The 55,697-nt window shown below is 56.0% G+C and carries 59 protein-coding genes (2 of these 59 only partly in view); 19 read left to right on the top strand and 40 right to left on the bottom strand.

Going from position 1 to position 55,697, the window contains the following annotated elements; all coding sequences use genetic code 11:
• From nusA to pip, 4 genes are all read right to left on the bottom strand, one after another.
• Positions 1–353, bottom strand: partial view of a transcription termination factor NusA gene (gene nusA / locus Z945_RS0108925; RefSeq protein ID WP_025051760.1) — the start only. It extends 1,264 nt beyond the left edge of the window; the window shows 353 of its 1,617 coding nt (coding positions 1–353); it begins with the start codon at positions 351–353; its stop codon lies beyond the left edge, outside the window.
• Positions 353–946 carry a ribosome maturation factor RimP gene (gene rimP / locus Z945_RS19555; RefSeq protein WP_037970823.1) on the bottom strand — a complete coding sequence of 198 codons (594 nt, stop codon included), beginning with the start codon at positions 944–946 and terminating at the stop codon, positions 353–355. The genes nusA and rimP overlap by 1 nt, the downstream gene beginning before the upstream one ends.
• A 139-nt stretch (positions 947–1,085) precedes the next feature.
• A complete protein-coding gene (locus tag Z945_RS0108935) occupies positions 1,086–1,940 on the bottom strand; it encodes an ABC transporter substrate-binding protein (RefSeq protein WP_025051761.1) in 855 nt (284 codons plus the stop codon).
• The gene (gene pip, locus Z945_RS0108940; RefSeq protein WP_025051762.1) at positions 1,937–2,911 is read right to left on the bottom strand and encodes a prolyl aminopeptidase; all 975 of its coding nucleotides are present in this window, start codon (positions 2,909–2,911) and stop codon (positions 1,937–1,939) included. The genes Z945_RS0108935 and pip overlap by 4 nt, the downstream gene beginning before the upstream one ends.
• A 48-nt stretch (positions 2,912–2,959) precedes the next feature.
• Here pip and ubiG point away from each other — a divergent pair, with 48 nt between their 5' ends.
• Positions 2,960–3,718 carry a bifunctional 2-polyprenyl-6-hydroxyphenol methylase/3-demethylubiquinol 3-O-methyltransferase UbiG gene (ubiG, locus tag Z945_RS0108945; RefSeq protein ID WP_025051763.1) on the top strand — a complete coding sequence of 253 codons (759 nt, stop codon included), beginning with the start codon at positions 2,960–2,962 and terminating at the stop codon, positions 3,716–3,718.
• Here ubiG and Z945_RS0108950 read toward each other — a convergent pair.
• The 4 genes from Z945_RS0108950 to Z945_RS0108965 are packed head-to-tail and all read right to left on the bottom strand — an operon-like array spanning position 3,699 to position 6,014.
• On the bottom strand, positions 3,699–4,133 hold the full coding sequence (locus Z945_RS0108950; protein ID WP_025051764.1) for a MarR family winged helix-turn-helix transcriptional regulator: 435 nt from the start codon (positions 4,131–4,133) through the stop codon (positions 3,699–3,701). The two genes, ubiG and Z945_RS0108950, sit on opposite strands and share 20 nt — an antisense overlap.
• Before the next feature lie 22 nt (positions 4,134–4,155).
• Positions 4,156–4,986 (bottom strand): carbon-nitrogen hydrolase family protein, encoded by an 831-nt coding sequence (locus tag Z945_RS0108955; RefSeq protein ID WP_025051765.1) that lies wholly within the window; start codon positions 4,984–4,986, stop codon positions 4,156–4,158.
• Positions 4,986–5,243 carry a glutaredoxin 3 gene (grxC, locus tag Z945_RS0108960; RefSeq protein WP_025051766.1) on the bottom strand — a complete coding sequence of 86 codons (258 nt, stop codon included), beginning with the start codon at positions 5,241–5,243 and terminating at the stop codon, positions 4,986–4,988. The genes Z945_RS0108955 and grxC overlap by 1 nt, the downstream gene beginning before the upstream one ends.
• Positions 5,244–5,279: 36 nt before the next feature.
• Positions 5,280–6,014, bottom strand: coding sequence for a ComF family protein (locus tag Z945_RS0108965; RefSeq protein WP_037970824.1), 735 nt, complete (start codon positions 6,012–6,014; stop codon positions 5,280–5,282).
• A gap of 11 nt (positions 6,015–6,025) precedes the next feature.
• Between Z945_RS0108965 and Z945_RS0108970 the strand changes: the two genes are divergently transcribed.
• On the top strand, positions 6,026–6,844 hold the full coding sequence (locus tag Z945_RS0108970) for a methyltransferase domain-containing protein (RefSeq protein WP_025051768.1): 819 nt from the start codon (positions 6,026–6,028) through the stop codon (positions 6,842–6,844).
• A 79-nt stretch (positions 6,845–6,923) separates the two neighbouring features.
• On the top strand, positions 6,924–7,970 hold the full coding sequence (hemH, locus tag Z945_RS0108975) for a ferrochelatase (protein ID WP_025051769.1): 1,047 nt from the start codon (positions 6,924–6,926) through the stop codon (positions 7,968–7,970).
• A gap of 9 nt (positions 7,971–7,979) precedes the next feature.
• Here the strand turns inward: hemH and Z945_RS0108980 are convergent, their stop codons facing one another.
• The 4 genes from Z945_RS0108980 to Z945_RS0108995 all read right to left on the bottom strand — a co-directional run bounded on the left by Z945_RS0108980 (position 7,980) and on the right by Z945_RS0108995 (position 10,464).
• Positions 7,980–8,600 (bottom strand): hypothetical protein, encoded by a 621-nt coding sequence (locus Z945_RS0108980; protein ID WP_025051770.1) that lies wholly within the window; start codon positions 8,598–8,600, stop codon positions 7,980–7,982.
• Between the two features lie 75 nt (positions 8,601–8,675).
• Positions 8,676–9,383, bottom strand: coding sequence for a LysM peptidoglycan-binding domain-containing protein (locus Z945_RS0108985; protein ID WP_152541095.1), 708 nt, complete (start codon positions 9,381–9,383; stop codon positions 8,676–8,678).
• 147 nt (positions 9,384–9,530) lie between these two features.
• Positions 9,531–9,713: a hypothetical protein gene (locus Z945_RS0108990; RefSeq protein WP_025051772.1), complete on the bottom strand. Its 183-nt coding sequence runs from the start codon at positions 9,711–9,713 to the stop codon at positions 9,531–9,533.
• A gap of 139 nt (positions 9,714–9,852) precedes the next feature.
• On the bottom strand, positions 9,853–10,464 hold the full coding sequence (locus Z945_RS0108995; RefSeq protein WP_025051773.1) for a L,D-transpeptidase: 612 nt from the start codon (positions 10,462–10,464) through the stop codon (positions 9,853–9,855).
• Positions 10,465–10,634: 170 nt separating this feature from the next.
• On the opposite strand from Z945_RS0108995, the gene dalA reads away from it, so the two are divergent.
• Positions 10,635–11,144, top strand: coding sequence for a divisome-associated lipoprotein DalA (dalA, locus tag Z945_RS0109000; protein ID WP_025051774.1), 510 nt, complete (start codon positions 10,635–10,637; stop codon positions 11,142–11,144).
• Positions 11,145–11,167: 23 nt separating this feature from the next.
• Here dalA and Z945_RS0109005 read toward each other — a convergent pair whose 3' ends face one another.
• From Z945_RS0109005 to hslO, 7 genes are all read right to left on the bottom strand, one after another.
• On the bottom strand, positions 11,168–11,665 hold the full coding sequence (locus Z945_RS0109005) for a L,D-transpeptidase family protein (protein ID WP_025051775.1): 498 nt from the start codon (positions 11,663–11,665) through the stop codon (positions 11,168–11,170).
• 75 nt (positions 11,666–11,740) lie between these two features.
• Entirely contained in the window at positions 11,741–12,991 is a 1,251-nt protein-coding gene (locus Z945_RS0109010) for a class I SAM-dependent RNA methyltransferase (RefSeq protein WP_025051776.1), read from the bottom strand.
• 37 nt (positions 12,992–13,028) lie between these two features.
• Complete coding sequence (locus tag Z945_RS0109015; RefSeq protein WP_420911458.1) at positions 13,029–14,789, bottom strand: ABC transporter ATP-binding protein; 1,761 nt, start codon at positions 14,787–14,789, stop codon at positions 13,029–13,031.
• Between the two features lie 76 nt (positions 14,790–14,865).
• Positions 14,866–16,710, bottom strand: coding sequence for an ABC transporter ATP-binding protein (locus tag Z945_RS0109020; RefSeq protein ID WP_025051778.1), 1,845 nt, complete (start codon positions 16,708–16,710; stop codon positions 14,866–14,868).
• Between the two features lie 169 nt (positions 16,711–16,879).
• Positions 16,880–18,058: a CCA tRNA nucleotidyltransferase gene (locus tag Z945_RS0109025; RefSeq protein ID WP_052862626.1), complete on the bottom strand. Its 1,179-nt coding sequence runs from the start codon at positions 18,056–18,058 to the stop codon at positions 16,880–16,882.
• Positions 18,037–18,630 carry a CoA pyrophosphatase gene (locus tag Z945_RS0109030; RefSeq protein WP_025051780.1) on the bottom strand — a complete coding sequence of 198 codons (594 nt, stop codon included), beginning with the start codon at positions 18,628–18,630 and terminating at the stop codon, positions 18,037–18,039. Before Z945_RS0109030 ends, Z945_RS0109025 begins: the two co-directional genes overlap by 22 nt.
• On the bottom strand, positions 18,623–19,621 hold the full coding sequence (gene hslO, locus Z945_RS0109035) for an Hsp33 family molecular chaperone HslO (protein WP_025051781.1): 999 nt from the start codon (positions 19,619–19,621) through the stop codon (positions 18,623–18,625). The genes Z945_RS0109030 and hslO overlap by 8 nt, the downstream gene beginning before the upstream one ends.
• A 78-nt stretch (positions 19,622–19,699) precedes the next feature.
• Here hslO and Z945_RS0109040 point away from each other — a divergent pair, with 78 nt between their 5' ends.
• Positions 19,700–20,137 (top strand): NUDIX domain-containing protein, encoded by a 438-nt coding sequence (locus Z945_RS0109040; protein WP_025051782.1) that lies wholly within the window; start codon positions 19,700–19,702, stop codon positions 20,135–20,137.
• Here the strand turns inward: Z945_RS0109040 and Z945_RS0109045 are convergent.
• The gene (locus tag Z945_RS0109045) at positions 20,125–21,408 is read right to left on the bottom strand and encodes a PP2C family protein-serine/threonine phosphatase (RefSeq protein WP_025051783.1); all 1,284 of its coding nucleotides are present in this window, start codon (positions 21,406–21,408) and stop codon (positions 20,125–20,127) included. The genes Z945_RS0109040 and Z945_RS0109045 overlap by 13 nt on opposite strands.
• Before the next feature lie 147 nt (positions 21,409–21,555).
• On the opposite strand from Z945_RS0109045, the gene Z945_RS0109050 reads away from it, so the two are divergent.
• Positions 21,556–21,885: an Hpt domain-containing protein gene (locus tag Z945_RS0109050; RefSeq protein WP_025051784.1), complete on the top strand. Its 330-nt coding sequence runs from the start codon at positions 21,556–21,558 to the stop codon at positions 21,883–21,885.
• Here Z945_RS0109050 and Z945_RS0109055 read toward each other — a convergent pair.
• Both Z945_RS0109055 and ilvA read right to left on the bottom strand, forming a co-directional pair.
• Positions 21,882–22,688, bottom strand: a complete 807-nt coding sequence (locus Z945_RS0109055; protein ID WP_025051785.1) for an SDR family oxidoreductase — start codon at positions 22,686–22,688, stop codon at positions 21,882–21,884. The two genes, Z945_RS0109050 and Z945_RS0109055, sit on opposite strands and share 4 nt — an antisense overlap.
• 10 nt (positions 22,689–22,698) lie before the next feature.
• Positions 22,699–23,931 carry a threonine ammonia-lyase IlvA gene (ilvA, locus tag Z945_RS0109060; protein WP_025051786.1) on the bottom strand — a complete coding sequence of 411 codons (1,233 nt, stop codon included), beginning with the start codon at positions 23,929–23,931 and terminating at the stop codon, positions 22,699–22,701.
• A gap of 126 nt (positions 23,932–24,057) precedes the next feature.
• Here ilvA and Z945_RS0109065 point away from each other — a divergent pair, with 126 nt between their 5' ends.
• On the top strand, positions 24,058–25,275 hold the full coding sequence (locus Z945_RS0109065; RefSeq protein WP_025051787.1) for an argininosuccinate synthase: 1,218 nt from the start codon (positions 24,058–24,060) through the stop codon (positions 25,273–25,275).
• Positions 25,276–25,342: 67 nt separating this feature from the next.
• Here the strand turns inward: Z945_RS0109065 and Z945_RS0109070 are convergent, their stop codons facing one another.
• Entirely contained in the window at positions 25,343–25,756 is a 414-nt protein-coding gene (locus Z945_RS0109070; protein ID WP_025051788.1) for a DUF7282 domain-containing protein, read from the bottom strand.
• 63 nt (positions 25,757–25,819) lie between these two features.
• On the bottom strand, positions 25,820–26,512 hold the full coding sequence (locus tag Z945_RS0109075; protein ID WP_025051789.1) for a sulfotransferase-like domain-containing protein: 693 nt from the start codon (positions 26,510–26,512) through the stop codon (positions 25,820–25,822).
• 147 nt (positions 26,513–26,659) lie between these two features.
• Between Z945_RS0109075 and msrA the strand changes: the two genes are divergently transcribed.
• On the top strand, positions 26,660–27,325 hold the full coding sequence (gene msrA, locus Z945_RS0109080; protein ID WP_025051790.1) for a peptide-methionine (S)-S-oxide reductase MsrA: 666 nt from the start codon (positions 26,660–26,662) through the stop codon (positions 27,323–27,325).
• On the opposite strand, the gene Z945_RS0109085 is transcribed toward msrA, so the two are convergent.
• From Z945_RS0109085 to Z945_RS0109095, 3 genes are all read right to left on the bottom strand, one after another.
• The gene (locus tag Z945_RS0109085; protein ID WP_025051791.1) at positions 27,322–28,194 is read right to left on the bottom strand and encodes a ribokinase; all 873 of its coding nucleotides are present in this window, start codon (positions 28,192–28,194) and stop codon (positions 27,322–27,324) included. The two genes, msrA and Z945_RS0109085, sit on opposite strands and share 4 nt — an antisense overlap.
• Complete coding sequence (locus Z945_RS0109090) at positions 28,191–30,449, bottom strand: NADP-dependent malic enzyme (protein ID WP_025051792.1); 2,259 nt, start codon at positions 30,447–30,449, stop codon at positions 28,191–28,193. Before Z945_RS0109090 ends, Z945_RS0109085 begins: the two co-directional genes overlap by 4 nt.
• Before the next feature lie 70 nt (positions 30,450–30,519).
• The gene (locus Z945_RS0109095) at positions 30,520–32,295 is read right to left on the bottom strand and encodes a glycosyltransferase 61 family protein (protein WP_025051793.1); all 1,776 of its coding nucleotides are present in this window, start codon (positions 32,293–32,295) and stop codon (positions 30,520–30,522) included.
• Positions 32,296–32,415: 120 nt separating this feature from the next.
• Between Z945_RS0109095 and mutS the strand changes: the two genes are divergently transcribed.
• Positions 32,416–35,037: a DNA mismatch repair protein MutS gene (mutS, locus tag Z945_RS0109100; protein WP_025051794.1), complete on the top strand. Its 2,622-nt coding sequence runs from the start codon at positions 32,416–32,418 to the stop codon at positions 35,035–35,037.
• A gap of 46 nt (positions 35,038–35,083) precedes the next feature.
• Here mutS and Z945_RS0109105 read toward each other — a convergent pair whose 3' ends face one another.
• Positions 35,084–35,647, bottom strand: a complete 564-nt coding sequence (locus Z945_RS0109105; RefSeq protein WP_025051795.1) for a nucleotide exchange factor GrpE — start codon at positions 35,645–35,647, stop codon at positions 35,084–35,086.
• A gap of 9 nt (positions 35,648–35,656) precedes the next feature.
• Entirely contained in the window at positions 35,657–36,691 is a 1,035-nt protein-coding gene (gene hrcA / locus Z945_RS0109110) for a heat-inducible transcriptional repressor HrcA (protein ID WP_025051796.1), read from the bottom strand.
• Positions 36,692–36,832: 141 nt separating this feature from the next.
• On the opposite strand from hrcA, the gene rph reads away from it, so the two are divergent.
• The 3 genes from rph to hemW are packed head-to-tail and all read left to right on the top strand — an operon-like array spanning position 36,833 to position 39,304.
• Entirely contained in the window at positions 36,833–37,546 is a 714-nt protein-coding gene (rph, locus tag Z945_RS0109115; RefSeq protein ID WP_025051797.1) for a ribonuclease PH, read from the top strand.
• Complete coding sequence (gene rdgB, locus Z945_RS0109120; protein ID WP_025051798.1) at positions 37,543–38,154, top strand: RdgB/HAM1 family non-canonical purine NTP pyrophosphatase; 612 nt, start codon at positions 37,543–37,545, stop codon at positions 38,152–38,154. Before rph ends, rdgB begins: the two co-directional genes overlap by 4 nt.
• Entirely contained in the window at positions 38,147–39,304 is a 1,158-nt protein-coding gene (gene hemW / locus Z945_RS0109125) for a radical SAM family heme chaperone HemW (protein WP_025051799.1), read from the top strand. The genes rdgB and hemW overlap by 8 nt, the downstream gene beginning before the upstream one ends.
• Here hemW and Z945_RS0109130 read toward each other — a convergent pair.
• The 7 genes from Z945_RS0109130 to Z945_RS0109160 form a co-directional block, all read right to left on the bottom strand.
• On the bottom strand, positions 39,301–40,197 hold the full coding sequence (locus Z945_RS0109130) for a ParB/RepB/Spo0J family partition protein (RefSeq protein ID WP_025051800.1): 897 nt from the start codon (positions 40,195–40,197) through the stop codon (positions 39,301–39,303). The two genes, hemW and Z945_RS0109130, sit on opposite strands and share 4 nt — an antisense overlap.
• A 2-nt stretch (positions 40,198–40,199) precedes the next feature.
• Positions 40,200–41,006, bottom strand: a complete 807-nt coding sequence (locus Z945_RS0109135) for a ParA family protein (protein ID WP_025051801.1) — start codon at positions 41,004–41,006, stop codon at positions 40,200–40,202.
• Complete coding sequence (gene rsmG, locus Z945_RS0109140) at positions 40,999–41,601, bottom strand: 16S rRNA (guanine(527)-N(7))-methyltransferase RsmG (RefSeq protein ID WP_025051802.1); 603 nt, start codon at positions 41,599–41,601, stop codon at positions 40,999–41,001. Before rsmG ends, Z945_RS0109135 begins: the two co-directional genes overlap by 8 nt.
• Positions 41,602–41,603: 2 nt before the next feature.
• Positions 41,604–43,466, bottom strand: coding sequence for a tRNA uridine-5-carboxymethylaminomethyl(34) synthesis enzyme MnmG (gene mnmG / locus Z945_RS0109145; RefSeq protein ID WP_037970895.1), 1,863 nt, complete (start codon positions 43,464–43,466; stop codon positions 41,604–41,606).
• Positions 43,467–43,479: 13 nt separating this feature from the next.
• Entirely contained in the window at positions 43,480–44,766 is a 1,287-nt protein-coding gene (mnmE, locus tag Z945_RS0109150) for a tRNA uridine-5-carboxymethylaminomethyl(34) synthesis GTPase MnmE (RefSeq protein WP_025051804.1), read from the bottom strand.
• Between the two features lie 31 nt (positions 44,767–44,797).
• Entirely contained in the window at positions 44,798–46,069 is a 1,272-nt protein-coding gene (rho, locus tag Z945_RS0109155; protein ID WP_025051805.1) for a transcription termination factor Rho, read from the bottom strand.
• Positions 46,070–46,192: 123 nt separating this feature from the next.
• The gene (locus tag Z945_RS0109160; protein ID WP_025051806.1) at positions 46,193–46,642 is read right to left on the bottom strand and encodes a CopD family protein; all 450 of its coding nucleotides are present in this window, start codon (positions 46,640–46,642) and stop codon (positions 46,193–46,195) included.
• Positions 46,643–47,045: 403 nt separating this feature from the next.
• Between Z945_RS0109160 and Z945_RS0109165 the strand changes: the two genes are divergently transcribed.
• Genes Z945_RS0109165 through dnaQ form a run of 4 tightly spaced genes read left to right on the top strand, consistent with a single transcriptional unit; the run spans position 47,046 to position 49,744 of the window.
• Positions 47,046–47,645 (top strand): Maf family protein, encoded by a 600-nt coding sequence (locus Z945_RS0109165; RefSeq protein ID WP_025051807.1) that lies wholly within the window; start codon positions 47,046–47,048, stop codon positions 47,643–47,645.
• Complete coding sequence (locus tag Z945_RS0109170) at positions 47,642–48,475, top strand: shikimate dehydrogenase (RefSeq protein ID WP_025051808.1); 834 nt, start codon at positions 47,642–47,644, stop codon at positions 48,473–48,475. Before Z945_RS0109165 ends, Z945_RS0109170 begins: the two co-directional genes overlap by 4 nt.
• Positions 48,475–49,065, top strand: coding sequence for a dephospho-CoA kinase (gene coaE, locus Z945_RS0109175; protein WP_037970825.1), 591 nt, complete (start codon positions 48,475–48,477; stop codon positions 49,063–49,065). The genes Z945_RS0109170 and coaE overlap by 1 nt, the downstream gene beginning before the upstream one ends.
• Entirely contained in the window at positions 49,058–49,744 is a 687-nt protein-coding gene (gene dnaQ, locus Z945_RS0109180) for a DNA polymerase III subunit epsilon (protein ID WP_025051810.1), read from the top strand. Before coaE ends, dnaQ begins: the two co-directional genes overlap by 8 nt.
• On the opposite strand, the gene secB is transcribed toward dnaQ, so the two are convergent.
• Positions 49,741–50,226: a protein-export chaperone SecB gene (secB, locus tag Z945_RS0109185; RefSeq protein WP_025051811.1), complete on the bottom strand. Its 486-nt coding sequence runs from the start codon at positions 50,224–50,226 to the stop codon at positions 49,741–49,743. The two genes, dnaQ and secB, sit on opposite strands and share 4 nt — an antisense overlap.
• A gap of 57 nt (positions 50,227–50,283) precedes the next feature.
• Positions 50,284–50,763 (bottom strand): FxsA family protein, encoded by a 480-nt coding sequence (locus Z945_RS0109190; RefSeq protein ID WP_025051812.1) that lies wholly within the window; start codon positions 50,761–50,763, stop codon positions 50,284–50,286.
• 104 nt (positions 50,764–50,867) lie between these two features.
• Between Z945_RS0109190 and Z945_RS0109195 the strand changes: the two genes are divergently transcribed.
• The 3 genes from Z945_RS0109195 to Z945_RS0109205 all read left to right on the top strand — a co-directional run bounded on the left by Z945_RS0109195 (position 50,868) and on the right by Z945_RS0109205 (position 53,154).
• The gene (locus Z945_RS0109195) at positions 50,868–51,530 is read left to right on the top strand and encodes a Tim44/TimA family putative adaptor protein (RefSeq protein ID WP_025051813.1); all 663 of its coding nucleotides are present in this window, start codon (positions 50,868–50,870) and stop codon (positions 51,528–51,530) included.
• Positions 51,531–51,610: 80 nt separating this feature from the next.
• The gene (mltA, locus tag Z945_RS0109200) at positions 51,611–52,564 is read left to right on the top strand and encodes a murein transglycosylase A (RefSeq protein ID WP_081780991.1); all 954 of its coding nucleotides are present in this window, start codon (positions 51,611–51,613) and stop codon (positions 52,562–52,564) included.
• Positions 52,561–53,154 carry a Smr/MutS family protein gene (locus tag Z945_RS0109205; protein ID WP_025051815.1) on the top strand — a complete coding sequence of 198 codons (594 nt, stop codon included), beginning with the start codon at positions 52,561–52,563 and terminating at the stop codon, positions 53,152–53,154. Before mltA ends, Z945_RS0109205 begins: the two co-directional genes overlap by 4 nt.
• On the opposite strand, the gene Z945_RS0109210 is transcribed toward Z945_RS0109205, so the two are convergent.
• Both Z945_RS0109210 and hslU read right to left on the bottom strand, forming a co-directional pair.
• The gene (locus Z945_RS0109210; protein ID WP_025051816.1) at positions 53,151–54,368 is read right to left on the bottom strand and encodes an MFS transporter; all 1,218 of its coding nucleotides are present in this window, start codon (positions 54,366–54,368) and stop codon (positions 53,151–53,153) included. The two genes, Z945_RS0109205 and Z945_RS0109210, sit on opposite strands and share 4 nt — an antisense overlap.
• A 94-nt stretch (positions 54,369–54,462) precedes the next feature.
• A protein-coding gene (gene hslU, locus Z945_RS0109215; protein WP_025051817.1) for an ATP-dependent protease ATPase subunit HslU crosses the window boundary here: on the bottom strand, positions 54,463–55,697 show its 3' portion. Its footprint extends 73 nt past the window's final position; 1,235 of the gene's 1,308 nt are visible here — the last part of the coding sequence; its start codon lies off the right edge, out of view; its stop codon occupies positions 54,463–54,465.

A 55,697-nucleotide genomic window follows, 5' to 3' on the forward strand; every position in this document is an offset into this window, starting at 1 on the left:
GCCGATTGCGCGGCGATGCGACCCATCTCTACGGGCGGGACTTCTTCGATGAACTCCTGACCAACTTCCGGCGCATCCATATACTGCTTGGCTTGCTCAACGGTGAATTCCGCCTGATAATTCTCAAGCTCTTCATCCTCGACCACGGTGCGCACCCGCGTAAATGTCGCCCGACCCGTCTTGCGGTCAATCGCAACACGAATGTCCATCTCAGCGCCGTAACGCGACTTTGCCGCACGGGCGAGTGATTCTTCCATCGCCTCGATGACCAGCGCAGGGTCGATCATCTTTTCGCGGGCCACGGCCTCTGCGGTTTGCAAAAGCTCAAGCTGGTTGGCGGATGTAATGGCCATTAGGTTTCTCCCTCTCCGGACTCTTCGGAAATCTCATCAAACTTGGTTTCATCAATCGCACCGGACGCTTTGCGCTGGCGCAGCATTTCTTTGATCAGCTCGTCGGTCAGCACCAGCTTGGCATCGCTCAACCAATCAAACTTGAGCCCGACAGTACCTTCGGCCACATTGATCAGCACTTCGTCACCCTCGATACCCGCCAGCTCACCCTTAAAGCGGCGGCGGCCGTCGATCAGCTCGTCCGTCTCGATCTTGGCTTCATACCCTTCGAACATGTCAAAGTCCTTGAGCCGTGTCAGCGGACGGTCAATGCCGGGGCTGGATACTTCGAGCGTATATTCCTCGATGATCGGATCTTCGACATCCAGGACTGCGCCCAGCGCCTGATTGATCAGGGCCAGATCATCCACTTCGATCCCGCCTTCAGGCTTGTCTGCCATGATCTGGAGAATCGTTTCCTTGCCCGACATTAAACGCACCCGCACCAGCTCATAGCCCATATCCTCGATCACCGGTGTGATGATCTCGGCCATGCGGCGATCAATGGCAGCTTTGGCAATCAGTGTGGTCGAAAGTGGTTGGTCGTCGGTCATAGGTATCTGTCGATTTCCATCAGGCACAAAAAAACGGGCGCGCGGCCCGTGTTCAAGATCGGTGGAGCGTTTGGTGTGGACCCGAACGCGCCGCTGTTGAAAGCCATATACGCAAGGCCGCCGGAAACTACAAGGGGGATCAGGCGAACCACCACCGTTCAGCTGCGCGCAGATTATCCAACGGCCGCAAATGACTGACCTGCGCGGGTTGGGCAACCTCGGCTGAAACAGCCTGCGTAGGGTGCCGGCGATCGGGTTGAAAGCTGATATCCGGCATCCCGGTCAACGCGCCTGCCTCGCGCAGATCGACGGCATCGACCATATATTCGCCCAGGGCCTGACCCCGAACCGTCTCGGACGGGATCGAGGTCAACTCGACCTCATCGAACCATCCGGCGGTGCCATCCTTGTAATGTGCAGCGACCCTCTCGGTCAGCAAGCGCTGGCCCGGCACAAAGGACGCCAGGCGATACAGCCCCGTACCGATGCCTTGGCCCATCGCATGCGCAGCAGAGATGTAAAACTCCGGCTGTGCCAACCGCAAAGGTAGACCGGCATCAGGATGATACAGACTAAACGTCACTTGGTGCGCGCCGGTCGCCCCGACAGTACCATTCTCAAAACCTGCCGCGCTCGCCACGACATCCGCAGCAGTGAACGGCTTACCATCATGAAAAGTCACGTCTTTGCGCAAATCGAACGTCCAGACCGTTGCATCAACAGAAGAGGTCCAGCCAATCGCCAGTTCGGGGCGCAACGTACCGTCCGCCGCAACTTCGGTCAGGGTGTCAAAGACCAACCCCTGCCGGGCCACTTGCATGAACAACCCGTGGCCCTGCCCCCATGTATCCGACCGCGATGCACCCGAAAGCGCCATGCGCAGACGTCCGCCACGCTTTGGCCCCGCAGCAGAGACACCAGTTGCCGCTAACAAAGCCGCCGCTGCCGCGCTGGAGAAAAGAGCCCGCCGATCAAGGATACGCGACCGGCTCATCTTTGCGCGCCAATCTGGTCCATCGCACGCACCAGTTCCGCCGATATGCCTGGCTCGGAAAGCGCGTGCCCGGCATTTCGGACCATCTTTAACGTCCCCGCGGGCCAGCGCTCTGACAGTTCATAGGCGCTGGTGGGCGGGCAGATCATGTCGTACCGCCCCTGCACAATCACGCCGGGGATATGAGCGATGCGCGGCATATGCGCCAAAATCTGTCCGTCGAATTCCAGAAAGCCCGCATTCGTGAAGTAGTGATTCTCAAGCCGTGAAAACGCACGGGCATATTCAGCCGGGCCTTCGTGATTGCCGCCTGTCGAATGGATTGATGCCAGTGCATTTTCCCACGCCGCCCACGCCTTGCCATAGCGCTGTTCTATCGGCAGATCGCCGGAAAACAAACGCCGGTGGTAGGCTTTGATCAGATCGTCATGCTCGTCATCCGGAACAAGCGACGTAAACCGCGCCCAGACCTCGGGCCAGAATTTACCGGCACCACCGCCATAGAACCAGTCCAGCTCGGCCTGCGTCATCAAAAACACACCGCGCAACACCAGATTGCGCACCGCTTCGGGGTGCGTTTGCGCATAGACCAGCGACAGCGTCGCCCCCCAGGATCCGCCAAAGACGACCCACTGCTCAATCCCCAACTCGCGGCGAATCATCTCGATATCCGCGACCAGATGCCATGTCGTGTTGTCCGTCACGCTGGCATGCGGCTTTGACCGGCCACAGCCGCGCTGATCAAACAGAATCACACGAAATTTCGCCGGGTCAAAATACCGTCGCATGGACGGGCTGCACCCGCCACCGGGGCCGCCATGCAGCACAACGACAGGTATCCCATCGGGGTTGCCGCATTGCTCCATATAGACGTGATGCCCCTGCCCAACCGACAGCATCCGCTGATCGAACGGGTCAATCGGCGGATACAGATATTGAACAGCGCGTTTTTGATCGGGATATTTGTCCATCACCGCCCTATATAACGACTGAACAGACAAGAACATAGGGAGCACGAGATGCAAACCGCTCAATCGACAGTCGACGATGGTGAAATTGCCAAGTTCGAGGCGATGGCCGCTGAATGGTGGGATCTGAACGGCAAATTCAAACCGTTGCATATGCTGAACCCCTGTAGGCTCGATTATATCACAAACCAGATTGCGGGCGAATTTGATCGTGACCTGAAAACTGAAAAACCCTTCGCTGGGCTGCGCATCCTCGATATCGGCTGCGGTGGGGGTTTGCTGGCTGAACCGATGGCGCGACTGGGTGCGGATGTGGTTGGTGCGGATGCTGCGGCACGCAATATTCCAGTAGCTCAGGTTCATGCGGAACAGTCAGGCCTCGACATCGATTACCGCCACACAACTGCCGAAGCGATGGCCGAAGCAGGCGAGCAATTCGATGTGGTGCTGAATATGGAGGTGGTCGAGCATGTCGCTTCGCCCATCGACTACCTGCGCGCTTGTCATGATCTCTTGAAGCCCGGTGGCTTGCATGTCTGTTCAACCATCAACCGCAACCCGAAATCCTATGTCTTCGCAATTGTCGGGGCCGAGCAGGTCATGCGCTGGTTGCCCAAGGGCACGCATGAATGGTCAAAATTCATTACACCGGACGAATTGTTCGACCTGATGCGGCAAGCCGGACTTGAACCAGTGGACCGCAAGGGGTTCGTTTTCAATCCGATTGCATGGAGTTGGTCTCTGTCGGACCGGGATCTCAGCGTGAACTATGTGACCGCCAGTTTGCGGCCTAACTCAGCTTCAGCCTGATCTCGCGCAAAATGGGCAGGGCCGCTCGGGCCTGCTCTTCGCCCAGATCCTCGACCACTTGATTGATCATCGGGGTGATCGCCGCAATCGCCGTGTCCCGCGCCAGTTTGCCTGCCGGGCTGATCCCGACCATTTTGCGCCGCGCGTCATCCCAATCGGGGCGAATGTGCACATAGCCCGCCCATTCCAGTTTGGTCAGTGTATTTGTCATCGCGCCACGGGTCACGCCCAGCACTTCGGCCAGCCGCGCCGGAGAGCTTTCCGTCTTTTGCCATGCCAGATGGTTCAGCACGGAAAAATGCGAAATCTCCATACCTTTGGGCAACACGCGGCTAAGCCGTCCACGCATCGAATGATCCGCAGCGAGGATTTCGCTGAAAAGCATAATCGCTAATGTGTTCTTGTCATCACTCATCCGCTCACCACGTCATCGCCTTTTAGGGGCCATGAAACGCGCGTGCATTGGCAAGGCTGGGCACCTTCCCACGCGCTTCGGTGACTTTTTCAAGGTTCAGGTCGAATTTGTAAACGCCTGGCTCGGTCCCCGCGTCCAACAGCACCTCACCCCAGGGATCAACGACCAGCGAATGACCATAGGTATCGCGGGTCTTGTGCATGGCGCTTGCATGGGTGCCGGTTTGCGCTGGTGCGATCACAAAACAACCTGATTCGATGGCGCGGGCCCGCAATAACGCATGCCAATGCGCAACCCCTGTCACGGGCGAAAACGCGGCGGGCACGGTCAAAATTTGCGCGCCCGCCTGCGCCAAGGCCCGATAGAGATGCGAAAACCTGACGTCATAGCAGACGGTCATTCCGATCTTTGCAAAGGTCGTATCCGCCACCACAGCCCGATCGCCGGGGCGGTATCCTTCGCTCTCGCGCCATGTCTCCGTTGCGCTGATCTGCACGTCGAACATGTGTATCTTGTCATACTGCGCGACAATACCACCATCCGGCCCGATCAAAAACGAGCGATTGGCAAACCGCCCGTCCGGATCATCGGTTTTCAAGCCCAGCGATCCGATCAGCAAATGGATTCCGGCCGCCTTTGCCTCCGCGCGCAGGCTGCGCAGGGTGACATCGTCAGCCTGCGATTGCAGCACGTCACGTTGGTGCGCGCGGCTGGTGGAAATGCAGTTGGTCACCTCGGGCGTCAGTACAAACTGCGCACCCTGTGCCACAGCCTCGCGCAGCTTGGTGACCGTTTGCTCGAGATTGGCGGCAGGATCATCCGATACATTCAGCTGCAGGATCGCGCCCTGCATCAGGCGGCCAGCAACGCGTCAAGCTTGCCTGCCCGCTCCAGCGCCTGCAAGTCGTCGCACCCACCTACATGAGTCTCACCGATGAAAATCTGAGGCACGGTACGACCGCCACTCGCCCGCTGGATCATCTCTGGCTTGCGGTCCGGGTTGGCCCAGATGTCGATTTCGGAAAACTCCACGCCCTTGGAACTCAGCAGCCGCTTGGCCGCGTGACAAAAGCCGCAAAGGGGCGATGTATAGATCTCAACCGGTTTCATTGTACGGTCCTTTCAATTTGCTAATTGAAAGCAGACTTAGGTGTCTTTGCCCACCCGCGCCAGTGTTACCACGCAAACAGCGCCTGATCCGGCCTCAAGACAGGCACGGGTACAGGCCGCCAATGTTGCGCCCGATGTCATCACGTCATCCACCAAAAGCACCGGCCGTCCGATCAGCCGATGCCGCCGCCGGGGGTGCACGCGGATGGCCCCATCGACCATCGCGATCCGTTCCCCACGGCCCAGACCATCCAGCGACCTTGTGCGCCGAAAGCGTTGCAGCAGATCAGGGCACATGGGCCTGTCGACGCGTTTGGACAAGGCCTGCGCCAGCAGCGCGGATTGATTATAGCGCCGTTTGATCATGCGCTGCCAATGCAGCGGTACCGGGGCAATCAGCGTGTTCGGCGTCAGTAAATCCTTTACCGCAGTGCCCAGCCACAGCCCCGCGGGATAGGCGATTTCCTGTCGGTCGCCATGTTTCAACGCCAGCACCAATTTGCGCCCCGTATCGCGATAGAGCATCGCCGCGCGCCCGCGCTTCCACGGCGGCGGGTTGGTGATACAGCTGTCACACTGCGCTGCATCCCCGGTATCGGCACCCGGCAGGGGAATGCCGCATCCATCACAGACTGTCCCCCCGATGAACGCCGTGTCGCGCCAGCAAGTGCCGCAGAGGCCAAAATCACCGTCAACTACGGCACCACAGGTCAGGCACCTTGCGGGATAAATGGCGTCCAGCCCTGTTTGAAGTCCGCGTAACAACACCATATGACACCCAGATGAGTAAACAATCCGCGCTGACAGACCACAAAGCCCTGACGCTGCATCGCCGCCGCGTCAAAGCGGATGCGATGTTCCTGCACCACGCTGCCGCCGATGAGGTGCACGATCGTATGGGGATGGTTAACAAGTCGTTTAATTCAGTGGCGGTGGTCACCGGTTTTCCCGATCTATGGTCAAGCGTCCTCCCGCTGGCGCAAGTCTTGGCAGATACCGAAACCCTCGATCTGACCGCAGGCCAGCATGATCTTGTGATCCATGCGATGGCCCTGCATTGGGCCAATGACCCCGTTGGCCAGCTTATCCAATGCCGCCGCGCCATGGCACCTGACGGGCTGTTTCTGTCTGTCGCCTTTGGCGGTCAAACCCTGCATGAATTGCGCGCCTGTCTTGGGCAGGCCGAAGCGGAAGTGACCGGCGGCATGTCTCCGCGTGTGGCCCCCATGGCAGAGCTGCGCGATATGGGCGGCCTGCTACAACGCGCAGGCTTTGCTTTGCCAGTGGCGGACACACAAACGCTGACGGTCGAATATACGGATATGCGGCATCTGATGCGCGATTTGCGGGCAATGGGCGAAACAAACGCGCTGGCCGCCCGCCTGCGACGTCCTACCGCAGGGCGCGTGATGCACCGAGCAGCGGAGCTCTATGCCCAGCATTTTGCAACCGACACACAACGCGTCACTGCAACCTTTGAATTGGTATATTTGACAGGCTGGGCCCCTGCCGACAGCCAGCCCAAACCCTTGCGCCCCGGCTCGGCGCAACAGCGTCTTGCAGATGCACTGCGCACCGAGGAGACAAAACTGCCTGATTGACGCTTTGGCAAAACCCCCTATCTGACGGCAGAGATTTTGGCTAAGGGACCGTGTGATGGATTTTTCGAAGGACCACAAAATGCAAGCTGCGCGACCTGCACATGCCAACGAAGATCATCCTGTCATTCCCAAGCAGCGCGTTGGTGTTCTGGTCGCGAACCTCGGCACGCCTGACAATTACGACTATTGGTCCATGCGCCGGTACCTGGGTGAATTCCTGTCGGATCGACGGGTCATCGATTATTCCCCCTGGTTGTGGCAGCCGTTGTTGCAACTGATCATCCTGACCAAACGTCCCTTCACATCCGGTGCAGCGTACAAATCTATCTGGAACCACGATGAGGGCGAAAGCCCCCTGATGACGATCACCAAAGCCCAGACCGCAAAAATTACCGCGAAGATGAAGCAGCGCTATGGCGATGATGTCATGGTTGATTTCTGCATGCGCTATGGCAACCCGTCCACCAAATCCAAGGTCGAGGCGATGACGAAAGCCGGATGCTCGAAGATCCTGTTTTTCCCGCTCTATCCTCAATATGCCGGGGCCACTTCGGCAACAGCCTGCGACGCGTTTTTTGCCGCGCTGGGCAAAGAAAAATGGCAGCCCATCGCCCGCGTGGTCGAACCCTACTTCGACCGCCCCGACTATATCGAGGCATTGGCCCAAAGCATCGAACGCGCTTTTGCAGCCGCCGACAAGCGCCCGGATATCCTGATCTGCTCCTACCACGGCGTGCCGATCCGCTATCTGATGGAAGGTGATCCCTATCACTGTCAGTGCCAGAAAACGACGCGCCTGCTGAAAGAGCGGCTGGGCTGGAAAGACACCGAGATCATGACGACCTTCCAGTCAAAGTTCGGGCCCGAAGAATGGCTTCAGCCCTACACCGTGGAAGAAGTTGCACGGCAGGCCGAAGCGGGGAATAAGAACATTGCTGTTTGCGCCCCTGCCTTCTCTGCCGATTGCATTGAAACGCTCGAAGAGATCAACGAAGAGATCAAGGAAAGCTTTGAAGAAGCGGGCGGCGAACACTTCACCTATATTCCCTGTCTCAACGATGACGAGATGCACATCGAAGCCCTATCGAACGTCATTTCCGAGAACCTCAAAGGTTGGCTCGACTGACTTAGTGGTTCAGATGTGCGCCGCCAGACTGCTGAGCGCTTTGTTCGCGGTACGGTAGTCACCACTTTCCGCCCGCCGCACCGCAAGATCGCGAATCGCAGCGATTTTTAGTGCGTTGGGATGGTCTGAATGTTCGATCTGGTCGATCTTGGGCGTCATCATTTTGAACATGGTTTCATAGCGTGTCTGTTCTGGTGAAACCTCCGGTTCGGGTGCTGCAGGTGGCTCCGTCGCGCTTTCAGCTGCAACTGGTTCAGCCTCCTGAACGACGTCTTCATCAAGCCCATCTTCATCCGGTAAAGGTGCAACCTCATCGACCAGTTCGACAGTCATCATCAGTTTGAGGATTTTTAGATATTTCTTCAAGTTCTTAGAAAGTCCTGTCGGAACAGTACCTTCGCAACACAGCTTGAGCGTACGACCGTCTACTTCCATCCGCCCTTTGGCGACCTTGGGTGTAGTGCCGTCCGCCTTGGCCTGTCGCCCCAACACTAACGGTTTCACGCGTCGATGTATGACAAAAACAGTCTCGACCGGCTCTTCGCCCATGCAAACAGCAAAGTTCAATGTGCGACTGCGGCCAACCTTAAGCAGGGTTCGGATTTCTTCCTTTTCGCCTTCGGATATCACGTCTGGCCCCCTCGCTGAGTGATCAAAGCGTAGAGAGTTCCCCCATTTCTGGCAACTCTCGCCAAAACGAGCACTCTAAACTGTCAGCTTTCGCTCCGAGCCTAGCTCCTTGATCCGGCTTTCAATCTCTTTAACGGCATCGGTGTGGGCTTTGGTCCATTCGGCGGTCAGCTTTCTGATCTTTTCCATATCCTTGTTGACCATTCCCACCGCGAACATCGCCTTGGTGGGATCGCGACGCAGATGCTTGTCTGCCTCGTCGATAGTTTTCAGTGTGTTGATCAATCGACCCAATGCGGCCTGACGTTTTTCGAATACCGCAAAGGACCGGGGGGTTGCAGCGACGCAGCCTTTCGCATCATCCGAACACTTCGTTGTCATCTGATCCATAATCTGGACTTCGGCCCGATGCATCGCCTGCATGCCGCGCATCTTCTGAATATCGGTCTGGATCAAAGCTCCGGTCTTGGTGATGCGCTGCGCCTCTTTCGCCATCCGCTGCGCTTCCATCGTCACCTTTTTGACCGATAGGGGCATGGAATTAAGCTTGTCCAGCATGGCCTTCAGGGATTTCATTTCGGCGTCGATATCTTTGCCAGGTGTACCAGGCACAAACAGTTCGTCCTTGGGTTCGATCAGATCCGGATCGGGACGCAATTTGCGAAAGGCGGAATTCTTGGGGTGTTTGTAAATCTTGACCCAATCGCCACCGGCAAACCCATAGCCCTTCGCGATCTTCGACAGGTTCTCACCCTTTTTGACGGTATGTTTGATAAAATCCATTTCAGCCTCCGGCCCATAATAATGGTCAGAAGTCTGGAGGACGACCTGCATTCCGGTCAAGTGCCGTAAAATCTTTAAACGCTACCGCAGGCATAAAAAAAGGCGGCACCGAAGTACCGCCCTTTTCTGTTTGTAGTGCCGTTCCGATTAGTCGGAAGCAACAGCCGCAGCAACCAGAGCCAGCAAAAGCAGCGGGATCAGGATACCGGAAGAAGAACCTGTTGCCTCTTCGACAATCACAGGAGCTTCGATCACTGGGTCCGCAAGGGAGCCAGCGAATGCGGTGGATGCAGCAGCTGACAATGCAGCGGCGAGAACGAGCTTTTTCATAGTATAACCTCCAGAAATGGCGTGCTACGCAATTGCGCGCACGCGCCCAAGACTTACCTCGTAATCCTTTCTAAACAGCATATTTAGACGATTGCAAATACGGATTGGACGTTTAGGCCGTACAATCGACGCGATGTCGTCAAATAAGCAACACTTGGGTCCCGACTTTCGCCATCGCGTAAAGCTCTTCAATATGCTCGTTATACAAACCGATGCAGCCGTTCGAAGATTTACGCCCGATCTTGCGCGTATCATGAGTGCCGTGGATCCGGTAATACGTCCAGCTCAGGTGCAGTGAACGCGTGCCCAACGGATTTTCCGGGCCAGGACCGATGAACGGCGGCCAATCAGGATTGCGCTTCAACATCGAGGGCGTGGGCCGCCAGGACGGCTCCGGGTCTTTGAGGATAACCCGTGTCCGGCCCCGGCGCGTCAGATCATCGGTCAGCGGCACGCTGGAGGGATAGAGTTTATAGATGCTCTGATCCTCGGACCAATAATGTACAGCGCGGCTGTCGATATCCACCAAAATCGCACCGTTGCGGGTGTTGTCGAAATAGGGCTGCCAATCCAGCGTGCGGAAGCTAGAGATATTTCGGCGCACAACCTCGTTAAGGTCACGCTCTGTCTGGGTCGTCGCGGCAGAGTTCACAGCGGATGTCGATTGCGCCAGTGCAGGTGCCGCCAGTAGCGCGGCCGAGCCAGCAAGAAAAGCGCGCCGGCTTGGTGTATTGCTTGATTTATGAGCCATTTGAATTCTCCATCAATGGATATTCTGTATCTTATGCTTTGATATATGGCGCGAAAGACGCAGTATCAAATCAAACAAGTGTCAACAGGCGCGGTAACGCTGATGTGCGTTTGAACTGCAACGCCTTGCACGATATGGCATAACACAAATTAACCCGCTGGAGCAGCTTCATGATCCGTATTCTGTCTATTCTCGTGGCGCTTGCCCTTGCCTTGTCTGCCTGTGCACCGGTGCCACCTCAGTTGGGCCCCGATGGGAAGCCCCTGCCCCGTGCCTACCGGATCAGCCGCGCTGACACTGGCAAAATCCAGTTCCGCATGCTCGATTCGGTTAACGCGTTGCGCCAATCGGCTGGTCGCGCCCCAGTACAGCTGAACCCGAACCTGAACGCTGCTGCGGCGACCCATTCCCGCGATATGTCGGTTCAGAACCGCCCTTGGCATTTTGGCTCTGACGGATCGTCGCCGATCGACCGTATCAGCCGCGTCGGATACGCAGGCAAGCTGGTCGGCGAAACGATTTCAGAGACTTACGAATCGGAACTGGAAACGTTGGCCGCCTGGATGGAACAACCTGACACCCGACGCATCATTATGTCGGCAGATGCCCGTAATATGGGATTTGCATGGTTCCAGGAAGCAGGCGGCAAGATCTGGTGGACGCTGGTGATGGGCGAGTAATCGGCCACCACCACATTCATCATTCAGGGATTGATCTGGATGGGCGTGCCGTCGCCCACCATCGCATAGATGTCTTCCATTTGTTTGTTGGTCACCGAAATACAGCCCCAGGTCCAGTCATCCCGATCCTTGCGCTTTGGATGCCGCTGTCCGTGGATGAAAATATCACCCCCGGGTGATTTGCCCATCTCGCGCGCACGTTCTCGGTCTCGGTCATTGGGATACGATATGCCAAGCGAAAGATGGAATCGGCTGTTGGGATTGCGACGGTCAATCAGGTAAATACCTTCTGGCGTTTTCCCGTCGCCCTCAATTTCCTTGTGGCCAAGCGGCGCGAAACCAAGCTTGATCTTATAGTCCTCAAGTACGCGATCATGGTGCAACAACATCATTCTGCGCTGCTGTTTGTTCACCACAACATATGTGACTTCCGGTCCGTAGTACCGCTTGAACTTGCTACTGCCGCACGCCCCGAGCGCGACCAATGCGGTACCGCCCAAAATCAATGTTCTGCGTTTCATGCCCTATTGCCCTTAGTGCCAGATGTTACCGGCCTGCCTGTGATCTCCGCTATCACATAGCAGTTTTTTTCCTATTCAAAAAGACGTGAGGTTAAGACCGGTCGCACGTTTGTCGGTGGTGAAACACGCGGCAAGCTCAATATGTGCGGACCAGCGGAACTGGTCCACCACCTGCACCCAGTGCAGGGTATAGCCGGCGTCGACCAATGTCTGTGCGTCACGGGCGAATGTCACGGGGTTGCAAGACACATAGGCAATGCGCGGCACGGACGCCAAAGCCAACTGTTCCACCTGGCGTTCGGCCCCAGCGCGCGGCGGATCAAGCACAACCGCGTCCAGTTTGTGCAATTCGTCCGGCAGCATCGGGCGACGATACAGATCCCGCGTTTCGACCGTCAGAGGTTTCAACCCCGTAGCGGCACGCCAGCCTTTATCCAAGGCCGCCATCATCCCTGCATCACCCTCCACAGCATGCACATCAGCCCGTTCTGACAGAGGCAGCGCAAAAGTACCGCAACCGGCAAAAAGATCAGCGATATGCGCCGCATCGCCAATCGCCTCGCGCACAGATGTCAGCAGAGCAAGCTCGCCATGTGCGGTGGCCTGCAAAAAAGTCCCTGGTGGCGGCAATACCTTGGCTTTGCCAAACCGCTGCGCGGGTGGCAGACGTGTGGCGATCACCTCGCCCGCCCATGCCAGCCGTGCCAATTTCATGTCATCACAAAGCTGGGCCAACCCCATGCGCAACGGTCCGTCCAGCGGTTTGCCCTGCGCCGCCGCCACATCCAGACCATTTGCACAAAGCGTGACTGTCACCGCCAAAGTCCCTTTACGGCTTGCGCCCAACTTGGCCAGTTCCTGTGCCACTTCCAACCCACGCATCAAATCGGGGTGCAACAACTCACAATCCGGAATTTCGATGATCACGTCAGAGCTGCGGGCATAGAGACCTGCCATCGCCCCTTTCTTGGTGCGCCTTGCCGCAAAGGTCGCTCTGCGTCTTGATTGCGCCGGCGAGGTCTGGATCGGCCTCAGATCAGTCTCTAACCCGTGCGCTTCCAGCGCACTGCGCACCACGTCTACCTTCCAATCCGCAACCAACCGGTCCGACCCATGCTGGACGGCGCAACCGCCGCAAGCCTTGAAATGACGGCACGGTGGCGAGACCCGGTCAGCAGATGGCGTGACCACGCGCATGTCGCGTAGCGCCTGGCCCTCTACGGTGCCGCTGACCACTTCGCCCGGCAGGGTCATTGGGATAAACAAAGGACCATCAGCGATCCCGTCGCCGTGGTGGCCTAATCTGCGTATAATATGTTCACTCATGCCGCTGCTTTACCCTGCAGCGCGGCTGGCCCCAAGCCTATTCGGCAGCACGCATGTTCAAAAAGCCACCGGATTGACGTTGCCAGTACCGCGCATAAAGCCCGCCCTTGGCCAAAAGCGCCTCATGCGTTCCGCTTTCGACGATCCGCCCGGCATCCATCACGATGATCCGGTCCATTTCGGTCAAAGTCGACAGGCGGTGCGCGATAGCCAGCACGGTCTTCCCCTCCATTACCCGCGTCAACGCGGCTTGGATTGAGGCTTCGACCTCACTGTCCAAAGCCGAAGTCGCCTCGTCCAGCACGAGAATGGGCGCGTCCTTCAGAATAGCACGGGCAAGCGCGATCCGCTGCCTTTGCCCGCCCGAAAGTTTAACGCCCCGCTCACCCAAATGTGCATCGTACCCTTGCCGGCCTTTATGATCCTGCAAATCCTTGATGAACTCATGCGCCTCGGCCCGTTCTGCCGCAGCGATTACATCTTCTTTGGTCGCATCCGGCCGGCCATACAGAATGTTGTCGCGGGCCGACCGATTGAACATCGCGGTCTCTTGCGTCACCATTCCGATATTGCGGCGCAGGCTTTCCTGCGTCACATGCCGCAGATTCTTTCCATCAATCGAAATACTACCGCTTTCCCCTTCATAGAGCCTTAGTAGCAGTGCAACCAAGGTGGATTTCCCGGCGCCCGATGCACCAACGATGCCCAACTTCTCACCGGGCTGTACCGTCAGATTCACATCCTGAATGCCGCCCGTGCCCTGACCATACGTAAAGGTCAGGTCATCCAGTTCTATCTCTCCTCGATCGACCACCAGACTACGGGCATCGGCACCGTCATCAACCCGATTGCGAGGCGTCAAAGTTTTCATCCCATCCTCGATTTCCCCAATGTTAGAGTATATCGCCATCAGCGTGAAACTGACCCAGCCCGTCATCTGCGCAATCCGGATGGCAATAGCACCAGAGGCAACAATATCCCCTTCGGTCGCAATGCCACGCTGCCACAACAGGATGGTTCCTCCGATCAGCAGCACAGGCAAAACGCCGGCAAGGCTCATCAACGCCAGCCGGAAACCGGCGGCGAGATGGCCAAACTCCAACGCCCGTTGGCGAAACGTCTGCATCGCGCCCAGCGCTGCACGGTCTTCGTGATCTGCGTGGGCAAACAGCTTGACCGTTTTGATATTGGTAATCGTATCGACCACCTGCCCCGATACCATGGCCCGCGCCCCGGCCCGTCCTGCCGATCGCGCACGCACCCGTGGCAAGAACCAGTTGATCAGGCCGAAATATGCGACAAGCCAAACAGCAAAGCCCAGCGCGACCCGCCAGTCGATGGCCACCAGCAAAGCGACCGATCCAAACAGCGATGCCAAAGCAAAAGCCACCACATTAATCATCTCGGATGCCACATCAGTCACAGCCCGCGCGGCCTGCATCTGCTTTTGGGCGATGCGGCCCGCGAAATCATCGTCGAAGAACCCGACATTCTGACCCAGCGTCCAACGGTGCAATCGCGACAACACCAGTGGATTGATATTGGGCTGTACCATGATCGCGTTGGAAGCGGACGACAAACCAAACAGAACAGGCCGCGCGATCAGGAAAAACGCCATGGCACCCGCAATCAAAGCAATGTTGCGTCCGTCAAAGAACGCATCTGGTCCCGCGCTTGTTGTGGCATCAATGACCTTGCCCAATATCCACGCAGTACCGGCCTCCATCACGCCGGCGGCGGCTGAGAAAAAAGCAGCGAGCCACAGCACGGGCCATGCCCCAGACAGGCACCACCGCATAAACGCACCAAGCGTCTGCGGCGGCGGTCCATCGGCGGCCGAAAACGGGTTGATCCAATCTGATACTTTCAAGGGTCTATCCTTCGGCGTCATCATCCAGCGTCAGAAATCCGCCCGATTGGCGGTTCCAGAAATCTGCATATAGCCCGCCTTGCGCCAAAAGCGCGTCATGGGTGCCATCTTCAACAATGCGCCCCTGATCCAGCACGATAATGCGGTCCATTTCAGCGATTGTGGACAGGCGGTGCGCAATTGCGATCACCGTTTTCCCGGCCATCATCCCGTACAGCGTCTCTTGAATTGCCGCTTCCACCTCGCTGTCGAGCGCGCTTGTCGCCTCGTCCAGCAGTAGGATCGGCGCGTCCTTCAGGATCACCCGAGCCAGCGTGATACGTTGCCGCTGACCGCCGGACAATTTGACACCACGCTCACCAACCCGCGCGTCATAGCCATGATTGCCTTCAGGGTCGGCAAGATCGAGGATGAATTCATGCGCCTGCGCCTGTTTGGCGGCATCAACCATCTCCGCTTCTGTCGCTTCGGGTCTTCCGTACAAGATGTTGTCCCTGACAGAGCGATGCAGCAGCGAACTGTCCTGCTGGACCATGCCGATATGCCGCCGCAGGCTGTCTTGTTTGACCCCTGAAATATCCTGACCATCAATCAGAATTTGGCCGCCCTCTGCATCATAAAACCGCAAAAGTAGCTTTACGAGGGTCGATTTTCCGGCACCTGACCGCCCCACAAGGCCGATCCGCTCTCCCGGTTTGATCGTCAGATCAATGGCCTGAAGTCCGCCCTGCTCCCGTCCGTAGTGATGAGTCAGACCTTTCAATTCAATACGACCCTTGGTCAGCGCCAGAGGCTCTGCATCCTCTTGATCGACCAGCGTGATCGGCTGGGCGATGGTCTCCATCCCCTCGGCAACAACACCCAATTCGCGAAAGAACGAAGACAGCGCCCACATGATCCAACCGGTCATTGAATTCAGCCGCAGTGTAAGTGCGGCAGCCGCAGCAACAACGCCAACGCTCGCCTCGCCCCAGGTCCACAGCAACAGGGCCCACCCCACGACGCCGATGATCAACAGACCGTTCAGCGTAACCAATGTTACATCCATCTTTGTGAAAATGCGCATTTCCTTCTGGAAGGTTTCGCGGGCGTTTTCGATGGCTTCCTTGGCGAAATCGACCTCAAGATCGTGATGCGCAAACATCTTAACCGAATGGATGTTGGTATAGGCATCGACCACGCGCCCTGTAACCTGCGACCGCGCATCGGATGCCGCTTTAGAAGCCGGCCCCACGCGCAGAATGGTCCAGCGGATCAAGCCGCCATAAAGTACAAGCCAGGCCAGCAAGGGCAACATCAGCCGCCAATCAGAAGTGCTGAGCAAGATCACCGCGCCGATCATATAGGCCAGAGCATAGGAAATCGCATCAAATGTCTGGAACACAACCTCGCCTGCGGCAGGCGGGGTTTGCATGATCCGGTTGGCGATACGCCCGGCAAAGTCATTCTCGAACCAGCCCACCGATTGCCGCAAGACCTGGCGATGCGCGCGCCAGCGGATCAACGTGCCTACATTTGGCAGGATCGTATTGTTGATCAACGCAACATCCAGGCCCTGCATAAAGGGCCGTATGATCAATACGAAACCCGCAACCAACAGCAATTCAGTACCGTAGGTGTCCCACATCTGCGTGGGATCGCTGCCCAGCAAATCGACGATGCGACCCATATAATAGATAAGCCCGATCTCGATCGCGGCAGTCACCAATGACATGAAGCCCGTCAGCGCAAATATGCCTTTGAACGGTTGGCAATAGGCCCAGAGGAAGGGCGCAAGGCGCTGAGGCGGTGCGTCGTCTTCGACATAGGGTATGTATGGATTAACAAGGTTTTCGAAAAAGCGGAACATGGGCAAATGCCTCTGTGCAGGAACAACAAAATGTCCGGACGCTGAAATCAGACGGCCCGGCGAGACGTAAGGTTATGACGGCTTCAGCCGAACCAGATCCCGCGATACATTTTGTATTCCTCCCTGTTCTGCCCTCTGTTTAGGCGGCAAATCCTATTTTGTCGAGAGGTCAGGGTGCGGATAGCAGTTCCTGTGCGCTGAGGGCGAAGCCGGAGTCGATCCAAAGCTGTTCAAGATACTTCAGTCGCTGCCCCAATGCTGGCCCTTTCAACTCCGGCATCAGATCCTGCGCATTGACCGGAAATTCAGCTTCAGCCGCTTTGATAACAGTCTCTAACCTATGTCTTTCAGGTAAAGCGTGTGCCATAACCGAACGCAGCAAGACCGTGGCGACGCCAATTCTTTTTCCATGGCGGTAACTGATCTCTTCAGGCGTTGGGCCACTGAACCCCACTTCCCGCATGATGCTCAAAACCTGCGCATCGGCTTTGCTCAGACGCAATCGGTTTACTAGGTCGTCACCGCCCAGCGCAGCAAGACGGCAGAGCCAATCCGGATCAAGGCCAAGCGCTTGTTCGATATGCACCAACGGTGCCAGCCACCTGTCATCTGCGCCGGGAAGGACAGTGTTTAACACACCAGTTTGGCGCATGAGCGCAACCGACGGCGCCGGATTTAGCGCCATCAGAACTTTCGCTATTTCCTGACCTACGCGTTCGGCGGAAAGCGTCTCTAACCCGTCCAAATTTGCTGAAATTGCAGCCAAGGCTTCAGGATCAAATCCATCAGAGGTATCTGCATACCATGCTGAAAACCGGAAGAACCGCAGCGTTCTAAGGTAATCTTCGGTGATGCGCGCGGCAGGGTCTTCGATGAACCTGACACGCCGCGCCAATAGATCGGGCAGTCCGCCGAGGGGGTCGATCACCTGGCCATCGACAGTTGCGTAGAGGGCGTTCATCGTAAAGTCGCGCCGCCGGGCGTCATCCTCAATCCGGTCCGAAAACGCGACAACAGCCCGCCGCCCATCGGTTTCGACATCGCGGCGGAAAGTTGTCACCTCAAACGGTTTGCCCTGAACAACAACGGTGATCGTTCCATGAGCAATCCCTGTCGGAATCGCTTTGAAGCCTGCATCAATCGCGACTTTGGTCACGACTTCGGGCAAGGCATTTGTAGACATATCGACATCACTGTCCGGCAAACCCAAAAGGGCGTTCCGCACGCAGCCGCCAACGAAATAAACCTGATGCCCCGCGCCCTTAACCGCAGCGCAAAGCGCCTGCGCCGCGGGATCAACCAACCAGCTTGTCGCTGGCGGTATTTTTATGTCATGCGTTCTGCCCATGCCCGCAACATACGCGCGGTTGCGCCCCAGATGTAGTAGGGACCGTACGGGACTGTGAAATAATGCCGCCGTGTGCCCCGCCAGCGTCGGGACTCGATGATATAGTTCTCGGGTGCCAGCACATGAGACAGAGGCACCGAAAACACTTCGTCCACCTCTCCGGGCTCCGGGATCACCGTGAATGTGTCACTTACAAACGCAAAAACTGGCGTCACCGAAAAGCCGGTGACCGTCTCATGCGCTGGCAACGTCCCCAAAACCTCTACAAGGTGACGAGGCAGGCCGATTTCCTCCTCTGCCTCGCGCAAAGCGGCGGCAATAACATCGGCATCTGTGTCGTCCTGCTTGCCGCCCGGAAAAGCAATCTGGCCGGGGTGATGCTTGAGCGCTGACGATCGTTTTGTCAGCAGCAAATGCCAGTCGTCATTTCTACGAACAATCGGCGCCAAAACCCCGGCGGGCCGCAACGCGCGCCCTAAAGGCAACTCAACATCGGGGTTCAGATCAAAATCGGAAGTCTCTGCACCATTATGCGCCAGAGCGTCCCTAATCTGACCAATCAGATCAGGCATCGGGTGCTGCTTCTGCATCAAAGCCAACGGTCTTGGGGTCAAGATCGTAGTGGGCACCGCAGAACTGGCAATCCGCAGTGACACGGCCCTCATCCGTGGTCATCTTTTCGATGTCTTTTGCGGAATAAATCGACAGGCTTTGGCGCACACGGTCTTCGGAACATGAACAGCCAAAGCGGACAGCCTGCGCATCAAAGACACGCGGTTGCTCTTCGTGAAACAAGCGCAACAGCAGATCCGTCGGCGGCACGGACGGACCAACCAGCTCCAGATCCTCAACCGTATCAAGCAGGATATTCACGCGGTTCCAGTTTTCTTCCTCATCGCCATGCACCAGATCGGTGGCCTGCAGAACTTCTCCCGTTCCACCATCTTTGGCCGCGAAAGGTGACGCTTTGGGCATCATTTGCAGCATAATGCCACCGGCACGCCAATGCTCGGGCTCGGTCGGGCCGGACGAGCGGCCAAAGCTAAGTGAAAACCGCGTCGGCAATTGTTCGGATTGGGCGAAATAAGACTCTGCACAGGCGGAAATGGACCCACCTTCAAGCGGTGTGATGCCCTGATATGGGGTCATCCCCTCGCCCTGGTCGATCATGATGGCGAAATACCCTTCCCCAATCTGGTCGAACGGAGCTTCATCTGTCAGCCGTTCCGCATCATAGCTCGCATAGGCTCTGATCCGCGCGGGCGCACCTTCTGCTTCGGGGCCGTAGTAATCCGTTGCGATCATTCGCACGGCACCTTTTGACTGCACCTGCAATTGCAGCTTCCAACGCACTTTGATCGTTTGACCGATCAATGCGGCAAGCAGCGCCATCTCGGCAACCAATGCCTCGACCTGCGGCGGATAATCGTGCTGACGCAAGATCCCTTCCAACACCCCGTCCAGTCGCGCCACACGTCCGCGAATGTCGCAATGATCCAGTTGGAACGGCAGAACACTGTCGTCCCAGGCAATCTGATTTCCTGGCTGCTGTGGCGTTGTCATCTGGGGTTTCCTTACTTCGGGCCGCTTGGCATACCGCGTCTATATAGGCGCAGCAAGCCGCGTATAAAGGGGGACGGGATGATCAGACGGATGGGCAAGCCGCCAAAGCGGAACAGGACCTATAAACTTAGGCCCGGTGCCTATGCCATTCTACCGCTCGGCACGAACATTTTGCTGACCGCACAGATGGACCCGGTTTTCGACGTGCAACTGCCCGGTGGCGGCATTGATCCCGGCGAATCCCCGCTTCAAGGCTTGTTTCGCGAGGTCCGCGAGGAAATCGGGTGGAGCATCACGAAGCCCCGTAGACTGGGTGCCTTCCGTCGGTTTGTATTCATGCCCGAATATGACCTTTGGGCTGAAAAGCTGTGCCATGTTTATGTCGCCCGTCCCGCACGGCATATCATTGATCCCATTGAGCCAGATCATCAGACCCTTTTATTGAGCCCCGCTGAAGCCATAGATGCTTTGGGAAATGATGGGGACAGAATGTTTCTAAAGCACTACTTGCGCTGAGCCGGATTTCTGAATTCAAACAGAATGCCCGATATGTCATCGGGAAAATCCTCTGTCTTGGCAAAATCGGCAAGCTCCCAGATGAGACCATCCAGCAAAGCTTCGCCCGTTATCTCGTGCATGCGCATGATGATCTGTTCCAGCCCCTCTTCCCCCAGCATGACACCTTGCGGATCGGGACATTCAGTCACGCCATCGGACAACAAAAGCAACCTGTCCCCGGGTTCCAATTTTACGTCGAACTGCGTGAACGGAACCTGCTCCAACAGCCCTACGGGAAAGCCGCCGGCACCGGTTTGCTCGATCCTGCCATCTGCCCGCTGGATCACCGGATGCGGGTGCCCCGCCTGTGCAATGGTGACCATACCGCTGTCCATATCGACAAAAGCAAGAAGCAGGGTGAAGTAATGCTCTGTCTCCATTTCGTTTAGAACGAGATCATTCAACGTGGCGATGACCTCCGCGGGCGGTCTGGTGCGGTAGGTACCATCCGGTTGCAAGGTCAGTGCGATGTTCTGATCCGAAGAGGTCGCCGACAGATACCCCGCCAGCCGCGCTGTCATCAACGCAGAGCTGATGCCGTGACCGGAGACATCAATCGCAAACAGCCCAAGCTGGGCATCGTCGGTCGGGAAGAACCCGACCAGATCGCCCCCCACATGCCCCGCAGGCCGAAGCATCAAAGAAAGCTCTCCCTCTGGAAAGACGCGATGCCTCTCGCGCAATAGCGATTGCTGAAGTTTCTTCGCCTCAAGCAGGTCATTATCCAGCAGATCATGAACCCGCTGCAATTCTGCCAACGTATCACTGATCAGCCGGTTCTGCGCCGCAAGCTCGCGCTGCATTTGCAAGATGCGTTCTCCCGCCGTTATCCGCGCGCGCAGCTCGCTGGAATCCACAGGTTTGGTCAGGAAATCGTCCGCGCCTGAATCCAGCCCCCGTGCTACCTCCTTTTTTTCACTGATTGAGGTCAGCAGAATGAAATAGGCGTAGCGGTCTCCGGACAATGCTCTGAACTTTTCGCAAAATTCGATGCCTGACATGCCGGGCATCATCCAGTCGCTTACGATCAGATCGGGAAAGGTTTCCGCACACCGTGCAAGCGCGTCCTCTCCGCTTGCCGCCTCTGTCACGGTAAAACCCCATCGCGCCAGTGTTCTGGAGAGGATATGCCGCTGCATCCGGCTGTCATCGACAATCAGAATATGGTGCGGTTGCGCCGTTGGAGGGTTCGGTTCCGGCAGGGCGGTCTTGAGATGCCTTTGGGCCATACTTTTCCTAAAGCGGCTGAAAACGCATCAATCACACAGCAGACTTAAGACAAGGTGAAAGATCGAAATCCGCATAAAGCCCCACCTTTTGATGAAGCTTTGTTAAGGCTACAACGCGCATATTGCGCCGTCAGGAGGACGGTACGCATGATAAATTGGCAAAGGTTGCGTGAACTTCAGGATGAAATTGGCGCAGAGGATTTTGACGAGGTTGTCGACCTGTTCCTCGAAGAAGTTGCCGAGACGATCCAGCGTGTATCATCTGCGCAGGATGTCAAAACGTTGGGCGAAGATCTGCATTTCCTGAAAGGAAGTGCGCTGACGCTTGGCTTTGAGCAGTTTGCGGCGATGTGCAAAGAAGGCGAAGATGCTGCGCAAAAGAACGCAGCTGCCGTGATCATAGAGCCAATACTGGCTTGCTACGCGCTATCCAAAGATGCCTTTCTGTCAGAATACAAGCAACAGCTCGCAGCCTAGACAAGCTTGTAGAAGTTCGCGACATCGACGGCACCGAAGGTATCCAACGCTTTGCCCCGTAACATCTGCATTCCCGTGATCCAACGGTCGTGATCTTTGGCCCTATGGATCGCATACCCCTGTACCTGCGGGTGAGACAGGATCAGAAACTGATTTGCTTCCACGCCGAGAAGAATCGCCTCCGCTACATCATCGGCAGTCAGCAATCCTTCGCGTGCATCCTCATCCGAAAGACCCAAAAGGGGCGTCGCAACATACTGCGGACAGACCACCGATACACCGATACCATCCCCGCCATGCGAAATTGCCAGGGATTCAGCAAAGCTGACGGCGGCGTGTTTCGTCGCGGAATAGGCCGCATCGCCAATTTGGCTAAGCAGCCCGGCCGCGGAGGCAACATTCACGAGATGGCCGGAACCACGCTCCATCATCATCGGCAGCAAGGCGCGTGCGGCATAGACGTGGCTCATGACATGAACCTGCCAATTCAACGTCCAATCCGCATTGGATTGCGAGGCCGCATGGCTGGGATCACCCCTACCCAGCCCCGCGTTAGAGACGTATATGTCCACATCACCCAAGGCTTCGGATGCCTGCGCGATAAGTGCCTGAACCTGTGCTTCATCGCGCACGTCACATGCGACAGCGATGCCACCAATCTCGTCCGCAACAGCTTTTGCCTTGGCGGCATCAAGATCGGAAACGCAGACTTTCGCGCCCGCTTTCGCCGCACGACGGGCGAGTGCTGCGCCAATGCCGCTGCCCGCCCCGGTGATCACAACCGAGCTTCCCTCAAATTTCATCGCTGTCTCCCTAGATCACAAATTGTGCCAATGTTTCGTCATTGGTGATGTCAGTATAGGTAAAGCCGGCTGCATCAATGCGTTCAAACATAGCAGGAAAATTCCCCGCCTGATCCGTTTCGATCCCGATCAGGACAGAGCCAAAGTTGCGCGCGGATTTCTTCATGTACTCAAAGCGCGTGATGTTGTCGTGCGGTCCAAGTGTATCGAGAAAGTCGCGCAAGGCACCCGGCCTTTGGGGCAGACGCAGGATGAAGTACTTCTTCAACTCGGCATAGCGCTGCGCCCGTTCTTTGACCTCTGGCAAACGCTCGAAATCGAAATTTCCGCCCGACGCGATACAGACCACCGTCTTTCCTTTGATACGCTCTGCCACTTCGCCCAGCGCTTCGATCGCCAGTGCACCGGCAGGCTCCAGCACGATCCCCTCGACATTCAGCATCTCGACAATCGTCGCGCAAATGCGGTCTTCCTCTAGGGCAATCACGTCATCCGCATTGATTGTCTTTAACCGCTCAAACGTACGGGCACCGATTTTGGCAACCGAGGCACCATCTACAAAAGTATTTACTGGCGACACATCGACAGGCGCACCTTCGGCTATTGCTGCGGCGAGGCTTTTGGCACCCGCAGGCTCAACGAAAGTATAGCCGCATTCATTTCCGAAATAGCTGTATGTGCCCGCGGACAGCCCGCCACCGCCGACCGGCAGGATGATGTGATCCGGCACCCGTCCCAACTCCTGTTCGATCTCCACCGCGACAGAGGCCTGTCCCTCGATTACGTCTTCATCATCAAAAGGCGACAGAAAATGCGCGCCCTCCTCCGCACTGAACTTTTGCGCCGCAGCGAGGGACGCATCAAAGTAGTCTCCAACAAGGCGAATTTCGACAGACTCCCCGCCAAACATCCGGGTCTTCAGGATTTTCTGTTCTGGCGTTGTAACCGGCATAAAGATGACGCCTGTGACCCCGAAGTGCTTACACATAAAGGCGACACCCTGCGCATGGTTGCCCGCTGATGCGCAGACAAAGAGCGACTGATCCGGGATCACCTTGCGCATGGCGTTAAACGCCCCGCGTAGTTTGTAGGATCGTACCGGGCTCAGGTCTTCGCGCTTAAGATAGACATCGGCTTCGAACCGCTCGGACAGCAATTCGTTGCGCAACAGCGGGGTGGCGGGAAAAACCGGGCGCATCTTGGCCGCTGCCAATGTCGCCATCGCTTGGAAATTCTCTCTCATACCGCCCATCCTTTGACTGTTCCTCATCGTTAGGGGCGTCAAAGGCATTGGTCAACGCGGCCCAGCGCCTTGCCCGTCCCTGCAAAACCCGATACCTCGCCTCTGATATCCCAAAGGAGACGTCCGATGTCCGCGCCCAAGAAAGTCGTGCTTGCCTATTCCGGTGGCCTTGATACCTCAATCATCCTCAAGTGGCTGCAAACCGAATACGGCTGCGAAGTTGTGACCTTTACCGCTGATCTGGGTCAGGGCGAAGAGCTTGAGCCCGCCCGCGCCAAGGCCGAAATGATGGGCGCGTCAGAGATTTACATCGAAGACGTTCGCGAGGAATTTGTGCGCGATTTCGTTTTCCCTATGTTCCGCGCCAATGCCGTGTACGAAGGGCTGTACCTGCTGGGCACATCCATCGCGCGCCCGCTGATCTCAAAACGATTGGTTGAGATTGCCGAAGAAACCGGTGCCGATGCCGTGGCACACGGGGCGACAGGCAAGGGCAACGATCAGGTGCGATTTGAACTGGCCGCCTATGCGCTGAACCCCGATATCAAAGTGATCGCGCCGTGGCGTGAATGGGATTTATCCAGCCGGACAAAGCTTTTGGAATTCGCTGAAAAGAACCAGATCCCCGTCGCCAAAGACAAGCGCGGCGAGGCGCCTTTCAGTGTGGATGCGAACCTCCTGCATACCTCGTCCGAAGGTAAAGTGTTGGAAGATCCCGCCATCGACGCGCCTGATTATGTGTATCAGCGTACTGTCGCCCCAGAAGATGCACCGGATACACCCGAATACGTGGAGATCGGTTTCGAGCGGGGTGATGCCGTGTCGATCAATGGCGAGGCGATGTCTCCCGCAACGATCCTTACACGCTTGAACGAATTGGGCGGTAAACATGGCTGCGGCCGACTTGATCTGGTCGAGGGTCGGTTTGTCGGGATGAAATCGCGCGGCATTTACGAAACACCGGGCGGTACGCTGCTTCTTGAAGCGCACCGTGGGATTGAATCAATCACCCTGGACCGCGGTGCCATGCATCTGAAAGACGAATTGATGCCGCGCTATGCCGAGCTGATTTACAACGGGTTCTGGTTCAGCCCTGAACGCACGATGCTGCAAGCGGCCATCGACGCAAGCCAGACTCATGTCACAGGCACCGTACGCTTGAAGCTATACAAAGGGCATGTCCGCACCGTGGGCCGTTGGTCGGATCATTCGCTCTACTCCGAAGCGCATGTGACCTTTGAGGATGACGCAGGCGCTTACGATCAGAAAGACGCGGCTGGGTTTATCCAGCTGAACGCACTGCGGCTGAAATTGTTGGCGGCCCGCGACAAGCGCCTCAAATAAAAAAAAGCCCGAACCTTTCGGTCCGGGCTTCGCACTCGTTACGCGTCACAGACAGGCACAGCGGAACTTATTCCGCTGTGACAACCGTCATGACAAGTTTGCCATCCGGCTTGATCGGGCCATCTTCTTTGGCGCCCAGTGTGTATTCAAACACGCCGGTCTTCATCCCGCCTTGTTCGGCGTGGACCATCAGCATCAGCATTTCGCCGGAATTCACTTCTTCCTGAAGGATCGCGGCAACATCGGTGTTCTCGCCCGCACGCAAGGGCGCATAGCCCACCACGGGGCCAGGCTTCATCTCGGCGTCCGTCCGGTGGACAACCAGCCAACCGTTTTCGCCGGCCATAACTTTCTCGGCACTTACGACGCCGTTTGACACATCCTGATTCGACGCCTCGACCATTGGCATCGCGTGACCTGCTGCCATCGCCATGCCGCCAGCAAGGGTCAGTGCAAGGGTCGTTGTTGTAAGCAATTTCATTTTCAGTTCCTCCTTGGATGACGAAGCCACGTCAGAGAGAACAGAAAAGTTTCAAAGAAAGATTTAGACGAGTCGATCCAGACGCATTTTCTCGTAGAACGGCATCGCTTTTTCCAGAACACCCGACAATTCCGGCCCGATGTCGGGCAGCGGCCCTTCGGCCCCGGCAAATCCTGTGCTGGCATGAACCGATGGATACCAGTGCGCCGCCCATACACCATCTTCGGGTCGCGGACCCGCTGGCCAGTGCAACATCGCGGGATCGAACGGAAGCTCAATCGCGTCGCAAAGTTTGCGCAGCATGTTTGGTGGGTCGGCACGAACATCAGTGCTATCAACTACCACGCCGCCAAATTTCCCATAGATTTCTGCTTGCTGGACAAATCCGATATCCTCTAGCGTCGGCGCCTCGCGCTTTGCCGCATAGCTTGCGATGACCCGTGCAGGATGTCGTATCAAATGAACATGCACACAATCTTCGGCCCAATCCATCGGGAAGCCGTCAAGCATGTGATGCGGCATGTGCTTCATATAGATATGCGGCGCGTCATCGGCCATACAGGCGATACCGACCTTGTTAGGGTCTGTTTCATGCGCTGCGATAATTTCTTGGGCCATCGGATGATCAAATCCGGTTTGCGCGAGATAGGGCGCATAAAAAGGTTCGTCCATGATGGCAAAGTCCGGCCGCGCGCCGAAACTATACATCATCGCCGTACTCAGATTACGTGGCCCGGACCACATCGCTATGCGCATGAGGTTCTCCTGATTTCTGCGCTGACGCTAGAAATGTTACGAAGCCGCGCCAAGTGGTAAAGTCACTTCACCACCGCGTGAGGCGCGAAAGAGTGGCTTGCAGAACAATAAACGCAGGCGCAGCGTAGTCGCAAACAGGAGACTGATATGAAACATCTTTCAACGATCAAGACCGTCGCCTTGGCCGGGTGTATCGCCATCGGCCTTTGCGCACAAAGCACTACTGCCAAAGCAGCCGGAACAGAGACCCTTACTGTAGCAGGGGGCTGCTTCTGGTGTGTCGAATCTGACTTCGAATCCGTAAAGGGCGTCAAAGAAGCCGTGTCCGGATTTGCTGGCGGGCGGACGGCTAATCCCACTTACAAGCAGGTTACGGGGGGTGGCACCGGACACTATGAAGCGGTCCAGATTGAGTTTGATCCAGATGTCGTAAGCCGGGATACGCTGCTTGATCTCTTTTTCCGATCGATCGACCCGACAGATGCCGGCGGCCAGTTCTGCGATCGCGGCGAAAGCTATCGCAGCGCAATCTTTCCTGCGGATGGGGCGCAAAAAGCTGCAGCAGAGCGTGCAAAATCCGAAGCCGAAGCGGCGTTGGGCCAAAAGATCGTCACGCCGATTCTTGGCAGTGCGAAATTTTATCCCGCCGACGCCTATCACCAGGACTACTACAAAAGCAGTGAACGTCTGGTTCTGACATCTGTTGGTGTCGGCGTCAAAAAATCCACCGCATACAAACGTTATCGCAAGGGATGTGGCCGCGATGCCCGGGTGAAACAGCTTTGGGGCTCTGCTGCACCTTTTGTGAACTAGGTGAAATCGTGGTCCTGGATGTCTTTGAGATCCGGGATCACATCTGCCGTCCCTTCGCGTGTCACCATGAGTGCCGCTGCCCGCAAAGCCAGATCAATTGCATCCGGCATGGAAAGGTGACGGTCCAAACCGGCAATCAGGTAACCGGTAAAAGTATCCCCTGCCCCGGTCGTATCTATTGCAGTGACATCATAAGCGGAAAAACTTTGCGGTGTTGACCCTTTGTTAGAGACCCATTTGCAGCCGTCTTGCCCTAGTGTCACAACTATATTCGGGATCCCCAATTCGGCTAGGTCGCGCTTTAAAGCAGTTTCTAATTGTTCGGCCTCAACGCCATTCAGCACCAACAAATCAATTTGATCCGCCAATGTCCTGATCGCCTCGGGTGAAAACGGCGCTGCGGCATAGGCAATCCGCAGACCCAGGGTGCGGGCCGTCCGAGCAGCACAGCCCTGTCCGTTTGTTTCATTCTGCATCAGCAGAAAATCACCCGGCCCTGCTTCGGCCAAGGCCGCCCCGGTCATCTGATCTGTAATACCGTGGTTGGCACCGGGATATAGAACGATGCTGTTCTCCCCAGCGGCATCAATCGCGATGTTGGCATGCCCCGTTGGCGTATCAACCACAGATATATGACGTGTATCCACGCCATATTCCATCAGCCGTTCAATCGCCCATGCGCCGTCCTTGCCGACTGCACCGATGTGAACGGCCCGCGCCCCCGCACGCGCCGCAGCAACGGACATATTGGCACCCTTTCCGCCCAAGCCTTGATGGAAACGATCGGCGGCAATGGTTTCACCGGCACCCGGCAGACGGCTTAGGTAATAGAAGTTGTCCGCGTTGATAGAGCCGAGGTTCCAGATCATTCGCCGACCTTACACGCCGCCAGGATCGCCATATTCAAGATGTCGTTCGAAGTTGAGGTGGTCGAGCAGATCTGAATGCTCTTGTCCAATCCGGTAAGGATCGGGCCGATCACCGTTGCGCCAGCCATTTCCTGCATCAGCTTCACTGAAATACTGGCCGAATGCCGCGCCGGAACCACCAAAATGTTCGCAGGACCAGTCAGGCGTGAAAACGGATATTGGGCTTGCGCAGCCGGGTTCAGCGCAACATCAACGGTCATCTCGCCTTCGTATTCGAAATTCACACCGCGTTCATCCAGCACCATAGGCGCGCGATGCATTTTCTCTGCGCGCTCTGACACCGGATAGCCGAAGGTTGAGAAGCTGACGAAAGCCACACGTGGCTCTAACCCGAGATTTCGAGCCACTACAGCACCACTTTCAGCGATGTTGGCCAGGTCATTCTCATCTGGCCATTCATGCACCAACGTATCCGCGATAAACACGATCCGACCTTTGTGCAGCAGCGCGGTAAAGCCCGCCGCACCATGTTCGGCATTCGCCTCGAACACATGGTTCAGACGCTCCAACACATGTGCCGATTTTCGCGTCGCCCCGGTGACCAGCCCGTCACCATGACCGTGTTCCAGCATCAGCGCCGCAAAAACATGCCGGTCCCGCGCGGCAAGCCGGTGGATGTCTTTGTTGTCGAACCCGCGCCGCTGCAAACGATTATACAAAAACCCTTTGTAGGTATCGAGGTGATCCGTCTTGGCGGCATTGACCACCTCCAATTCGCGCACCGCATCGGCCATCCCGGCTTCTTCGAGCTTCGTCTTCACATCTTCTGGTCGACCAACAACCAGTGCCTTGCCCAGACCGGAGCGCTGATAGGTGACCGCAGCACGCAACACGCGCGGATCATCCCCTTCGGCAAAGATCATCCGCGCCTGATTGGCCCGCGCACGGGCATTGATGCCGCGCAGAATGTTCGCGGTCGGATCCATCCGCGACTTCAATGTCAGTTCATAGGCGTCCATGTCGATGATCGGGCGTCGCGCCGCGCCCGTTTCCATACCAGCTTTTGCCACCGCAGGCGGAATCCGGTGGATCAAACGCGGATCGAAAGGCGTTGGAATGATATAGTCGCGCCCGAAGCTTAGCGTCTTGCCATAGGCAACGGCCACCTCATCCGGCACATCCTCGCGGGCAAGATTGGCCAAGGCGTGGGCGCAGGCGATCTTCATCTCGTCATTGATCGCGCGTGCGTTGATATCCAACGCGCCCCGGAACAGGTAGGGAAAGCCCAATACGTTGTTCACCTGGTTTGGGTAATCACTGCGCCCGGTTGCGACAATCGCGTCCATCCGAACCTCATGCGCCTCTTCCGGCGTAATCTCAGGATCAGGGTTGGCCATGGCGAAAATGACAGGATTGTCCGCCATGCTCGCCACCATCGCCGGCGTCACCGCCCCTTTGACAGAGACGCCTAGAAAGACATCCGCGCCTGACATCGCTTCTTCCAGACTGCGCAATTCGGTGTTCGCTGCATGGGCAGACTTCCACTGGTTCATACCTTCGGTACGCCCTTGGTAGATCACACCTTTGGTATCGCACATGATACAATTGTTGTGGCTTGCCCCCATCGCCTTGAGCAATTCAAGGCAGGCGATCCCGGCCGCACCCGCACCGTTCAGAACGATCCGCACGTCTTCGATCTTTTTGCCGGAAATATGCAGCGCGTTGATCAGTCCGGCGGCGCAAATCACCGCAGTGCCATGCTGGTCATCATGGAAGACAGGGATATCCATCTCTTCCTTCAGCCGCTGTTCAATGATGAAACACTCGGGTGCCTTGATGTCTTCAAGGTTGATGCCCCCGAATGTCGGGCCCATCAAACGCACCGCATTGATAAAGGCTTCGGTATCTTCGGTATCCAGCTCAATATCGATAGAGTTTACATCAGCGAACCGCTTGAACAGAACCGACTTGCCTTCCATCACCGGTTTGGACGCAAGCGCCCCGAGATTGCCGAGACCCAGAACGGCCGTCCCGTTTGAGATCACCGCCACCAGGTTACCCTTGTTGGTGTAATCATAAGCAAGCTCCGGATTTTCCGCGATCCGTTCGCAGGGCACCGCAACACCGGGAGAATAGGCCAAGGACAGATCGCGCTGCGTGGTCATCGGCACGGTCGCTGAAATCTCGAACTTGCCGGGTGTCGGCTCAAGATGAAAGGCGAGGGCTTCTTCGTCGGTAATTCTGTTATTGGTCACGGGCCGGGTGTTCCTTATATTTTGCCGCAACCTATCTATCTTCGCCAAGGCACACAATAATGCGCGCGCGTCACGCGACGTATCGGACCCATTCGTGATTGTTTAAAAAGTTGTCATGGCGCTGGGGAAAGTCAATTTTCAGACGCGCCAGCGCCCATCTGATGACCTGGGGACGGTCACACCGTTTGGCGCACCAAATCATTCGAACCAATGTCTGCCATCGCCCCGGGTCAGCTTTATGCGCCATATCAAGCGCGACCAACTCCGATTTCGGTTCGTCCAGCTCCTTGTGGCAATCCGCTTTAATCAGGCACAGCCGTCCACTTGTTGGTAACATAGCGCTGTGTTTTTCCAATAGCCCAACAGCATGTTCGGCCCCACCAACCTGCAGGACTTCGCTGGCAAGTTGCGCCAAAGCGCGCGGTCTTTTCAAATCCGGGTATTGACCAAAAAGCGTAACGATAAGACCCACAATCTGTGCTATTGCAGCTTTGGACAAGGAAGCCGGAACGATACCATCGGCTTCGAAATCAGGCTCTGACAAAGGGTCTTCTGCCTTAAAGTCACCGAAAAAGTTTATGTACTTGCACCCCGACGCAAGAGCCAGAGGCCAAAAATCGCCCCATCTGATCTGCGCTGTCTGAAGCGTTCCTATCTCGATCGCATAGGTTTGCGGCCCAGCGAACAGCATATTGGTAAAGCCCGCTCCGTGATACGAAACCATCATCTCGGCGCGCGCCATAAGGGCGATCTGTTCAAGCGGAGAGAGATTTTCAAACACGACGTATTCAAACCCGAACAGCGCAAGGTGGTCGAACAACAGTTCTTCGCCCTCAAGGTGTCTTTCTCGGCTGAACCTTGTGTCCCGCCCCACGAAAAACCGTTTAGGAAGATGGTCGAAATTGCCGCCCTCGATCGCCCGATGCGCACGCTGACGCAGTGCAATTAGGCTGCTGTTCACTGTGTTCATGTTAAGAGACACCCGTAGTTCAAGCGACGTAGCCCCTCCATTCTCGGCAATCGGCTCCGGCAGAAGATCGTTCATGCCTGCAAGATCGTCGATAGGAGCCTGATAATGGCCGCCGATCAGGTCGTATGCTGTCAGAACCCGCGAATAGTCTTTCGGTGCCCGTTCGAAAAAGACGCGGCCTTCGTACTCGGGAAACAAGGCGTCGACAAAGGCTTTGGCAAATGGCTGTTGCTTGTCTTCCTGATTGGGAAAATGGAAAAAGATATTCCCTTGGAAACCCAAGCCGTCCAGCATGGTCAGCTGGCACAAGGATTCAGTGATAAAATGAAAGTAGTTGAACGTATTGCGGCACTCGACGACAAAGGGAATATCAGGCTCTAGCAGGCCGGAATATATCGGTACCTCTTTGCCTGCATTGTTTTCGCGACAGGTCTCGAAATAGTCTTCAAGCCGTGCATCCGCATCGACACCGGCGTCGTTATTGTCCCGTCGATACCGGTTCACAGCGCGCGTCCCCGACGCACCGCTCAGCAAAACCCTGTCCCGGGCCATCACGAATGACTTGCGAAAACTGGCCTTCTCCAGAATGACCGGAACGGAATTGTACTCCACCGGTTGCCGAAATCTCTTTGCCCGGCGTGCAGTCTGCAGGACCTGTTTGATCTTGTCGTTGACCTCGGGATGGGCGCTGGCGGCAAAGCCTTCGATCCGCGCATTCGGCAAAGGACGCCAGATAAACTCAGGCTCACCCAGCATCCGAAACCCCGGATCCCGCCAGGGATTCAGAAACAGAACATCGGGGGGTAACGTGAGGTCGATTTTATTGCGCACGGGCTGTTGGCCTGTCATTTGCTCGGTTTTCTCTAGTTTTACCATGAAAGCGCTACCCGTCTACCGAGAAGCTTGGCCGGACGCCTCTTTCACTGCGGGGCGGGGTTTTGTACAGAAAGGGCGGCACAGGGAGAGAACCGGGTGAGCGACGCAAAGACCACGCCGATGATGGCGCAATACCTTGAGATCAAGGCCGACCATCCCGATGCATTGCTGTTCTATCGGATGGGCGATTTTTACGAGATGTTCTTTGACGATGCTTTCGCTGCCGCGGACGCATTGGATATTGCGCTGACCAAACGCGGCAAACATGACGGCGCGGACATTCCGATGTGCGGCGTCCCGGTACATGCTGCCGAAGGCTACTTCCTGACACTCATCCGCAAAGGGTTTCGGGTGGCGGTCTGCGAACAGATGGAAAGCCCGGCCGAAGCCAAAAAACGCGGATCGAAATCCGTGGTCAAGCGTGAGGTCGTCCGTCTGGTGACCCCCGGCACACTGACCGAAGACACATTACTCGAGGCGCGGCGGCACAATTATCTGGCGTGCTACTCTGAGGTGAGAGAAGCAGGCGCCCTCGCCTGGGTCGACATCTCGACCGGTGCGTTTCACGTTATGCCACTCACTTTGCTGAACTTGGGGCCGGAACTCGCCCGTCTCAGGCCTTCAGAACTGATTGTATCAGAGGCGGGGCGCGAGAAAGTCGCCGATTTAGTCTCTGAATTCGACCTCTCGGTAACAGATCTGGCACGTTCTGCTTTTGACAGCACTAGCGCCGAAAACCGCATATGCACGCTGTTTGGAATAGCGACGCTCGATGCTTTCGGACAGTTCGAACGCGCAGAGATTTCCGCGATGGGGGCGTTGATCGACTATCTCGACATCACGCAAAAGGGAAAGCTGCCCCTGCTGCGTCCTCCACAGAAAGAAAATGCAGCGCGCTCCGTCCAGATCGATACTGCGACACGGCGGAATCTGGAACTGACCCATGCGCTGAATGGCGGCAAAGCCGGATCACTTCTGGCTTTGATGGACCGCACAAGCACAGCGGCCGGAGCGCGGTTGCTTGAACAGCGGATCTCAAGCCCTTCGCGCACTTTGGAAACGATTACCGCACGGCTTGATGCGATCAGTTTCGGGTGTGAGCACAGTCGGATCCGCCAGGAACAGCGCGAAACCCTACGCAAAGTTCCTGATCTGGATCGCGCGTTATCACGTCTGGCTCTTGATCGCGGGGGCCCCCGCGATCTTGCCGCCGTGCGCAACGGCTTGACCCAAGCCTCTCACCTCCATCGAACTTTGTCGCAGATCGACCTGCCCGACCTTCTGGCCTCGGCCGCAACCGGTCTAGCGAACCATGATGCTTTGAACGACCTTTTGGACGAAGCACTGATTGCCGAGCCACCCCTGCTGATGCGCGACGGCGGATTTATCGCAAGTGGCTTTAACGAAGAACTGGACGAGGCGCGGAAGTTGCGGGACGAAGGCCGCAGCGTCGTTGCGGCCATGCAGGTGAAATTTGTCTCTGACACAGGGATTTCATCGCTCAAGATCAAACACAACAACGTCCTTGGCTATTTCATCGAGACCACTGCGACGCACGCTGAACGCATGCTGTCCCCACCCCTCTCCGAGGTGTTCATCCACCGCCAGACAACCGCCAATCAAGTCCGCTTTACCACGGTAGAGCTAAGCGAGCTGGAAACCAAAATTCTCAATGCCGGGAATCGCGCACTTGAGATAGAAAAGCGGCTCTATGAAACGCTAAGATCTGCAATCCTCGACCAAAGCGCCGCGATCTCTCAAACATCAACAGGCATTGCAGAGATTGACCTAGCGCTGTCGCTGGCTGACCTTGCGATCGATGAAAACTGGGTCCGCCCCAAGGTCGATGACAGCCGCGCCTTTGACATTCAGGGCGGTCGCCATCCCGTCGTGGAACGTGCACTGGCCCAACAAGGCGGGTCGCCCTTTGTTGCAAACGACTGCAACTTGAGCGCTGACGCAGATACCGCAAATATCTGGTTGCTGACCGGCCCGAACATGGCGGGTAAATCGACATTTCTACGGCAGAACGCGCTGATAGGATTGATGGCGCAAATGGGCAGCTTTGTGCCCGCTACCTCCGCGCATATCGGGATCATCAGCCAGCTGTTCAGCCGGGTCGGCGCTTCGGACGATCTTGCCAAAGGTCGGTCGACCTTCATGGTCGAAATGGTCGAAACCGCGGCGATCCTGAATCAAGCAGATGATCGAGCCTTGGTAATCCTGGATGAGATCGGCCGAGGCACCGCCACGTACGACGGTCTGTCAATCGCTTGGGCAACGCTGGAACACCTGCACGATGTGAACAAATCCCGCGCGCTCTTTGCCACTCATTACCACGAAATGACGGCCCTTTCCGCCAAGCTTGACGGCGTGGAAAACGCGACTGTCACAGTGAAGGAATGGGAAGGCGATGTGATCTTCCTGCATGAGGTCCGCAAAGGGGCCGCCGACAGATCATATGGTGTTCAGGTCGCCCAACTTGCCGGCTTGCCGGACAGTGTCATCGCCCGCGCACGCGTTGTGCTGGATGCTTTGGAAAAAGGTGAGCGGGAAGGCGGGGCGAAGCAGAAAACACTGATCGACGACCTCCCACTTTTTTCAGCGATGCAGCCGCCGCCACCCCAGCCCGCAAAAGGGTCGAAAGTCGAAGCGCAGCTCGCAAAGATCCTCCCGGACGAACTCACGCCGCGTGAAGCACTTGATCTGCTCTATAAATTGAAAGAGGCGGCCAAAACCTGACCGCCTCTCTTTTTGGCCTTATATACCGTAGTGCTGAACCAGCAGCTTAGCCCGCCGGTTGCGACGAGACGCCAACCTGTGCAGGGCGCAAAAGACGGTCGTGCAGCATGAAGCCTTCGGCAGCGACCTGGATGATATCCCCGGCCTTTGTTCCCGGGACAGGTGCTTCGAACATCGCCTGATGATGCTGCGGATCAAACTTGTCGCCTACTTCGGGTGCGATCACATCAATACCGTGCTTTTTAAATACGCTCAGCAATTCGCGCATTGTCAGCTCGACGCCTTCGAGCAACGGGCCGGAAACCGCACGCTGGTCTTCAGTCGCCGCTTCAAGCGCACGCTTCATATTGTCGTAGACCGGAAGCATATCGCGGGCCAGTTTGGACCCGCCATAGTTCTCTGCCTCGCGGCGGTCCTTGTCGGACCGTTTGCGTGCATTCTCTGCATCCGCAAGCGCGCGCATAAAGCGGTCTTTCAGCTGATCACGCTCTGCGCGCAGCTGATCAATTTCAAGATCCTCATCGTCGATCTCGGCTTCTTCGGCTGCGAATTCCTCCGCCATTGCCGTTTCGATATCGTCGAGAAAATCGTTCTCTTTCGGGTCTGCCATCTTTCACCTCTAGCTGCGGTCTGACACCAGTTTGCCGACCAGCTGTGCTGTGTAGTTCACAATCGGTACGATCCGCCCATAGTTCAGACGTGTAGGGCCAATCACCCCGACCGCACCAATCACCTTACGATCAGCGTTCATATAAGGGGAAACCACCAGAGAGGAACCCGAAAGTGAGAAAAGTTTGTTCTCAGAGCCGATAAAAATGCGCACACCATCGCCATCTTCGGCCAATTCAAGGAATTCGGCAATATCGCGTTTGCGTTCCAGATCATCAAACAGGCTTTTGATCCGCGCGATATCGGCTTCATCGCCTTCATTTGCCAAAAGGTTCGACCGACCGCGCACGATCAGTCTCTCGGTTGATTCGTCGTCGCCGGTCCAAAGGGCAAGACCGCTTTCCACCAGTTGACGGGCCAGTGTGTCGATTTCCTGACGGCGCTGCGCGATTTCCTGAGTGACGGCGCGCTGCACTTCGCTGATCGTCTTGCCCTCGACGATTGCGTTCAAGAAATTTGCCGCTTCGCGCATCGAACTTGGCGTTTGACCAAGCGGCGGCGTGAATAACCGGTTCTCAACATGCCCGTCCGAGAAGACCAGAACGACCAAAGCACGTTCCGCTGAAAGGGAGACAAATTCGATGTGCTTGATCGGCGCTTCGTGTTTGGGCGACAGCACCAGTGATGCACCCTGCGTGACACCAGACAGCGCCGATCCCACCCGATCAAGCAAACCGCCGACATCCGTGGCATTGCTGCCTGCGGTCGCGTCGATCTTTTCCCGGTCCATTTCGGTCGGATCGCCCAGTTCGATCATGCCATCCACGAACATGCGCAGACCCAGTTGGGTCGGTATCCGCCCCGCGCTGACATGCGGCGAGCCAAGCACACCCATGTACTCCAGATCCTGCATCACATTGCGGATCGTGGCGGCACTTACCTTTTCGCTAAATTCACGGGTCAGCGTCCGCGAGCCAACCGGATCACCACTTGCCAGATACCCTTCGACAACGCGCCGAAACACCTCGCGCGAACGATCGTTCATCTCGCGCAGCAGGGTTGATGTTTCGGGTGTCGGTTTTTCCATGTTAGTCCTAATAAAGGTGCGCGGGCACCAAACGTCAATCAGGGTTGCAACATGTCGTCCCGCAGCGGTATGCCCGCCCTGTATCAAAAAGGAAATCAAATGCGTCCCTCTGGCCGGAAACTCGATGAAATGCGTGCTGTCTCTGTTGAGGTTGGCTTCACTAAACATGCTGAAGGCTCTGCCTTGATCAAGATGGGCGATACCCATGTGCTGTGCACCGCGACAATCGAAGACCGCGTGCCGCCCTTTATCAAAGGTTCCGGTTTGGGCTGGGTCACCGCAGAATACGGAATGCTGCCCCGCGCCACGAACACACGGATGCGGCGCGAAGCAGCAGCGGGCAAGCAAGGCGGACGGACCGTTGAAATACAGCGTCTGATCGGACGGTCCTTGCGGGCCGGCGTTGACCGCGTCGCCTTGGGCGAACGCCAGATCACCGTCGACTGCGATGTTCTGCAAGCAGACGGCGGCACGCGCTGCGCCTCGATCACCGGTGGCTGGATCGCATTACGTCTTGCCGTGAACAAGCTGATGAAAGCGGGCGATGTTGTATCTGATCCATTGGTCGATCCGGTTGCCGCCATCAGCTGTGGCATCTACGCCGGCCAGCCCGTTCTTGATCTGGACTACCCCGAAGATTCCGAAGCAGGAGTCGATGGCAACTTCATCATGACCGGCTCGAAGAAACTGATCGAAGTGCAAATGAGCGCCGAAGGGTCAACATACTCCCGCGACCAGATGAACCAACTGATGGATCTTGCTGAAAAAGGCGTCACCGAGCTGGTCGAGATTCAGAAAGCTGCGACCGCGTGACCCGCAAATTCACCGATAAACGCATTCTTTTCGCCACCCACAATGCGGGCAAGCTTGAAGAACTGCAGGAGCTTTTTGCACCCTTCGATGTAGTGGTTGTGGGTGCTGCAGAAATGAACCTGCCTGAGCCGGATGAAACCGAAACCACCTTTGTCGGCAATGCGCGGATCAAGGCACATGCCGCAGCCAAGGCCACCGGCATGCCCGCCTTGTCTGACGATTCCGGTATCGAGGTTGAAGCATTGGATGGTGCTCCGGGCGTTTATACGGCGGATTGGGCCGAGACCCCCAAGGGCCGTGACTTTCTCATGGCGATGACAAAGACCCACAATCTGCTCGAAGAGCTGGACGCACCCCACCCCCGCCGTGCCCGGTTTTGTGCAACGATGGTTCTTGCTTGGCCAGATGGGCACGACGAAGTGTTTGAAGGCAAGGTGACCGGCTCATTGGTTTGGCCTTTACGCGGTGAGTTGGGTCATGGCTACGATCCGATGTTCCAGCCTGACGGATTTAGCCAGACCTTTGCGGAAATGACCCATGCCGAAAAGAACAGCATCAGTCATCGCGCAGATGTCTTCGCCAAACTCTTGAAGGGCTGTTTTGACTGAGGATTGGCAACAGGGGGGGTTTGGGCTCTACATTCACTGGCCCTTCTGCGAGGCGAAATGCCCCTATTGCGACTTTAACAGCCATGTCAGTCGCAGCATCGACCAATCGGCCTGGCGTGACGCATACCTGAAAGAGCTCGCCCGCGCGGCATCAATGACCAAAGGGCGCGTTCTGAACGCGGTGTTCTTTGGTGGCGGAACACCCAGCTTGATGGACCCCGACACTGTCGCGGCGATCATCGACGCCATTCGCAAGCATTGGCCTACAGCAAATGATCTTGAAATCACGCTCGAAGCGAATCCCAGCTCGGTCGAAGCAGGTCGCTTTGCTGCATTCCGTCAAGCAGGCGTCAGCCGTGTCTCAATGGGCATTCAGGCACTGAATGATCCTGACCTGAAGCGACTGGGCCGTCTGCATACCACCGACGAGGCATTAAAGGCGTTTGAAGTTGCCCGACAGCATTTTGACCGGGTCAGCTTTGATCTGATTTATGGCAGACAGGATCAAACACTTCAAAACTGGAAATCCGAGCTGAAAGAGGCTCTAACATTGGCAATCGATCATATTTCGCTTTACCAACTGACCATCGAGGGCGGAACCGCTTTCGGCGACAGATATGCCCGGGGAAAGCTGAATGGCCTACCAAGCGAAGATCTGGGGGCGGATATGTTCGAAGCTACGCAGGAAATTTGCAGTGAATTCGGAATGCCAGCCTATGAGGTCTCAAATCACGCCCGCGATGGCGCGCAGTCACGGCATAACCTGATCTACTGGCGCTACGGCGACTATATCGGGATCGGGCCCGGTGCGCATGGACGATTGACACTGAATGGCATCAAGTTTGCCACAGAATGTTTCAGCAACCCGAACCGCTGGCTGACCGGTGCTGCAGTAGGCGAAGTTGAGAAGCCCAAATTGGCGCTATCCCGATCCGAGCAAGCAACAGAGTTTCTGCTGATGGGCCTCAGGTTAAAGGAAGGTATTTCGCTTGATCGCTATGAGACTATCAGCGGGCAGCGCATTCCGGATGAAACGCTGGCCCACCTGATTGAAATCGGTATGGTAAACCTGTCCGGATCCCAGTTAATCGTTACAGATCAGGGGGTTAATGTGTTGAACGCAGTTATCGAAGCCCTTTTGCCGGATTAACTTCCCGATAGTATCCGGCACAGGGCATCGAGGTCATCGAGCGACTTATAATGCACGGTAAGCTTGCCACTTTCCTGCCCCGGAGCGTGGTCCAAATTGACCTTCATACCAAGCGTTGCGGACAGATCGCCTTCAAGCGCCTTGGTGTCCGCATCTTTCTCTTCCCGCTGGGAACTGGTGTTGGTCTTAGCTTTTGCTGGCTCCCCAGCGGATTCCCTCTTAACCAAAGCTTCCGCAGCTCGGACGGACAAGCCACCGGCCACAATTTGACGCGCGAGCTCAACCGGATTTTCTGCTGGTATCAAAGCCCGCGCATGTCCCGCAGTCAAATCACCATTGCGGACCATATCAACCACGGGATCTGGCAGATTGAGCAACCGCATTAAATTCGCGATATGGCTACGGCTTTTACCAAGCGCCTCGGCCAGCTTTTCTTGCGTATGGCCGAATTTATCCATCAACTGGCGATACCCGACCGCTTCTTCGATCGCGTTCAGGTCGGCCCGCTGAATGTTCTCGATGATCGCAACCTCGAGCACCTCAACATCGGTAAACTGGCGAATAATGATCGGTAGTTCGTGAAGCTGCGCCATTTGCGCAGCCCGCCATCGCCTTTCACCTGCGACAATCTCAAACTGCTGTTCACCGGTAGCTCGGACGATCAAGGGCTGGATAACGCCCTTCTCTTTGATCGAAGCCGCCAATTCTGTGAGGTCGTCCTTCTCGAACCGTTTACGCGGCTGATCTGGATTTGGCCTGATCTGTTCAATCGGGACTTTCTGTTCCGCTGACGATGGCCCCTGCGCCGCAACTGTTTCTGTTTCCGCTACATCAGCCATCAATGCCGATAAACCGCGTCCAAGCCCGCGACGTTTCTCCTGTTTATCAGCCATGATCACCCCTGTACCTGATTGTTTTTCATTAGCTCATCCGCCAGAGCCCGGTACGCCACCGCACCTTTCGAAAGGCTGTCGTACGACAGCACGGGCATGGCAAAACTAGGCGCTTCGCTGACCCTCACGTTTCGTGGAATAACCGTCTTAAACACCAATTCCCCAAGGTTGCTTCGCGCATCACTCTCTACCTGTTGGGACAAGTTATTGCGTCTATCATACATGGTAAGCACAACACCTTCGATGCGCAAATCCTTGTTCCCTGTCTGCCTGACCTCCCGAATGGTCATCATCAATTGACTCAAACCCTCCAAAGCAAAGAATTCGCTTTGAAGGGGGACCAGAATGGAATGCGCGGCAATCATTGCATTGACCGTGAGCAAATTCAGGGATGGCGGGCAGTCGATCAGGATATAATCAAACGCAAACTCGTCCATCTGGACCTGCCGCAGCGCATCATGCAGCAAAAAGCTCCGCTTCTCTGTCGCCATAAGCTCAATATCCGCTGAACTTAGATCAACGGTCGCCGGCACGATACTTAGCCCTTCCACGCCCGTAGGCTGAATAACATCATTCAGGTCAAGATCTTCCAGCAGTAACTCGTATGTGGTGTAGTCGCGATCCTCAAGTTCAACGCCCAAGCCGGTCGAAGCGTTACCCTGGGGGTCGAGATCAACCAACAAAACCCGCATACCTGCTTCTGCAATCGCTGCTGCCAGATTGATGCTTGTTGTCGTCTTCCCGACACCACCTTTTTGATTAGCGACGGCGATGATTTTAGGGCCGTTCGGCCGAGACGGATCAGACACGGACAATATCCTTAATCTTCAGAACAGCAGCATCAGGGTGAGATTTACTTCTAAATGACTCGCTACTGAAAGACCACTTATCAGTAGCGACTTGCGCTTCTTTTTCCCATCGAGCCCCCTTAGGAAACAGCGCGGTTCCGCCCTCAGCGAGGTGGTGGTCAGCATATCCTAAAAGAATGGTGAGATCCGCCAGTGCACGAGCGGACAAGATTAGTGCACCTAACGGCTCAATTTCTTCAATACGCTCGGAAATCACCGTCCCAGACAGATTCAGCTCTCGCAATGCTGTGCGTAAAAATACAGACTTCCGCTGATCGCTTTCCACCATGATCAGTTCGTGGTCATGGCCTTTTTCCGGAGACAGAATTGCGATAATTATTGCAGGAAATCCCCCTCCGCTGCCAAGGTCGACCCACCTACCCTGCTGCGGAGCTAATTCGAGAAGTTGTGCGGAGTCCCATATATGTCTTGCCCAAAGATCATCCAGACTATGCTTGGATACTAGATTTATCTTTGGTGTCCATTTTTGAACCAACGATGCAAATGCCTCCAGTTTTTGCATTGTTTCACGTGAAACATTTATTTTCGGATCCATAATTACGCGAGCTTCTTGCGATCGGATTTGCGAAGGTTTGCAAGGATCAGTGTAAGCGCAGCTGGCGTTACACCGTCCACTCGTGCCGCTTGTGCAAGATTCTCAGGCCGCGCTTTGGATAGCTTGCCTTTTAATTCGTTCGAAAGACCATTCAGAGAATCATAATGAAAATCTACCGGAATCTGGAGTGCTTCATCCTTCTTGAGTTCGTCAATCTCTGACTTTTGGCGGTCGAGGTAGTTTGAATAAATTGCATCCCGCTCAATCTGCTCGCGGATCAACGGCTCAACCTGGTGCAACCTTTGATCCAGCCGCGCGACATCGTCAAAGGAAACATCAGGAAATGACAAAAGCTGAAACGCAGTTCTCCGGCTACCGTCTTGGCTTACCGTCAACCCTGCCTTCATTGCTTCCGTTGGGGTGAAATCTCTGTCCGTCAGAGCAGTCTTGGCGAAAGAGAGCTGTTCCATTTTCGCTTCAAAAACCCTCTTTCTTGCCTCCGAAACGCAGCCGAGGCTGATCGCGAGCGGCGTCAGGCGTTGGTCCGCATTGTCCGCTCTCAGCGAGAGCCGAAACTCTGCGCGAGATGTAAACATTCGGTACGGTTCAGTAACGCCCCGCGTGGTGAGGTCATCGATCATCACGCCGATGTAGCTGTCGGCGCGACTAAAGATTACAGGTTCTTCCTTTAATACAAGCCTTGCAGCATTCAAACCGGCGACAAGCCCCTGCGCTCCGGCCTCTTCATATCCTGTAGTGCCGTTGATCTGGCCCGCTAGAAAAAGCCTTGGAACGCTGGCTACTTCCAGTGAGCTTTTGAGCGCTCTCGGATCAACATAATCGTATTCAATTGCGTATCCCGGTTGCAGGATTTCCGCATTCTCAAGCCCACGCATTGATCGGACGTAATCAAGCTGAATATCTTCTGGGAGAGAGGTCGAGATACCATTGGGATAGACAGTATGGTCATCCACTCCCTCTGGTTCAAGGAAGACCTGATGGGAGTCCTTGTCCGAAAACCGAACGACTTTGTCCTCAATCGACGGGCAATACCGCGGTCCAACGCCGTCGATATGACCACCATACATCGCCGAACGGCTCAAATTGGCTCGGATAATCTCATGCGTCTCTGCATTGGTATGTGTGATTCCACAGGAAATCTGCGTCGCTGACGTTTTCTCTGAAAGAAATGAGAACAGCGTCGGTTCATCATCTCCAGGCTGAGTTTCCAGAATGTCCCAATTGATTGTCCGTCCATCCAAGCGCGGCGGCGTCCCAGTTTTCAAACGACCCATCGGTAGGCCGAAACTGTCCATGCGATCAGCGAGCGCAGTAGACGCTTTGTCCCCCATGCGGCCGCCAGATTTCGAGACATCGCCAATATGAATAACGCCGCGCAAAAATGTGCCGGTCGTTAAAACCACAGCTCCGGCTGAGAGGTGTTCACCATCGGCGGTCTCAACGCCTTTAACAGCACCGTCTTCGACGACAAAATCAACAACCTCTGCCTCAACAATCGTAAGATTGTCTTGAGTCTCCATCTCCATCAGCATTTCTGTTCGATAGATCTTCCGATCCGCCTGCGCTCTCGGCCCTTGAACAGCAGGGCCTTTGCGTCGGTTCAGTAATCTGAACTGAATACCGGCCTTATCCGCGACCCTGGCCATCACGCCATCCATCGCGTCAATTTCGCGGACGAGATGACCCTTACCCAAACCACCGATCGCTGGATTACAAGACATAATACCGATGCCGCTTTTTGCCATCGTGATCAAAGCTGTGGAAACGCCCATACGAGCCGCAACATGTGCAGCTTCTACACCGGCGTGCCCGCCTCCGATTACCACGACATCAAAATGTTTCACGTGAAACACTCCATCATTTACCTATGCAAAAACTTGAGAAAATCTCGTCCAAAAGATTCTCTACACCGATACGCCCGATCAAAGATTCGAGCTGACGTACCCCTGAACGAAGTTCTTCCGAAGCGATATCATACTGCTCGACCCCATTCAAAAGAATACGTTCAACTTCCACAATGTTCGTTTTGGCCCGGATCATAGCGACGCGGTGCCGTTCCCGCGTCGCTAGACCTGCGCCACCACTTAGTTGTGCGAGGGTTCTCGTAATCTGATTAATCAGATCATCTATCCCTTGTGACGTAATACCGGATATCGCGTTCTTCTCTTCCGGATACAGATCAGCTTTCGGATGCACCTTAATATCTTGTGGCCGCATATCCACCGGCAACTGTTCATCAGGGAACGTCAGAAAGACCCGCAAATCCGCTCCCTCGGCCCGCTGAATAGCACGCTCGATGCCCATGACTTCAATTGTATCGTCGCTGTCTCTCAGACCAGCGGTGTCCAGCAGCGTCACGGCAAGGCCACCTAGATCCATCCGGACTTCAACAATATCGCGCGTCGTACCTGCAATCTCTGAGGTGATCGCGGCCTCCCGTCCCGCCAGAGCGTTCAACAAAGTTGACTTCCCCGCATTTGGGGCACCGACGATCGCAACTTCAAAACCTGCGCTAATGCGTTCTGCTATCTTTGATCCATCAATTTCTTTTGTCAGTTGTCCTGCGACCCTGGCTAGAATGGCAGAGACTTCTGGTGTCACATCAACCGGCACATCTTCGTCGGCGAAATCTATCGTTGCTTCCAGCAAAGCTGCGGCCCGGATCAGATCAGAGCGCCAACCCTCGACCAGATCGCCGAATCGGCCAGTGAGAACATTTAGCGCTTGTTTGCGCTGCGCTTCCGTTTCCGCCTCAATCAGATCAGCCAAACCTTCAACCTGGGCCAAATCGAGTTTCTGATTTTCCAATGCCCGACGGGTGAATTCCCCCGCATCTGCAATCCGGCAGCCTTTATACTCAGACAGTCGCGACAAAACAGCCTGCACAATTGCGACGCTGCCATGAAGGTGTAGTTCGACTACGTCCTCTCCGGTGAAACTGTTTGGTCCCGCAAAGGGCAGCACCAATCCTTTATCAATTGGTACCCCCTCGCTATCGCAAATCGTGCGCAGCGCCGCGATGTGAGATTGAGGTAAGGGGCCGGACAGATCCTGAGCGACCTCAAACGCAAGGGGCCCAGATATACGAACAACCGACACACCCGCCCTGCCCGCGGCGGTGGCCTGCGCAAATATCGTATCCATAAATGTATAACCTTTTGTTATTAAATAACAATCAGGTGTTCATCGAATCAAAGAAGTCAGAGTTTGTCTTGGTCTGCTTCAATTTTCCAATCAGGAACTCAATGGCGTCGGTCGTACCCATCGGATTCAAAATACGGCGTAGAACGAACGTCTTCTGCAGATCGATCTTGTCCACCAGCAAGTCTTCTTTCCGTGTACCGGACTTGAGGATGTCGATGGCCGGGAACACCCGTTTGTCTGCAATTTTGCGATCCAGAACGATTTCCGAGTTACCCGTCCCTTTAAATTCTTCAAAAATCACTTCGTCCATACGGGAGCCGGTGTCGATCAGCGCAGTCGCGATGATGGTCAGCGAGCCGCCCTCTTCGATATTCCGCGCGGCACCAAAGAAGCGTTTGGGCCGTTGCAGGGCGTTGGCATCCACACCACCTGTCAGAACCTTACCCGAGGATGGCACAACCGTGTTAAAGGCGCGACCAAGGCGGGTGATGGAATCGAGCAAGATCACAACATCGCGCTTGTGTTCGACCAAACGCTTGGCCTTTTCAATCACCATCTCAGAAACAGCAACGTGGCGCGTGGCCGGTTCGTCGAAGGTAGAGGACACAACCTCGCCTTTTACAGACCGCTGCATGTCGGTGACTTCTTCCGGCCGTTCATCAATCAACAAAACAATCAGATAACATTCGGGGTGGTTCTGTTCGATTGAATTCGCAATGTTCTGCATCAGAACCGTCTTACCCGTGCGCGGCGGGGCTGTGATCAGACAGCGCTGACCTTTGCCGATAGGGGTTACCAGATCGATGATCCGGGCAGAGCGATCCTTGATTGTTGGATCGTCCACTTCCATCGTCAACCGCTCATCAGGATAGAGTGGCGTCAGATTCTCGAAGGCGACCTTGTGGCGCGCCTTCTCGGGTTCTTCGAAGTTGATCCGTGTAACTTCGGTCAAGGCAAAATAACGCTCGCTGTCATCAGGTGCCTTGATAAGACCTTCGATCGTGTCGCCAGTCCGCAGCGAATGCTGTCGGATCATGTCAGGCGAGACGTAAATATCATCCGGGCCGGGCAAATAGTTCGCCTCGGGCGAACGCAGGAATCCGAAACCATCCTGCAACACTTCCAGCACGCCATCGCCAGAGATCTCCCAGCCCTCATCCGCACGTTCTCGCAGGATCTGGAACATCATCTCGCCTTTGCGCATGGTCGACGCGTTTTCGATCTCAAGCTCTTCGGCCATTGCCAACAGATTTTTCGGCGTTTGCGCCTTGAGATCGGCGAGATTCAGAGTGTCAGTTGTCATGGAAAAATCCTGTGCAGCCGCGATCAATCGGCGGGCTGGTCGTTATAAAAGGATGAGCTTAATGCGATCCCCGAACGGGGTGCGCCTTGGCGTATAGGCTTCGGGACGCTCCGAGTCAATCAATCAGAATTTGACGACAACCGACAGGACGATCAGGATCATCAGCAGTGTCGGCACCTCGTTCATCATCCGGTACTGTCTGCCGGTCAGCGTATTCTGACCCACCTGAAACCCTCGCATCCGCGCCATCAGCCATTCGTGAAAGGCGGTCATACCCAACACCCCAACGAATTTGGTCCAGGGCCAGACATTGCTCCAATCCACGATCCCGGGTGTCAGCACCAGCGCAATGCCACAAATCCAGGTGACGATCATCGCGGGCTGCATAATCACCTTTGCCAGCTTGTATTCCATCATCGTAAAAAGCGTATGGGTTTCCCCTTCCAGCCCGACGCGTTCCGTGTGGTGTACCAACAGACGCGGCAAATAGAACAGCGCAGCCATCCACGATATCACGGCCATGATATGGACCGACTTGATCCAGGGATATGCAACTGCGAGGAAATCCATCATGTCTCACTCCGTACTCTCTGCCCTTCTTATAATAATAAAGAAAAGAAGAAAGATGATGATGTAAGTAGGCTTGGGGATTTCTGTGGATTACTTGTTTTTCCCGAAGTTACGCACAGCAGGAATATACTTTTGCACAGATCTGGATAAAATCTTGTAAATATTAAAAAAGGTATGTGGATTCAAAAAGTTACCTCAATATTGGATCAAGACACCTGTGTGTAAGCGAAGCAAAATGATCGGACAAACTGAGTCGCCCTCTGCATCGATTTGTCCTTTTCCCGCTCAGGACAGAATTGACAAAGCGAAGGGATAACGCGGCAAAGCCGTGCCCTTGTGAACCATGAGCAAATTCTGCACTACAAGTGCTTAATAAGTCCTTAACAATGCCCACAAGGTTATCCCCATGCCGCACCCTCTTATTCTTGCTTCGGGGTCAGAGATCAGGTCGCGCCTTCTGTCCCAAGCCAAAGTCGAACACAGCGTCGTTGTTCCGCGCGTTGATGAAGAGATGATCAAGGCAGCCCTTGAAGCAGAGAACGCCCCACCCCGCGATATCGCAGATACGCTGGCAGAGATGAAGGCGCGTAGAATCAGTGAAAAGAACCCCGGCGCACTGGTTCTGGGGTGTGATCAGGTTCTGGACCACAAGGGCAATATGCTTTCAAAACCCGTTGACCAGGCCGATGCAATCAATCAGCTCAGCGCGCTGCGCGGTGACCGCCATGCACTTTTGTCAGCGGCGGTGATCTGTGAAGACGGCAAACCGATCTGGCGACAGGTTGGTCAGGTCCGATTGCGCATGCGCGATGTGAGCGATGCATTCCTGCATGATTATGTCGAGCGGAACTGGGACAGCATTCGCCACGCTGTCGGCTGCTACAAACTTGAAGAAGAAGGTGTGCGGTTGTTCAGCGGGATCGAAGGGGATTACTTTCACGTCCTCGGTATGCCACTTTTAGAACTGTTGAATTATCTGACTTTGCGCGGGGATCTGCCCACATGAACTTGCCCAACATCCCTCTTGCCGGTGTCATCGGGTCACCCATTGCCCATTCCAAGTCGCCGCAATTGCACCGTCATTGGCTGAAAACCTACGGTATTCCGGGCCACTACATTCCGATGGAGGTTCAGTCGGATGATCTGGAAACGGTCATCAGAACCTTGCCCAAGATGGGTTTTGTCGGCGTGAATGTGACGATCCCGCATAAACAGGCGATCCTGTCTATTGCTGATCTGGTCACGGACCGAGCCACGCTGATTGGCGCGGCGAATACGATTATTTTCCGCAAGGATGGCAAGATCCACGCCGATAACACTGATGGGTACGGATTTATGGAGAACCTGAAAACCGGCGCGCCCGGCTGGTCCCCTAAATCCGGGCCTGCCGCTGTGCTGGGGGCCGGGGGTGCTGCCCGTGCTGTCATCGCCTCTTTGCTTGATTCCGGCGCGCCGGAAATCTTGCTGTCGAACCGGACCCGTGTGCGGGCCGAAAAGCTGAAGGATGATTTTGGTAGCCGTCTTCGCATCTTCGATTGGGTGCAGGCCGGGAATATGCTGGAACATGCATCTTTGGTCGTGAACACCACATCGCTCGGGATGATCGGGAAAGGCGAAATGCGTGTGCCGCTGGATGGTCTGCAAAAGCAATCGGTCGTCACCGATCTGGTCTATGCACCGCTGAAAACCAAGCTGCTGGAAACCGCCGAAGAGGTTGGCTGTGTCACTGTCGATGGGCTTGGCATGCTGTTGCACCAAGCGGTTCCGGCGTTCGAGCGATGGTTCGGCAAACGCCCGGAGGTCGACCGCGCAACCCGTGCGGCGGCACTGCGCTGATGTTTTTGCTGGGGCTGACAGGGTCGATCGGCATGGGGAAATCCACCACTGCCAAGATGTTCGAGGATGAGGGCTGTGCCCTTTGGGATGCGGATGCCGCTGTGCACCGGCTTTATGGCGCAGGGGGCGCAGCAGTTGAAAAGATCGGCAAGCTGTTCCCGGATGCTGTGGCAGATGGTGCAGTTTCGACGGCCAAACTGCGCGAGATCATCGCGAAAGACGAGACTGCGCTGAAAACAATCGAAGGCATTGTGCATCCGCTGGTCGGTCAGGACCGCGTCGAGTTTCTGAACAACACCAAGGCAGATATCATCGTGCTTGATATCCCTTTGCTTTTTGAAACTGGGGGTGAGGGCAAAGTCGATGCGGTTGTTTGCGTGCTGACCGATGACGAAACCCAGAAAGAACGTGTGATGGCGCGTGGAGTAATGACGGAAACGCAATTTGAATTGATCCGCTCCAAACAACTACCTGCCGCGACCAAAGCGGAACGGGCTGATTATGTGATCAACACGGATACGATGGATCAAGCCCGCGAACAGGTACGCAACGTGGTGCGGGACATCAGGGAGAAGCTACAAAATGCGTGAGATCGTTCTAGATACAGAGACCACCGGCTTTGACCCCGAAACAGGGGACCGTATTGTCGAAATCGGCGCTGTTGAGTTGATGGGCCATGTCGCAACGGGCCGCACCTATCATCAGTACATCAACCCCGAACGCGCCATGCCGAATGATGCCTTCGAAGTGCACGGGCTGGGCGACGAGTTTCTGCGCGACAAGCCCAAATTTGCCCAGATCGGCCAAGCCTTTCTGGACTTTATCGGCGATTCCAAGCTGATCATCCATAACGCGGCTTTCGATATCAAATTCCTGAATGCCGAGCTGAAATGGATGAACCTGCCGCAAATCCCGTGGGAGCAGGCGCTTGATACATTGGCGATTGCCCGCAAGAGGTTCCCCGGCTCGCCTGCGTCGCTTGATGCATTGTGCCGCCGGTTCAACATCGACAATACATCGCGCACATTGCACGGCGCTTTGCTCGACAGTGAAATTCTGGCGGAAGTGTATCTGGAGCTGATTGGCGGGCGGCAACCGGATTTCGGCCTGTCCGCACAACCGCAGGCCAAACCGGGAGAGGTATCTGCGAGTTGGACGCCGAAACCACGGGCTAAACCCTTGCCTTCGCGGCTGTCTGAGTCAGAAGCTGCCGCCCACGATGCTTTTGTCAGCAAATTGGGCGACAGCGCTTTGTGGTCTAAAGCTTAGGCGTCCGCTTTGGGCGCGCCTTCGACGGCCTGACGGCGCGCAATCTCGTTACGGTACAGCGATACGAAATCGATGTTCTCGAGGTTCAGTGGCGGGAAGCCACCATCGCGCGTCACATCGCTGACAATCCGGCGCAGGAACGGGAAAATCATCCGCGGGCATTCGATCAGCAAGAAGGGGTGGATTTGATCGTCTGGCACGCCTTCAATGTGGAAAATGCCGACATAATCAATTTCAAGCACGAACAAGGTGGTATCGCCGCCGGTATCTTTCGAGGTAACGTTCAGCTTAATGGAGCTTTCGTACTGGTTATCGGTAGACCGCTTCTTCGCGTCCAGATTGACCTGTACCTGCACATCAGGCTGCACATCGGCATTGCTGCCCTTCTGCGCCATGATGTTCTCAAACGACATATCGCGAATGTACTGCCCCAGAACGCGCATCTGCGGTGCTGCTGCTGCTTGTGCTTCTTCTTCGGCCATTGGTTTCTCCCTCAGGAATTTTTGTTCAGGCCCCTGTAGCAGAGCACCGCACTGCCCTCAATGCTTTGTCCAGCCCGAAGATCCTTGGGTTTCATTCTCATTTGTCGGGATTTCCCGATATTCACCATCGATAACATCGCCTCTGGGGTCGGGACGACGGGGATCGGAACCACGGCTGGAGAAGGAGTGCACATTCACTCGTGCGCGTATGGCCTTGTAGGCGGATTGCCGGATCCCTGGTACCAGCAGGGCAAAACCCACCGCATCGGTAAAGAAACCCGGGGTCAGCAACAGCGCACCGGCGAACACAATCATCGCGCCATGTACCAAAGGCTCTGTCGGGTCGCGCATATCAGAGAAAGAGCTGCGCAGTTGCCCCAGTGCTGTCGCTCCCTGGGTGCGGACCAAATATGTACCCAAAACCGCCGTGACCAGCACAATGGCAAGGGTCGGAAACAATCCGATCAACCCACCCACTTGAATAAACAATGCGATCTCGATCAGCGGAACCGCGATAAATGCGATCAATAGCCACATAAGCCAAACATCCTTTTCATGGTGTCAGAGTGGACTCACCCCTACCGAAGACCTACATAAGACCGAGCGCGACGTTTTTCCATGTTTCACCTGAAGAGGTTCCGATGAATTCACCCTTGATACAGCTTCTGGTTCTGGCCGGTATCGCCGTATTTCTGATCCTCCGGCTGAAAAATGTGCTGGGCACCCGGGACGGTTTTGAAAAACCCCCTGTGACCGATCAGACGTCTGTCAAACGCAGCACCGGCCCCGCGTTCGAAGTGATCGAAGGTGGACCCGATCTGGATATCACCGATCATGTGCCCGAAGGATCGGATTCCGCCAAAGCTTTGGCTGATATGAAGCGGCTTGAACCGTCTTTCGGCGTGAATGACTTCCTGGGTGGCGCACGCCAGGCGTATGAGATGATCGTCATGGGGTACGAACGCGGCGATCTTGCCGATATCCAGCCTTTCCTGTCCGAAGAAATCTATGAAAGCTTTGTGGACGGTGTGGCTGCCCGCGAAGATCAAGGCCTGACAATCGAGGCCGAATTCATTGGGGTGCGCGAAACCGAGTTGGAGAACGCGACGCTTGATCCTGACACGAAAGAAGCTGAACTGACGATCCGTTTCGTAGGCGAGTTGACCTCCGCGGTGCGGGATGAGGGTGGCGATATTGTCGAGGGCAGCCTGACGGAAGTGAAACGCCAGAAAGACACATGGGTCTTTGCCCGCATTATGGGTTCGGATGATCCAAATTGGCTGTTGGTTTCTACAGACGGTTAAGCCATGCGCTTGCTGCTTGGGCTTTCGCGGGGGTCTGTTTCGTGACCCCTGCCGGGGCGGGCGATGTGACCTATCGCGTGATGGATTTTGACCAGCTTGACGGCTGGGCAGAGGATGATCATGCCGCCGCCCTCAAGGTATTTCTGAACACCTGCAAGGACATGCCCAACCCCGATTGGCGTGCTGTCTGTAAATACGCAAACACCGATCCCGAGCCGCGCCAGTTCTTTGAGTTGTTCTTTCGCCCCGTACTGATTGACGATGGGCAAGATGCTCTTTTTACCGGATATTTCGAACCCGAGCTTGACGGAGACACCCGCCCCTCTAACCGCTATCGTTATCCCGTCTATCGCATGCCGGCTGAAGCCCGCGCATCAAATCCGTGGCTGACGCGTCGCGAAATTCTTGGCAGTGGCGTGATGGCCGGACGGGGGCTTGAAATCGCCTGGGTCGATGATCCGGTCGAGCTATTCTTTTTGCAAATTCAGGGCTCCGGACGTATCCGCTTGCCCAACGGTAAATATATCCGCGTCGGCTATCGCGGGGCTAATGGACACCCCTACCGCTCTATCGGGGTCGAACTGGTGGCGCGCGGCATCTACGAAGCGCATCAGGTCAGTGCCGAGGTGATCAAGAATTGGGTGCGGCGTAATCCGGTCGAAGGCGAGGAACTGCTCTATCACAATCCGTCCTATGTTTTCTTTCGCGAGGTCAGTCAGGTGCCGTCAGACCAGGGGCCATTGGGTGCGATGAACCGGTCGGTAACCTCTATGCGCAGCATCGCGGTTGATCCGTCTTTTGTAAAATTGGGTGCCCCTGTCTGGGTAGAGAAAGACGGCGCTGATCCCTTGCGCCGCTTGATGATTGCACAAGATACCGGATCGGCCATCAAAGGTGCGCAAAGGGCTGATGTCTTTTTTGGTACGGGAGATGCAGCGGGCAAGGCGGCAGGTCGTTTGCGGGATCCGGGCCGGATGATGGTTTTGCTACCGATCCAACGGGCCTATGCCCTCCTGCCGGAGAGCGCGATATGAAGCGGGGTAAACGACATACGCGGTTGAGCGAAGACGATCTGGCTTTATGGCAAAAGGTAACGGAACGCACTGAGAAGCTGGATCTCAAATCGCTTTTCACCCCTCAGATTGACGCGCCCGCCCCCGCCCCGCCGGCTTTGCGCAAATCCAAATCGGTGTTGCTTGGCAAATCTGGCAAGGCAAATAAATCCCAACCCTACAGCCTTACGCCTGCCCTACCAGATCGGCGGAACTCTGCGCCTGTTCAGATGGATCAAAAAGCCTTTGGCAAACTAAAGCGCGGCAAGTTGAAGCCCGAAGGGCGGATTGACCTGCACGGAATGACACTAGACCGCGCCCACCCTGCGCTGACCCGGTTCATCCTCTCGGCGCACAAATCCGGGAAACGGTTGGTGTTGGTGATCACTGGCAAAGGCAAGCAACGCGACGAGGGCGGCCCCATTCCCGTGCGCCACGGCGTTCTGCGTCATCAGGTGCCGCAGTGGCTGGGCATGGCACCGCTGGCTTCGGTCGTATTGCAGGTTTCACAGGCGCATATCAGCCATGGTGGCGGTGGTGCCTACTACGTCTATTTGCGGCGCCAGCGTTAGCGGTTCAAGGTCGACCTGTATCTGATGATGCCTGTTGTCGCCAGCGCGGCGGCGATGAAATAATAGACGGAAATCGGCAGCATTTGCTGCGGAAAATCAATGCCATAGTCGATCAATGCACCGGTTACGCCCGGCCCGATGGCTGACCCGAAAACCATCAGCGCGGCCGCAACGGATTTGATGGATCCGATATGCCTGGTGCCAAAATATTCGGACCAGAAAGCCGAAGTTGCCGTGCTTTGCATGCCCTGCCCTACGCCGAAAATCACCAGACCAACGCCAGCCATCGCAATTGTATCCGCGAAAGCCAGAACCGCAAAAGACAAGGCAAATGGCAGCATCTGGAAAGGCACAATTTTGCTGACCCCGAAGCGGTCAATCGCCCACCCCGACACGAATGTCGCGGCGATTGAAGATACCGTATAGACTGGCATCAACGCCACATAGGCAACCAATTCCCAGCCTTTGACCTCTACCAGATGGACCTGCTGGAAAAATAGCGCAGTGCCCCACGCAGAGGGGCCGACGATCATCGGGATCATCAGGAAGAACAGACCGGAGCGCAGCGTTTCGGCGCGGGTCCAGTGTCTTCCGCCCATGCCCGCGATCTGCGCCTCAGCCGCCATTGATTGTGGCGTGCGTTCCTGTCGCAGCAGAAGAAGCAGGAAGGGGATCGTCAGTACGATCAAACCGGCGGCAAGCACCCAAAGGCTCCGCCAGTTGGCCACCGCAAAAAGCGCCACAAAGGCGATTGGCAAAATCGCCTGTCCGGCCGCAAACCCCATGGAAGCCAGCGATAACGCCTTGCCGCGTGTCGCCTCGAACCAGCGGACCATCGCGACAGAGCCCAATTGCGACAGCATCCCCTGCCCCATCAATCGCAAGGCAAAGATCACAAGTATCAACAAAACCCACGAAGTATTCACCGCCATCGCGATACAGGCGGCCGCCAGCCCTAGCATGACTGCCAAAGCCAACACGCGCACCCGAAACCGGTCGGTCAGCACGCCGGCCCAGACCATCGCCACCGCCGACATTGTTGTCCCGATGGTATAGATGCCACCCCACTGCCCGTCTGACAGACCAAAGTCTGTTTTGATCTCTCCGGCGAAGAGCGAAATGAAGTAGGTCTGTCCGTAGGACGAGGTAAACGTCAGCAGGAAACCCGCAAGCAAAAACAACCAGTTGGCCCGCAAAAAGCGAATGTAATCCATGAAACCTGCGCCGATCTGTATTGACTATGCTTTAGCAGCTAGCGGAATTTCACCAGACCGGCGAGGGTCATCTTCGGGTCAGCAAGCGTATCGGTCACAACACATAGCGGCTAAGATCAGCAGAGCGTGTCAGCTCGCCAAGGTTTTCCTCAACAAAGTCCGCGTTCACCTCGATCACGTCACCCGAACGATCAGGGGCCGAGAATGACAGCTCCTCGAACACACGTTCCATGACGGTATATAGCCTGCGTGCGCCGATGTTCTCGACCGATTGGTTCACATCTGCCGCGATTTTTGCAAGCGCCGCGATGCCGTCGTCGGTAAAGCTGACAGTGACTTCCTCGGTGCCCATCAGCGCTGTGTATTGCAGTGTCAGCGCATTGTCCGTTTCGGTCAGGATGCGCACGAAGTCCTTCTCGGTCAGCGCACGCAACTCAACACGAATAGGCAGACGACCCTGCAGCTCCGGCAGCAGGTCAGAAGGTTTGGCAATGTGGAAGGCACCCGATGCGATGAACAGCACATGATCGGTTTTGACCGGCCCGTGCTTGGTGCTGACAGTCGTTCCCTCGATCAGGGGCAGGAGGTCGCGCTGCACCCCTTCGCGGCTGACATCGCCGCCGCGGGCATCGGAGCGGGCGCAGACCTTGTCGATCTCGTCCAGAAACACGATGCCGTTCTGCTCTACCGCATCGATCGCAGTGCGCGTCACGGTTTCGTCGTCCAGCAGCTTGTCGGCCTCTTCCCCGATCAGGATGCCATAACTTTCAGCAACGGAAAGCCGCTTCTTCGTCGTGCGTCCACCCATCGCTTTGCCAAACAGATCGCCGAGGTTCATCATCCCAGCGCCCATGCCCGGCTGGCCAGGGATATCCATTGTTGCAAACGGACTTGAGGTATCGGCGATCTCAAGCTCGATCATCGTATCATCCAAGAGACCGTCTTTCAGCTTTTTACGGAACATGTCGCGCGTCCCTTCGCGCGCATCACTGCCTGCAATGGCGTCAATCACACGCTCTTCGGCAGCTTTATGCGCCTTGGCTTTCACGTCTTCGCGCATGTGTTCGCGGGTCATGGAGATTGCCGCATCAACCAGATCGCGGATTATCTGTTCTACGTCACGTCCGACATAGCCGACTTCAGTGAATTTTGTCGCCTCGACCTTCAGGAATGGTGCGCGCGCAAGCTTGGCCAGACGGCGACTGATTTCGGTTTTACCGACGCCGGTGGGCCCGATCATCAGAATGTTCTTGGGATAGACTTCATCGCGCAGGTCATCACCCAGCTGCTTACGCCGCCAGCGGTTACGCAGAGCCACGGCAACAGCGC

This window comes from Sulfitobacter noctilucae (genome assembly GCF_000622365.1).
GTDB lineage: Bacteria > Pseudomonadota > Alphaproteobacteria > Rhodobacterales > Rhodobacteraceae > Sulfitobacter > Sulfitobacter noctilucae.

What these genes read in the sequence shown, in the direction of transcription:
- ilvA (WP_025051786.1), bottom strand. Translation starts at nt 23,931, where the DNA reads ATGAGAGAGAATTTCCAAGCGATGGCGACATTGGCAGCGGCCAAGATG.
- Z945_RS0109010 (WP_025051776.1), bottom strand. Translation starts at nt 12,991, where the DNA reads ATGAGTGAACATATTATACGCAGATTAGGCCACCACGGCGACGGGATC.
- Z945_RS0109005 (WP_025051775.1), bottom strand. Translation starts at nt 11,665, where the DNA reads ATGAAACGCAGAACATTGATTTTGGGCGGTACCGCATTGGTCGCGCTC.
- Z945_RS0109130 (WP_025051800.1), bottom strand. Translation starts at nt 40,197, where the DNA reads ATGGCTGATAAACAGGAGAAACGTCGCGGGCTTGGACGCGGTTTATCG.
- Z945_RS0109070 (WP_025051788.1), bottom strand. Translation starts at nt 25,756, where the DNA reads ATGAAATTGCTTACAACAACGACCCTTGCACTGACCCTTGCTGGCGGC.
- ubiG (WP_025051763.1), top strand. Translation starts at nt 2,960, where the DNA reads ATGCAAACCGCTCAATCGACAGTCGACGATGGTGAAATTGCCAAGTTC.
- hslO (WP_025051781.1), bottom strand. Translation starts at nt 19,621, where the DNA reads ATGACAACGCCACAGCAGCCAGGAAATCAGATTGCCTGGGACGACAGT.
- secB (WP_025051811.1), bottom strand. Translation starts at nt 50,226, where the DNA reads ATGGCCGAAGAAGAAGCACAAGCAGCAGCAGCACCGCAGATGCGCGTT.
- Z945_RS0109085 (WP_025051791.1), bottom strand. Translation starts at nt 28,194, where the DNA reads ATGATCTGGAACCTCGGCTCTATCAACGCGGACAACTTCTATTACCTA.
- Z945_RS0109015 (WP_420911458.1), bottom strand. Translation starts at nt 14,789, where the DNA reads ATGCGGTGGTGCCTGTCTGGGGCATGGCCCGTGCTGTGGCTCGCTGCT.
- Z945_RS0108950 (WP_025051764.1), bottom strand. Translation starts at nt 4,133, where the DNA reads ATGAGTGATGACAAGAACACATTAGCGATTATGCTTTTCAGCGAAATC.
- mnmE (WP_025051804.1), bottom strand. Translation starts at nt 44,766, where the DNA reads ATGGATACGATATTTGCGCAGGCCACCGCCGCGGGCAGGGCGGGTGTG.
- Z945_RS0108970 (WP_025051768.1), top strand. Translation starts at nt 6,026, where the DNA reads ATGAGTAAACAATCCGCGCTGACAGACCACAAAGCCCTGACGCTGCAT.
- mltA (WP_081780991.1), top strand. Translation starts at nt 51,611, where the DNA reads ATGGATTTTGACCAGCTTGACGGCTGGGCAGAGGATGATCATGCCGCC.
- Z945_RS0108990 (WP_025051772.1), bottom strand. Translation starts at nt 9,713, where the DNA reads ATGAAAAAGCTCGTTCTCGCCGCTGCATTGTCAGCTGCTGCATCCACC.
- dnaQ (WP_025051810.1), top strand. Translation starts at nt 49,058, where the DNA reads ATGCGTGAGATCGTTCTAGATACAGAGACCACCGGCTTTGACCCCGAA.
- Z945_RS0109030 (WP_025051780.1), bottom strand. Translation starts at nt 18,630, where the DNA reads ATGCCTGATCTGATTGGTCAGATTAGGGACGCTCTGGCGCATAATGGT.
- rimP (WP_037970823.1), bottom strand. Translation starts at nt 946, where the DNA reads ATGACCGACGACCAACCACTTTCGACCACACTGATTGCCAAAGCTGCC.
- rph (WP_025051797.1), top strand. Translation starts at nt 36,833, where the DNA reads ATGCGTCCCTCTGGCCGGAAACTCGATGAAATGCGTGCTGTCTCTGTT.
- Z945_RS0108965 (WP_037970824.1), bottom strand. Translation starts at nt 6,014, where the DNA reads ATGGTGTTGTTACGCGGACTTCAAACAGGGCTGGACGCCATTTATCCC.
- Z945_RS0109105 (WP_025051795.1), bottom strand. Translation starts at nt 35,647, where the DNA reads ATGGCAGACCCGAAAGAGAACGATTTTCTCGACGATATCGAAACGGCA.
- rsmG (WP_025051802.1), bottom strand. Translation starts at nt 41,601, where the DNA reads ATGGATCCGAAAATAAATGTTTCACGTGAAACAATGCAAAAACTGGAG.
- Z945_RS0108955 (WP_025051765.1), bottom strand. Translation starts at nt 4,986, where the DNA reads ATGCAGGGCGCGATCCTGCAGCTGAATGTATCGGATGATCCTGCCGCC.
- msrA (WP_025051790.1), top strand. Translation starts at nt 26,660, where the DNA reads ATGAAACATCTTTCAACGATCAAGACCGTCGCCTTGGCCGGGTGTATC.
- Z945_RS0108995 (WP_025051773.1), bottom strand. Translation starts at nt 10,464, where the DNA reads ATGGCTCATAAATCAAGCAATACACCAAGCCGGCGCGCTTTTCTTGCT.
- Z945_RS0109040 (WP_025051782.1), top strand. Translation starts at nt 19,700, where the DNA reads ATGATCAGACGGATGGGCAAGCCGCCAAAGCGGAACAGGACCTATAAA.
- Z945_RS0109075 (WP_025051789.1), bottom strand. Translation starts at nt 26,512, where the DNA reads ATGCGCATAGCGATGTGGTCCGGGCCACGTAATCTGAGTACGGCGATG.
- Z945_RS0109065 (WP_025051787.1), top strand. Translation starts at nt 24,058, where the DNA reads ATGTCCGCGCCCAAGAAAGTCGTGCTTGCCTATTCCGGTGGCCTTGAT.
- hemH (WP_025051769.1), top strand. Translation starts at nt 6,924, where the DNA reads ATGCAAGCTGCGCGACCTGCACATGCCAACGAAGATCATCCTGTCATT.
- pip (WP_025051762.1), bottom strand. Translation starts at nt 2,911, where the DNA reads ATGGACAAATATCCCGATCAAAAACGCGCTGTTCAATATCTGTATCCG.
- Z945_RS0109045 (WP_025051783.1), bottom strand. Translation starts at nt 21,408, where the DNA reads ATGGCCCAAAGGCATCTCAAGACCGCCCTGCCGGAACCGAACCCTCCA.
- Z945_RS0109160 (WP_025051806.1), bottom strand. Translation starts at nt 46,642, where the DNA reads ATGATGGATTTCCTCGCAGTTGCATATCCCTGGATCAAGTCGGTCCAT.
- Z945_RS0109210 (WP_025051816.1), bottom strand. Translation starts at nt 54,368, where the DNA reads ATGGATTACATTCGCTTTTTGCGGGCCAACTGGTTGTTTTTGCTTGCG.
- Z945_RS0109025 (WP_052862626.1), bottom strand. Translation starts at nt 18,058, where the DNA reads ATGGGCAGAACGCATGACATAAAAATACCGCCAGCGACAAGCTGGTTG.
- Z945_RS0109170 (WP_025051808.1), top strand. Translation starts at nt 47,642, where the DNA reads ATGAACTTGCCCAACATCCCTCTTGCCGGTGTCATCGGGTCACCCATT.
- hrcA (WP_025051796.1), bottom strand. Translation starts at nt 36,691, where the DNA reads ATGAACGATCGTTCGCGCGAGGTGTTTCGGCGCGTTGTCGAAGGGTAT.
- Z945_RS0109095 (WP_025051793.1), bottom strand. Translation starts at nt 32,295, where the DNA reads ATGGTAAAACTAGAGAAAACCGAGCAAATGACAGGCCAACAGCCCGTG.
- Z945_RS0109165 (WP_025051807.1), top strand. Translation starts at nt 47,046, where the DNA reads ATGCCGCACCCTCTTATTCTTGCTTCGGGGTCAGAGATCAGGTCGCGC.
- Z945_RS0108935 (WP_025051761.1), bottom strand. Translation starts at nt 1,940, where the DNA reads ATGAGCCGGTCGCGTATCCTTGATCGGCGGGCTCTTTTCTCCAGCGCG.
- Z945_RS0109020 (WP_025051778.1), bottom strand. Translation starts at nt 16,710, where the DNA reads ATGTTCCGCTTTTTCGAAAACCTTGTTAATCCATACATACCCTATGTC.
- Z945_RS0109195 (WP_025051813.1), top strand. Translation starts at nt 50,868, where the DNA reads ATGAATTCACCCTTGATACAGCTTCTGGTTCTGGCCGGTATCGCCGTA.
- Z945_RS0108985 (WP_152541095.1), bottom strand. Translation starts at nt 9,383, where the DNA reads ATGGATTTTATCAAACATACCGTCAAAAAGGGTGAGAACCTGTCGAAG.
- rho (WP_025051805.1), bottom strand. Translation starts at nt 46,069, where the DNA reads ATGACAACTGACACTCTGAATCTCGCCGATCTCAAGGCGCAAACGCCG.
- mutS (WP_025051794.1), top strand. Translation starts at nt 32,416, where the DNA reads ATGATGGCGCAATACCTTGAGATCAAGGCCGACCATCCCGATGCATTG.
- Z945_RS0109205 (WP_025051815.1), top strand. Translation starts at nt 52,561, where the DNA reads ATGAAGCGGGGTAAACGACATACGCGGTTGAGCGAAGACGATCTGGCT.
- coaE (WP_037970825.1), top strand. Translation starts at nt 48,475, where the DNA reads ATGTTTTTGCTGGGGCTGACAGGGTCGATCGGCATGGGGAAATCCACC.
- Z945_RS0109050 (WP_025051784.1), top strand. Translation starts at nt 21,556, where the DNA reads ATGATAAATTGGCAAAGGTTGCGTGAACTTCAGGATGAAATTGGCGCA.
- grxC (WP_025051766.1), bottom strand. Translation starts at nt 5,243, where the DNA reads ATGAAACCGGTTGAGATCTATACATCGCCCCTTTGCGGCTTTTGTCAC.
- Z945_RS0109190 (WP_025051812.1), bottom strand. Translation starts at nt 50,763, where the DNA reads ATGTGGCTATTGATCGCATTTATCGCGGTTCCGCTGATCGAGATCGCA.
- Z945_RS0109055 (WP_025051785.1), bottom strand. Translation starts at nt 22,688, where the DNA reads ATGAAATTTGAGGGAAGCTCGGTTGTGATCACCGGGGCGGGCAGCGGC.
- dalA (WP_025051774.1), top strand. Translation starts at nt 10,635, where the DNA reads ATGATCCGTATTCTGTCTATTCTCGTGGCGCTTGCCCTTGCCTTGTCT.